The sequence below is a fragment of the Sulfitobacter sp. UBA1132 genome, assembly GCF_002311545.1.
Lineage (GTDB): Bacteria > Pseudomonadota > Alphaproteobacteria > Rhodobacterales > Rhodobacteraceae > Sulfitobacter > Sulfitobacter pontiacus.
This window is the reverse complement of record NZ_DCAN01000012.1, coordinates 67732-125402: the sequence shown is the minus strand read 5'-3', so window position 1 is coordinate 125402 and position 57671 is coordinate 67732. Positions and strand designations below refer to the sequence as shown.

Sequence of the window (57671 nt, the reverse complement as noted above, 5' to 3'; positions counted from 1 at the left end):
GGTCCGCAGATCAAGTTCGACGATCGGACCGGCAATCGCGCCCGACGTGACGTAGCGCCCCCGTGGCACCAAAGCATCAAGCAGTTCGGGCCAGCGCGGCCCCCCTACAAGGTCGAGCACGACGTCGAAGGCATCATTCGGATAAGGCTCATTGCGGTCGATCACCGCATCCGCGCCGAGGGCTTTCAGCGCCTCCATTTTCGCCGGGCTGGTAGAGGCGGTGACATGGGCGCCGCGCCGCTTGGCCAGTTGCACCGCCGCCGATCCGACGCCGCCAGATGCGCCGGTGATCAAGACGCGCTCGTCCCCCAATCCGGCGCGTTGGATCATGCCTTCGGCGGTGGAGAATGCGCAAGGAAAGGACGCGAGCTCGACATCCGAAAGCGGGCTTTCGATCCGTAGTGCGTTTTCCTCGCCCACGGTGGTGTATTCCGCGAAGCCGCCATTGCGCTCGGAGCCGAAGGTCACAAGCGCATCTGGTCCGGCACCAGCAGGACGATACATCGGCCGCACCAGCACGCGCTGACCGATCCGCGCAGCGTCCACTCCGTCACCGACCGCAACGATCTCTCCGCAGCAGTCCGCGCCCTGGATGCGCGGAAAGCTGAGCGCACCGGACCATCCGCCGTCGGCATCAGACGCCCCCGCGTAGCCCTCGGTTGCGGCGGACCCTGTGTCGCCTCGCACCGCTTTCGAATACCAGCCGGTTCGGGTGTTGACGTCGGTATTGTTCACCGCCGATGCGCCCACACGGATCAAGACCTCGCCAGCGTCGGGTTGCGGAACCGGAACGTCGTCACACCACTCAAGCTTGTCCAGCCCGCCATGGCCGGTGAGGATTACAGCTTTCATCGTTTCAGGAAGCGTCATAGGGGAAATTTCCGATGTAGAATGATTGCTCTACTTGCGTAGGTAGAGGGATCGTTCTACATCGTCAAGTATGAGCGATATGATGAGCAAGATATCCGCAGGGCTTGAACGCGCCTTTGCCAATCGGGGCTTTGCCGAGCCCAGCGTCGAAGACCTGCGGGATGCTGCGGGTGTGAGCCTTCGCACGCTTTACAAATACACGCCGTCGCGGGCGGAAATGGTGCTTGCTGCGTTAGAGAACCGGCATCAGCGCTATCTCGCCCGCGTGTTTGATGACCTGCCAGAGGAGCCGAGCGAGGCTCTTGATACGATACTGACCCGCGTTGGAAACTGGATGGTGACCGAGAGCGCGCATGGCTGCCTCTTTCATGCTGCAGTGGCCGCTGAACCGGGCAGTCAGCCGCTGCGCGAATTACTGGAACGTCACAAGGCAGAGGTCGCGGAAAGGGCCGCAGCGGCGACCGCGTTGAAGGGGGCCGATACCGCGCTGTTGTTGATCATCGAAGGGCTGACGCAAGCATGGCCCCTGCATCATGAGGCCGCGCTGGATGCGGCCAAGCGATTAGGTCTGTCGCTGCTGCCACCGGATCATTGACGGCCCACAGCCGGATGTCGTGATGGTCCCACATTCCGGCCCGCTTGTGTTCTTGCGGGGGCTGGCGATAGCTCTGGTGTAAACCTGCATGGCTGGCACCGCTGTGGTCGTGCGGCTGTTTTATTCTGCACAACAGATTGGCACATGCGTATTTTCTGCGCACTGTTTGGGCTAAGCATGTCGTAAGCCGCTGGCGCACGAGGGATGCCGGATTGAAGTTGCACCGATGATCGCGGATCAAAATGCATGAATGCAGATCTGCGTATCCTGGTTGTAGAGCCAAACCCCGAGCGCGTGCGTGACATCGTGGATGCACTGCGCGAAGCGGGTTGGTCTGACGTCAAGGCTTTGCTGCAGATGTCGGAACTAAACCAGACGGTGAGGGAATTTTCACCGGATATCGTTCTTATCGACCTGACAAACCCGGACCGCGATACGCTTGAACATATCTCTCACGCGACCGAGACGACCAAGCGGGCGGTCGCGCTGTTTGTGGACCAGACCGATGAGAACCTGACGCAGGCGGCGCTGAATGCCGGGGTCAGCGCCTATGTGGTGGATGGTCTTCAGATGGACCGGATAAAACCCGTGCTGCAAACGGCCATCGCGCGCTTCAAAATGATGCGTCAATTCCACTTTGAACTGAATGCTGCCAAGCAAGCGCTGGAGGATCGCAAGACGATCGACCGCGCAAAGGGGATCGTGATGCGTCAACGCGGCATGTCCGAGGATGACGCCTATAAGCTGCTGCGCACCACCGCGATGAGCCAGAATCGCAAGGTCATCGATGTGGCGCAAGCATTGGTGACGGCAGCGGATCTGTTGTCATGAGCGAGGTTGTTCTGAACTGTGGCTATGTCCCGTTGGTTGATTGCGCCCCGCTGGTCATCGCGAAAGAACTGGGATTTGCTGCCGAGCAGGGGCTCGCGCTTAATCTTTTGCGTCAGCCTTCGTGGTCTGCGCTGCGCGATATGCTGGCACTGGGGCATCTGGATGCCGCGCATATGCTGTCACCAATGCCCGTGGCCATGTCCATCGGGATGGGCGGATTGCCCGCGCGGGTAGATGCGCTGATGGTCTTGTCCGTGAACGGCACGGTGTTCGGCGTCTCTAACGCTGTCGCTTCGGCATTGGAGGACGTGCGCTTTGGGGACACGACTGCATTGCTGTCGGGGCTCAGCGCGCGCGGTGCCAAACCGCTGCGTGTGGGTATCCCCTTCCACTATTCTATGCACCGGCTGCTGCTGTCCTATTGGGCCGCGCAAGCGCCCGACCTGCAGATCGAGGAGGTCACCGTGCCGCCGATGCGTATGGCGGATGCGGTCTCGGACGGGTTTGTCGACGCCTTTTGGGTGGGCGAGCCCTGGGGCGGCGTGGCCGTGCAGAATAATGTGGCCAAGCTGATGATGGCGGGCCGCGATGTCTGGCAGTTCGCGCCGGAGAAGGTGCTTGCCGCGCGACATGAGTGGGCCACGCAGAACGAGGACAGCGTGCGTCGTCTGATGCGGGCGGTATACCAAGCGTCGGCCTGGCTTGATGCGCCGGGAAACAAACCGCTGGCGGTCGAGATTTTGGGCCGCAGTGAACACCTGAGCATGTCGCCCGATTTGATCGATCCGGCGCTGACCGGGCATATCGTCCCCCGAACGGGGGCCTCTCCGGTCACGGTGGACCGGTTCTTGCAGTTCCACAGCCATGCCGCCTCTTTCCCGTGGCGCAGTCAGGCGGCGTGGATCGCGCATCATCTGGGTGCCGACGCCGCGGGAATCGAGAAAGCCAAAACCTGTTTTCGCGCCGATCTTTTCCGCCAGAATCTGTCTGATATCGGCGCTGATATGCCCCAATCCTCCGAGAAAACCGAAGGGGCGATGACGTTGCCAACATCTGTAGCATCCGCGCGGGGAGAGATGATTCTTTCGCCCGACGCCTTTTTTGACGGCAGAACGTTTGATTTCACCGCAGCTGTGCGATGAATTCTTAAGCGGCTTCTGCATGGGCCTCTGAAAAGCTGCCGCAATGCAGAAAATTCGTTGCGTGAAGCTGCGTCTATGAGCCACCCTTGATGCCAAGGGACAACGTTGTCCGACCTATACCGCTGACCAATGCTGGTCGCACATCACTCAGAGCAATGCCGCTCGTACGGAGCACGGATTTCTTCCCCGTGAACCATACGTGCGGCTTTTTTCGTTTCTGCCCTTCGGGGCCATGAAAGGACATGACCCATGAAAAATACATTCGCACTCCTGCTCGCCTCGACCAGTTTGCTGGCGACGGCGGCGTCGGCCGAAATGCTGGCGCTCGAGAAAGAGGAACTGACCTTTGGCTTTATCAAGCTGACCGATATGGCACCTTTGGCCGTGGCTTACGAGCTGGGATATTTTGAGGACGAGGGGCTTTTTGTCAGGCTTGAGGCGCAGGCCAACTGGAAAGTGCTGCTGGACGGTGTGATCGACGGCCAACTGGACGGCGCGCATATGCTGGCGGGCCAACCGCTGGCGGCAACGATCGGCTATGGCACCAAAGCGCATATCATCACGCCCTTCTCGATGGACCTGAACGGCAATGCGATCACCGTTTCCAATGACATCTGGGACGAGATGAAGCCGAACGTGCCCACGATGGACGATGGCCGGCCGCAGCATCCCATCAGCGCCAGTGCTTTGGCTCCGGTGGTCGAAGGCTACAAGGACCGCGGCGAGCCGTTCAATATGGGCATGGTCTTTCCCGTTTCGACCCACAACTACGAGATCCGGTACTGGCTTGCGGCGGGCGGACTGAAACCCGGTTATTATAGCGCACAAGATATTTCCGGCCAGATTGATGCGGATGTGCTGCTGTCCGTGACGCCGCCACCGCAGATGCCTGCGACAATGGAAGCGGGAACGATATCGGGCTACGCCGTGGGTGAGCCTTGGAACCAGCAGGCGGTTTTCAAAGGGATCGGCGTGCCGGTGATCACCGACTACGACATGTGGAAAAACAACCCCGAGAAGGTCTTTGGCATTACCGCCGAATTTGCCGAGGAAAACCCCAACACCACGCTTGCATTGACCAAGGCGCTGATCCGCGCGGCAATGTGGCTTGATGCCAACGACAACGCCAACCGCGAGGAAGCGGTAGAGATGTTGTCGCGCTCTGAATATGTGGGCGCGGATGCGGATGTGATCGCCAACTCCATGACCGGCTTTTTCGAGTTCGAGAAAGGGGATGTGCGCCCCGCCCCCGACTTCAACGTCTTCTTCCGCTACAATGCGACATATCCGTTCTATTCAGACGCGATCTGGTATCTGACCCAGATGCGTCGCTGGGGCCAGATCGACGAGACAAAGCCGGATGAATGGTATTTCGAGACTGCCGCAGACGTGTATCGCCCAGACATCTACCTGCAAGCCGCAAGGCTGCTGGTGGACGAGGGTATGGCCGACGAAGCGGCGTTTCCTTGGGATAGCGACGGCTTCAAAGCACCGACACCGGCTGCCGATATCATCGACGCGATCAGCTACGACGGGCGCGCGCCGAACGCCTATATCGACAGCCTGCCCATCGGTCTGAAGTCCGGCCAAACGGTCGTCGACAGCAAGGTCGAAGGCTAAACCCCGCCCCCCCGCTTTGCCACACCGCAAAGCGGAAGGGGGAGGGAGCCACTTTCATCAAAAGCAGCAATTGGACAGCCGATATGACCGCGATTGACACAAACACACTCGATATCGAAGCCCGCCGCGCGCGGCGCTTTGCCCGGATCAACAAGGCCGACGCATGGTTTAGCGTCTTTGGCCTGTCTTGGATGACACCGATCCTGAAGGCCGCCGCGGGGGATAATCCGCGCGCGCAGGCGGGCGAGATCTGGCGGCTTCTGGGCGTGCCGCTCTTGGCGATTGCGATCTTCCTGACCCTCTGGGCAAGCTTGGCCCCCAAGGTTCAAACCTCGCTCGGGGCTGTGCCCGGCCCTGCCCAAGTCTGGGAGCAGGTCGGCGAGTTGCATCAGGACGCCATCCGCGAGGGCGAACGCGAAGCCGCCTTCTACGAGCGGCAAGAGGCGCGCAACGCCAAACATATCGCAAGTGGCAACCCAGATCGTGTGCGTGATCGCGCCTATACAGGCAAGCCAACCTACTACGACCAGATCTGGACCTCGATCAAAACCGTGCTTTTCGGTTTTCTCATTGCGTCGATTGTTGCGATCCCATTGGGCATCGCTGCGGGCCTGTCTGTAACGGCGAATGCGGCGCTGAATCCGCTGATACAGATCTTCAAGCCGGTCTCGCCACTGGCATGGCTGCCCATCGTGACCATGATCGTATCAGCCGTCTATAGCACCAATGACGGTATGTTCTCCAAGTCGTTCCTCATCTCGGCGATCACTGTGACGCTCTGCTCGCTCTGGCCCACGCTGATCAACACATCCCTTGGCGTCGCCAGCATCGACAAGGATCTTGTCAGCGTCAGTCGCGTGCTGAAAATGAATACCTATACCAAGATCACCAAACTGGTGCTGCCCTCGGCGCTGCCATTGATCTTTACCGGGCTGCGGCTGTCGCTTGGTGTGGGCTGGATGGTTTTGATCGCGGCGGAAATGCTGGCGCAGAACCCCGGGCTTGGAAAATTCGTCTGGGACGAATTCCAGAACGGCAGCTCGCAAAGTCTGGCGCGGATCATGGTCGCGGTGCTGACCATCGGCATCATCGGCTTCCTTCTGGACCGTGTGATGTATGCGCTCCAGTCCATGTTCACCTTCTCAAATAACCGGTGATCGATATGGGTATCTTGAACTTCAACAATGTCACCAAAACCTATGGCACCCAACCCGTTCTCAAGGACATCTCGCTTGACGTTGCCGAAGGTGAATTCGTCGTCATCCTCGGGTTTTCGGGCACCGGCAAGACCACGTTGATCAATCTGATGGCGGGGCTTGAGCAGCCGACCTCGGGCAGCGTGACCTACAAGGGAAAACCCATCACCGAACCGGGCCGCGAACGCGGTGTGATCTTTCAGAACTATTCTCTGATGCCGTGGCTGACCGTGCAGGGCAATGTCAGGCTTGCTGTCGACACGATGTTCCCTGATCTCTCCAAACTCGAACGGGCGGCCAAGGTCGATCACTATGTCAACATGGTGGGCCTGTCCCATGCGGCCACGCGCCGCCCTGCTGAATTGTCCGGTGGGATGCGCCAGCGGGTCAATGTGGCACGCGCCCTGGCGATGGACCCCGAAATGCTGCTGCTGGATGAGCCGCTGTCGGCGCTCGACGCCCTGACCCGCGCCAATCTGGCGGATGAGATCGAGGCGATCTGGGACGAAGACAAGAAAACCTGCGTCCTGATCACCAATGATGTGGATGAAGCGATCATTCTGGCGGATCGGATCATCGCCCTTAATCCGGACGGCACGCTTGGGGACGCATTCAAAGTCGACATTCCCCGCCCCCGCGACCGGATTGCGATGAACAATGACGCGGCATTCAAGGCGCTGCGTGGGCAGGTCACGACCTATCTGATGGACATCGGCATCGCCGCGAAAGTCGAAGAAACGCGTATGCTGCCCAATGTCACGCCGATCCATTCAGTGCCCGCGGCAGTCTCCAAGGCGCAGGAAGGTGCGATCCAGGAAAAATTCCTGAATTTCTCGCAGCTCGACAAGGTGTATCCGACGCCGAAAGGGCCGCTGACCGTGGTCGAGAACTTTGATCTCAAGATCAACAGGGGCGAATTTATCTCGCTGATCGGGCATTCGGGCTGCGGTAAATCCACTGTGCTGACGATGGCTGCGGGGCTGAACCCGATCTCGAAAGGGGCGATCCGTCTGGACGGGTGGAACGTCCAAGGTGCAGACCCCGAACGCGCCGTCGTGTTCCAGTCGCCCAATCTGTTCCCGTGGCTCTCGGCCAAGGAAAACGTCGCCATTGGTGTCGACAAGGTATATCCCCGCGCGTCGCAGGCGGAACGTCAGGATGTGGTGGAATACTACCTTGAACGTGTCGGATTGGCCGACAGCATGGACAAGAATGCCGCCAGCCTGTCGAACGGGATGAAACAGCGCGTCGGCATCGCCCGTGCCTTTGCCCTATCGCCCAAACTGCTGCTTCTGGATGAACCGTTCGGCATGCTCGACAGTCTGACCCGCTGGGAATTGCAGGAAGTGCTGATGGAAGTCTGGTCGCGCACCAAAGTGACGGCGATCTGCGTGACCCATGATGTGGATGAGGCGATTTTGTTGGCCGACCGCGTGGTGATGATGACCAACGGACCCCAAGCCACCATCGGCAAGATTACCGACGTGAACCTGCCGCGCCCACGCACCCGCAAGGCGCTGCTCGAACACCCCGACTATTACAGCTACCGGCAAGAAGTGCTCGATTTCCTCGAGGAATACGAACACGGCAATGCGCCGAAATCACCTGCCTCGGGCGGGACACCGAAACCCAAAGCAATCGCGGCGGAGTGAGACCATGAAACAGAAACTTGTCGTTATCGGTGCCGGTATGGCCTCCGGTCGGGTGCTGGAGCACCTTCTGGAACAGGACCGCGAAGCCTATGACATCACCCTTTTCAACGCAGAGGCACGGGGCAACTACAACCGCATCATGCTGTCCCCGGTCCTATCGGGAGAGAAGACCTATGCCGACATCGTGACCCATGATGATGGATGGTACGCCGAAAATGACATCACCTGCCGTTTTGGCGAAAAGGTGCTGGAAATAGACCGTGCGGCTAAGACGGTAACGGGCGAGAACGGCACGGTGTCCTATGACAAGCTGGTTCTGGGCACCGGATCGAACCCCTTTATGATCCCATTGCCGGGTCACGATCTGGACGGCGTCATCGCCTACCGCGATCTGGAAGACACCGAACGGATGATGGGGCTGGGCGAAGGCAGTAAATGCGTCGTGATCGGCGGCGGGCTGCTGGGGTTGGAGGCGGCGGCAGGCATGGCGGCCCGCGGCGTCGACGTGACCGTTGTGCACATCATGGGGCATTTGATGGAGCGGCAATTGGACGAGGCCGCAGGATATCTGCTGCGCCGCGCCCTGACGGATAAGGGCATCACCGTCAAATGCGCCGCAAACTCCAAGGAGATCCTGGGCGAGAACGGAAAGGTCCGTGCCCTGCTGCTGGATGACGGGACGGAACTGCCCTGCGATTTGCTGGTCATGGCCGTGGGCATCCGCCCCAACGTGGCACTCGGGCAGGGCGCAGGCTTGGCCGTTGGAAAGGGCATCCATGTGGATGACCAGATGGCGACCTCCGACGTCGATGTGCTGGCGGTCGGGGAATGCGTGGAACATAACGGCGCGCTTTTCGGTCTGGTGGCACCGCTGTACGATCAGGCAAAGGTCGCGGCGCAGACCCTGCTGGGGCAGTCATCGACCTTTGTCCCGAAAGAACTGTCGACCAAGCTCAAGGTGACGGGCTGCGATCTGTTCAGTGCGGGCGATTTTGCCGATGGCGAGGGGCGCGAGGATATCGTCTTTCGCGATCCGGCGCGGGGTGTCTATCGCCGTCTGGTGATCAAGAACAATGTGGTGATCGGGGCAGTCATGTATGGCGACACCGCCGACAGCAACTGGTTCTTTGGCCTGATACGCGACAAGACCGACATCGCGGACATGCGCGATACGCTGATTTTCGGCCCGGCCTACCAAGGGGGGACCCCCCTGGACCCTTTAGCAGCTGTTGCAGCCTTACCGCGTGACGCGGAGATCTGTGGCTGCAACGGTATCTGCAAAGGACAAATTGAAGACGCCATCGCGGCGGGCGCCTCTGATCTGGGCGCGATCAAAGCGACGACCAAGGCCAGCGCATCCTGCGGGACGTGCACCGGGCTGGTCGAACAGGTATTGGCGGTCACGCTGGGGGCTGATTTCGTCTTGCCTGCTGCGGCGTCGATCTGCGGCTGCACCGACATGACCCACGAAGACGTGCGGCGGATGATCAAGTCGCAGCGACTGACCTCGATGCCGGCGGTCTGGCAGGAGTGCGGGTGGAAGACGCCCGACGGCTGCCACGTCTGCCGCCCCGCGTTGAACTTCTATCTGCTTGCTGATTGGCCGCTGGAATACCGCGACGATCCGCAATCGCGTTTCATCAACGAACGCAAACACGCCAACATTCAGAAGGACGGCACCTACAGCGTCGTGCCGCGCATGTGGGGTGGGATCACCACGCCGGACGAACTGCGTGCCATTGCCGATGCGGCAGATAAATACATGGTGCCGACGGTCAAGGTCACCGGCGGGCAGCGGATCGACCTATTGGGCGTAAAAAGCGAGGATCTGCCCGACATCTGGGCCGATCTGAACGCGGCCGGCATGGTGTCGGGACATGCCTATTCCAAAGGGCTGCGCACGGTCAAAACCTGTGTCGGCACAGATCATTGCCGCTTTGGCACCCAGGACAGCACCGGACTGGGCATCCAGCTTGAGAAAGAGCTCTGGGGGGCCTGGACGCCGCATAAGCTGAAACTCGGGGTGTCGGGCTGCCCGCGCAACTGCGCCGAAGCGACCTGCAAGGACATCGGCGTCATCTGTGTCGACAGCGGATACCAGATCAGCATCGGCGGGGCGGCCGGTATGGACGTCAGGGAAACCGAATTGCTGATCCAGGTGCCGACCGAGCAAGAGGCGATCAATGTGATCAAGGCGGTGACCCAGCTGTATCGCGAGAATGCTAAATACCTTGATCGCATCTACAAATGGATGGCCAAGGTCGGTCTGGACTGGATCAAGGAACGGGTTGCTGCCGAAGGCGACGCTTTGGTTGATCGCTTCGAGCTGAGCCAGACGATTTACCGCAAAGACCCGTGGGCCGAACACGTGACCCAGCAGGCCGAGCGCTACAAACCCCTTGCAACCCTGTCACTGGAGGCTGCGGAATGACCAGCTGGATCGATATCGCAGCCCTTGATGATGTGCCACAGCGCGGTGCGCGTATGATCAAGACCACGCTTGGCTGTGTCGCGGTGTTCCGCACCGCCGAGGATGAAGTGTTTGCGCTTGATAATGCCTGTCCGCACAAGGCGGGGCCGTTGGCCGAAGGCATCGTGCATGGCAAATCCGTAACCTGCCCGCTGCACAACTGGGTATTCTCTCTCGAGACCGGAGAGGCGCAGGGCGCGGACGCGGGCCGCGTCGCGACCTATCCGGCGCGGGTGGAAAGCGGGCGCATCCTGCTGGACCGGACGTTCCTGCACGCGCGGAGCGCCGCATGACCCTCACGCGCACCACTTGCCCTTATTGCGGTGTAGGCTGCGGGGTGCTGGCGGCCGCCGATGGTACAATCAAGGGGGATCCGGATCATCCGGCCAACTTCGGGCGGCTCTGCTCCAAAGGTGCTGCCTTGGGGGAAACCATCGATCTGGACGGGCGGCTTTTGCATCCGCAGATCAACGGGGTGCGGGCAGAATGGGACACGGCGCTGGATATGGTGGCGCAGAGGTTCAGCGATGCCATCGCGCAGCATGGGCCGGAAAGCGTCGCCTTTTACGCCTCGGGCCAGATGCTGATCGAAGACTATTATGTCGCCAACAAGCTGATGAAGGGGTTCATCGGGGCGGCCAATATCGACACGAATTCACGTCTGTGCATGGCGTCCTCTGTCGCGGGTCACAAGCGTGCCTTCGGCACCGATACCGTTCCCGGCACCTATGAAGATCTGGAGCAAGCCGATCTGGTTGTGCTTGTCGGGTCCAATCTGGCGTGGTGCCATCCGGTCCTGCACCAGCGTATTGCCGCCGCAAAACAGGCCCGCCCCCATATGCGGATCGTCAATGTCGATCCGCGCCGGACGGCGACCACCGATCTGGCGGATGTGCATTTGAGGATCGCTCCCGACGGGGATGTTGCCTTGTTCAATGGGTTGCTGGCGTATCTGGCAGAGACTGGAAAACTCGACACGGCCTATACGGAAAACCATGTGAACGGGCTGGATGCGGCGCTGGCGGCGGCACAGGCCAGTGATCCGGCGGACAGCGGGTTGAACGCTCGGGAATTGGCTGATTTCTATGCGCTTTGGGCAAACACGCCCAAAGTCGTCACCGCGTACTCCCAAGGCGTCAACCAATCGGTCTGTGGCACGGATAAGGTGAACGCGATCCTGAATTGCCATCTTGCCACAGGGCGCATCGGCAAGGCGGGGATGGGCCCTTTCTCATTGACCGGCCAGCCCAATGCCATGGGGGGACGCGAAGTGGGCGGTCTGGCCAATATGCTGGCAAACCACCTAGAGATCGGGAATGAAGCGCACCGCCGCGCGGTGCAGAGTTTCTGGCAAAGCCCGACGATCTGCACAAAACCGGGACTGAAGGCTGTCGATCTGTTCGAGGCCTGTGCCGACGGGCAGATCAAGGCACTGTGGGTGATCTCGACCAACCCCGCGGTGTCGTTGCCCGATGCCGATGGCGTGGCGGCGGCAATTGCAAATGTGCCCTTTGTTGTTACGTCTGACATCATGGAGAAGACAGATACCAACGCTTTTGCTGACGTCCTGCTACCCGCCACCGGGTGGGGTGAAAAAGACGGCACCGTGACCAATTCCGAACGGCGCATTTCGCGCCAACGCGCCTTTCTGCCCGCCCCCGCTGAGGCGCGGCCCGACTGGAAGATCATCAGCGACGTGGCCACGCGTATGGGGTTTTCGGATGCCTTTTCCTATGGCTCATCCGCGGATGTCTTTGCTGAGTATGTCGCGCTTGATCAGGCCGCTTCGGCCTTCCCGCGCGATCTTGATCTGAGCATTTTTGCCGATGCGGATTACGCGAAAATGGTGCCGACCCAATGGCCGCGAAACGGGGCGCGTTTCTTTGCGGACGGGCAATATTATCATCCTGACGGCAGGGCGCAGATGGTTGCCGTGACATCCCCTGTGTCGCTGAATTCACGCTTTACGCTCAATACCGGACGGAACCGCGACCAGTGGCACACGATGACGCGTACGGGCAAATCGGCGCGGCTTGGGGCACATCTGGCCGAACCTTATGTAGAGATGAACCCAGTTGATGCCGCCGCATTGGGGGCGCTCCCCGGGGCGTTGATCGCGCTGCAAAACAGCCGTGGTGGTGTTTTGATGCGGGCATTGATCACCCCGCGCGTGGCGCAAGGCGCGTTGTTCGCGCCAATGCACTGGACACGTCAGCGCAGCACCGCGGGGACGGTCAATAGCGTCATGACGCCGCTGACCGATCCGATTTCAGGTCAACCCGCCTTAAAGGCCAGCGCTGTCACTGCCGAGGTTTTTAAGGCCAAATGGTATGGCTTTCTGGCAAGCGTCGCGGAACCCGCGCCGCAAACCGCCTATGCCGCCGTGGCCCGCACCAATACCGGCTGGCAGGCAGAGCTGGCGGGCAGCAAAAACCCCGAGGATTGGGAGGTAGAGGCCCGCCTTCTGACGGGGCAGGCGGAGGGTGATCTCTCGCTCCAATCCGACGCGGCGACCGGTGGCGTGCGGATTGCGATAACCCAAGGTGGGCGGATCACCGGGCTGCTTTTCGTATCCCCCAATCCGGTGGTCGTCTCGCGCAGTGCGATTATCGCGCTGATCGGGACGGACACATCGGCGTTGGCGGCGCTCGCCGGGCGCAATGCCGCTGACCGGCCGGACCCGGGTGCTACGGTCTGTGCCTGTTTTGATGTGGGGCGCAACACCTTGCTGGCGGCTATCGCTGGCGGGGCCTCTACCGTCGCGGCCTTGGGCGACGCCACCTGCGCGGGGACAAACTGCGGGTCGTGCAAACCTGAACTCGCCGCCTTGCTGGATCAGACCTTGCAACGGATGGCCGCAGAATGAGCCTGGCCCCCTATGTCCGGATCGTCGCGCGCGGCAAGGGGCGTGCCCGCGCTATGACCTTGGCCGAAGCTCAGGACGCCATGGCGCTGATCCTACGCGGTGATGCTGCCCCCGAAGCGGTCGGCGCGCTGTTGATGGTCATGCGTCTGCGCGGCGAAACCCCCGAAGAGATTGCCGGTTTCACCGCGGCATTACGCGCACATGTGGTGGGCAAACTGCCCAAAGCGGATCTGGACTGGCCGTCCTACGCCGCAGGTCGCAGCCGGGGGGTGCCGCTGTTCCTGCTTGCAGCGCGGCTGGTGGGGCAGGCCGGTTACAGCATTTCGATGCACGGGTGGAATTCGCATCAATCGGCCAATGCATCGGTGCGCGAGGTCATTGATCTTGCCGGGCCGCAGGTGGCCTATACCCCGCTAGAAACCCTAAGCCCTGCGGCTTTCAGCATCTTGAACCTGCGCGATACGCTCGGCCTCAGATCGTGCTTTAATACGGTATTGCGCATGTGGAACCCGTCCGAGGCCCCGGCGACGGTGCAAGGCGTGTTCCACCCGTCTTACCGCAGCCTGCAGGCCCAAGCCGCGCAGCTATTGGGCCAGCAGGATCTGAGCATCATCAAAGGGGGCGGCGGCGAATTCGAGCGTCATCCCTCCAAGGACATCGCCCTGTTCGGCCTGCGCGACGGGGCGCATATCCAGCAGACCGCCGCGCCAATCCTGCATGACACCCGGCGTTTGCATGAAACAGGCGATATCATCGACCTGCAGGGCCTGTGGCAGGGTCGCGTGGACGACCCTTTCGCAATCGCCACGGTGACCGGCACTGCGGCACTTGCGCTGTGGACGCTGAAGGCGTCTCGGACACTTTCTCAGGCCGACCAAATGGCGCGCAGCCTTTGGGACCAGCGACACCAGCCAAAGGAGCAATCCGCATGAAGACATTCCCCATGTTCCTGCAAATGGCGGGTCGCCGCGTTGTAATCATGGGCGGGGGCGAACAGGCCGCCCAGAAGGCGCGACTGATCCTGAAAACCGAGGCGACGGTCGAGATCTGGGCCGCCACATTCGATGCCGAACTGTCGGACCTTGCTGCATCGGGCCGTGTCACACTTCACGACGGTCCAATCACCCCGCACAGCTTTTCAGACACCGCGCTGGCCTTTATCGCCACTGGCTGCCCTGGTGCGGACATGGCGCTGCATGCTTTGGCCAAAGAGGCCGGGGCGGTTGTGAACGTGGTAGACCAGCCACAGCTTTGCGACGCGATCACGCCTTCGATCGTGGACCGTGATCCGGTGGTCGTGGCCATCGGCACCGAGGGAACAGCCCCAGTGCTGGCCCGCCAGATCAAGACGAAAGTAGAGGAAATGCTCGAGCCGCGGCTGGGGGATCTTGCTGCTCTTGCGGGCCGGTTGCGGGGGAATGCGTCTGCGCGCCTTGATCCGCGCGCGCGTCGCGATCTGTGGCGTTGGGTTTTCAACGACAGCCCGCGCTGGATGTTTGCCGCCGGTGCCGAACGCGCGGCGGCCAAGCGTATCAAGTCGGCCATCGAAACGGGCGACTTCGGCACCGCTGCGGGCGGCAGTGTCAGCCTTGTGGGCGCAGGACCGGGGGCGAAGGATCTGATCACTCTGCGCGGCGTGCAGCGCCTGCAAGAAGCCGATGTGATCTATTATGACCGGTTGCTTGACCCTGATATCCTTGAATTGGCCCGTCGTGACGCCGAGCGCATTTACGTCGGCAAGGCTCCGGGCTGTCACAGTTGGCCGCAAGAGAAAATCACACAGACCCTTGTGATGGCTGCCAAACGCGGCCAGCGCGTCGTGCGCCTGAAATGCGGTGATCCGGGGGTGTTCGGGCGCAGCACAGAAGAAGTCGATGCGCTGAAAGCCAGCGGTATCGCTTTCGAGATCATCCCCGGCGTCACCGCGGCCTGCGCCGCGGCCGCGAGCATCGGTGAAAGCCTGACGGATCGGGGCAAGATCGACACCGTGGTGCTGACGACCGGCCATCGCCAAGATGGATATACGGTGCCCGAACCGATCAAGGATATCAGACCCGGCACATGCGTGGCGCTTTACATGGCCGTGGGTGCTGCGCCACAGATTGTAGATCACCTAAAGGCAGCGCATCCGGGGGTTCAGTTCGACCTGCAAATCGCCGCGAAAGCGCAGCGCAAGGATCAGAAGATTTTGCGCTGCTCCCTTCAAGATCTGGAAGCGACGCTGAGCGTCAATAAGATCGCAGGCGAGGCCATGCTGTTCATCCGGTGGCCTCGGGAGGCACAACAGGCTCATATGCCCTTGGCGCAAAGCGCAGTGCGGCGCGTCGTATCGATGGTGCAAGACTGACCCTTGGTGACGATCCCCGCGGGGATGTTGCGGAATTGACTTATCCGAGTAAATTTGTCAGAAAATGGTTTCAGAATTCTGGAGCTGTCTCAGCGCGTCGTCATGTCATCCGCCCCTCTATCAAAATCCTATGTGCCACAGGTTTTTGTCCCTCGTATGGAGGCGCAGACCCGGAACCTGCGCACGATCAAGCCCTTACGGTTTCGGCCCTTGTCGGGGGCTATCGCAGATGTCTGGCATGTCGACGGGGACCAAGGGGGCGGCGGGTATTACACCGCGCCGGATCCGCGCCTTGTGGTCTTTCTGGATGACACCCCGCCGCTGATCGCGCTTCGAACGGGCGAGGGGGCGACGGCCCAATTCGGAACGCGCGCTTTCTTTGTTCCGGCGGGCACCCCGTTGTGGAGCAAGCTGGGCAAGGCCCAAAGGCTCAGCCATATTGATTTCCATTTTGACGCAGCTGCATTGCAGACACGGCTTGGTGCGATCGGTATATCAGAGCTGCCCCGCCGCGTGATGTTTGCGCCGGAGGATAGCGTGCTGCTGACCCTTGGCCGTCTTGCGGCCAGCGAAGTGGAGACCCCTCAACGTGGGACGATGGTCTTGGAAGGCCTGCTGCAATCGCTTTTGGGCGCAGTGATGGACCCGGCGTCGCAAAACGCCCTGCCTGCGTCTGGCGGACTGTCGCCTCAGCATATGGCGGCGGTTCGGCAGTACATGGCGCAGAATATATTTCGCCCCGTCGGAGTGGGCGAACTGGCGGATTTGGCGGGGCTCTCCGAAAGCTGGTTCAGCCGCGCGTTCAAGCACACCTCGGGTCTGTCGCCCCAACGCTGGATAGCTGAATGCCGCGTCGTCGCCGCCAAGGAGATGATGGCCGACCCCGGACGCCCCCTTGCCGACATCGCCGCGGCAACCGGTTTTTCCGATCAGGCCCATCTGTCACGGGTCTTTCGCCGGTCTGTCGGGGTGCCGCCATCGCAGTGGCGACGCGATATTCAGTGATACGTTTACAGCGGATTGGGACAAATGACGGCGGATGCGTTCAAGACGTCGCCTTATAGCTGAGTTAAATACTCGGAAAAATAAACAGCGGGACGTATATCCATGAAGTTCACCTTTTTCTTGATGCTGGGGACCAGCGCGCTGGCCCTGTCTGCCGGTGTGGCGACGGCGCAGGACGCCGTTGATCTGGGCGAGATCATCATCCAGTCCGAAGAAGACCCGACCGGCCCGGTGGTGGGCTATGCCGCGGGCACCACGGCGTCGACCAAAAGCGGGCGGTCCTTGCTGGAAACGCCGTCTTCCATCACGGTGGTCACCACCGACCAGATCGAGGATACGGCCGCCAACAATCTGTCAGAGGCGCTTGGCTATGCGGCGGGTGTCGTGACCGAAGCCTATGGGGCGGACCCGCGGTTTGATTCAATTTCGGTCCGCGGGGCTGACCTGCAAAACCAGATCTACCTTAACGGGTTGCAATTCAGCCGCTCTACGCGCCCGAACTATGGCGCGCCCTCGCTTGATCTTTACGGCATGGAACGGGTGGAGCTTCTGCGCGGCCCAAATTCGGTGCTATACGGGGCAGGGTCGCCCGCCGGGCTGGTGAACCTGATCCAGAAACGCGCGCAATTTGATGGCGACACGACCGAGCTAGGCCTCCATGCGGATGGCAACGGGTCCTATTATGTCTTTGGTGATGCCAACCGCGTGGTCGATGACCGCTTTGCTTACCGCATCGTCGGCAAGGCGGGCAATCGTGTTTTGGGGATCGATGAATACGACAACCCCGGGGCCTATCTGGGCTTTGCCGCGAAATACCAGGCGACCGATGCAACGACGGTGGAATTCCTGCTGTCCTATCAGGATGACGACCCGGATTCCCCCTCGGGCGTGCCCAACGGGCTGGTCGGCACCCGTTCCGACGAAGACCTGCGCGACTTCTACTTTGGCAATGAGGCATTGGAATACGGCGACCGCAAAGTGCTTAATCTGGGCGCGCAGGTCACCCACACGTTCGATAATGGCTGGCGGCTGGTCAGCAACACGGGCGTGACGAAATTCGACTGGTCCTATTCCAACCTTTCTGTCGGCGGCGTGACCGGCAACGATGTGGCGCGCACACAGCTGTTGCAAGACGAAGATGTGACGTCCTATGCCACGGACCTGCGGCTTGAAGGCTCGGCGCTGACCGGCGATGTGCTGCATAATCTCGCCTTTGGTATCGATGCCAGCCGGTTCGAAGAATCTGCGCTCAGCGTGTTTTACTATGGTCAGGACAGCATTGATTTTGCCGCGCCAGACTACAGCCCGATCACGCCGGTGCGCGACGGGGCAAGCTGGTATGCGAACAAGAATGTGACCGTGGAACAGGTCGGCATCTACGCCAGCGACGAAATCGAATATGGCCATTGGCGCGCGGGTCTGGCCTTGCGCCATGATCGCAACAAATCCGAAGGGCAGTCCAACACGCTCTACACCGTTCCGGGCTCTGGCGGCACGCCCGGCACCGTTGATCTGACACGCGACGACAGCGCCACCACCGGTCAGGCAAGCCTTGGCTATGTCTGGGACAATGGCGTGTCGGCCTATCTGTCCTATGGCACCTCGTTCCAAAGCTTTGCAGAACCGGGCGACACGGGCACAGCGCTTGACCCGACCACGGGCGAGCAATGGGAAGTTGGCGCGAAATACCTGCCCGCCACCCTTGATGCGTATCTGTCGGCCTCGGTCTATCAGCTCGAAGAAAAGAACCGCCCCGTCTATGTACAGAATGGGGCCGGGGTGCGGGCCTATGATCAGGTCGGCAAATCCCGCATCCGCGGGCTAGAGCTGGAAGGCCGTGCCAATCTGGCCGACGGCTGGAGCGTGACGGGCGGCTATTCCTATGCCGATAGCGAGATCATCGGCGGTGACAACAATGGCAACGAACTGGGGCTGACCCCGAAACATACCTTCAAGCTGTGGGCATCGAAAGAGATCCAGGGCGGGCCGCTTGCCGGGCTGACCGTGGGCGCAGGCGCGCGGTTCATCGGGGAACGCTATGCGTTCAACGCCAATGCCAATCAGCTCGACTCTGTGACGCTGCTGGATGCGGCCGTGTCCTATGACTTTGATGACGGCACAGAGCTGCAGGTCAATGTGACCAACCTGACGGACGAGGCTTATGTCTCTTCGGTGGGCTATTTCTCGACCTACTATGGCGACGGGCGCACGATCTCTGCGACGCTGTCCAAGAAGTGGTAAAGCGCCTCGCCCTCACGCGCCGCGCGATCATTGCCACAGGAGCCTGCGCTCTTGTGGCATCTCGCGCGCGCGGCGCACGCGGTTGGGGGGGATCGCGCCTCGCCGCGATTGACTGGGCGATGGCGGAAACCGCTGCCGCCCTCGACCTGCCGCTGGTTGCCGTGGCAGAGAAACGGCAATTCCTGCGCGGTACGGCGGTGACGCTGCCCCCGAACTGTGAGGATGTCGGGTTGCGCGGCAGCCCCAACCTCGAAGCGCTGAGCCTTGTCGCCCCCGACCTGATCCTGTCGTCGAATTTCTACAGTTTCGTTGAACCGCAGCTGGGACGTATCGCACCGGTGTTCACGCAAAATATGTTCATCCCGACCGAACCGGCGCTGCCCAAGGCGCTGTCGGCGCTGGAGACATTGGCCATACAGCTGGACCGCGGAGAGGTTGGTCACCGGGTGCGTCGGGACTTCGAGGCCGCTTTTGATGCGCTGCGCGCACGGGCAACAGGCTTTGCCGCGCGCCCCTTTGTGGTGATGACCGTGGGGGATGCGCGTCATGTGCAGATCTATGGCACCGACAGCCTGTATGGCGGGGCGCTTCGCCGGATCGGTCTGACGAATGCCTGGGGCGGCGATACTGAATTTGGATTCAATGCCCCGGTCCCTCTGTCCAGATTGATCGATTTTCCGCAGGCGCATCTGGTCATCGCGGGCGCTTTGCCGGTCACTGCACGGCGCGCGATTGGCCAAAGCGCGCTTTGGTCCGCGCTGCCGCCCGTGCGGGCGGGTCGCGTGTCGTATCTGCCCGATCAGATGCCCTTTGGCGGCGCGCCTTCCGGGCTGCGTTTTGCGTCCCATCTTGTGACCGCGCTGGAAGCCGCATGATCCGTCCGCCCTTTTTGACGCTGCCCCTTGTGGCCGCCATCGGCGCGGCGTGCCTATGGACCATCGCAGCCCTTGCCGCCCTGCCCGCTGCGCAATGGGTGCTGCCCGTCGCAGGTCCGCAAGACCTGTCGCCCGAACAGATCCTCTTTGCCTTCGGGTTGATGCCGCGGGCGGTGATTGCCCTGCTGATCGGGGCGCTTCTGGGGCTGTCGGGCGCATTGATGCAGGCGGTGCTGCGCAATCCGCTGGCTGATCCGACGACCCTTGGCGTGGCCTCGGGTGCACAGCTGGCGCTGGTCTGCGCCACGCTGCTCTGGCCGAATATGCTCGCCCTTGGTCCCGGCCCTGTCGCATTGGTCGGAGGCGGGCTTGCAGCGCTCATTGTCATGGCGCTTGGCGCGCGGCGTGGCTTTGCGCCTGTTACGGTCACCATCGCGGGGATGCTGGTGGGCATGCTTGCCTCCGCCATCTCTACCGCGCTCACATTGGGGCAGGGGCATTACCTGCTGTCGCTGGTGATCTGGAACGGCGGGGCGCTTTCACAAGACAGCTGGCACGGGGTGATTCGACTGGCTGTGGTGCTGGTGCTGGGGGCGGCAGGAGCCGCCTTGCTGGTGCGGCCACTGGTGGTCCTAAGCCTTGGCGGGGCCACGGCCAAGGCGCTTGGGGCGCAAGTCGGGGCGATACGGGTCGCGGCGCTGGCGTTGGCGGTGTTCGTCTCGGCCATGGTCTCTGCAGAGGTGGGGCTGGTCGGGTTTGTCGGGCTGGCGGCACCGGCCTTGGCACGGCGTTTGGGCGCGCGCAGCGTGGCACAAGTCCTGCTGGCCGCGCCACTGGCGGGCGCGCTGCTGCTGTGGCTGGTGGACAGCGCGCTGCTGGCGCTTGCCGCCTTCGGGCTGCCAGAACTGCCGACGGGCGCGTTGACCGGGCTGATCGGCGGGCCGCTTTTGATCGCTTTGCTCCCGCGATTGCGCAACATTGTCCCGCCCGAGGCTGAACGTAACGACACCCTGCCACCGCGCGCGCCGCACCCGTGGCGGCGGGTTGCTCTGCTGGCCTGCGCGGCGGTCGCCTTTGCCGTGCTGAGCCTGTTTGGCACCCGCGGACCCGAGGGCTGGGGCGTGATATCGGGCGCGATTGCGGCGAGTTTCGTGCCATTGAGGGCCACGGCCATTCTGGCGGCTGCCGCTGCCGGAGCGCTGCTGGCGCTTTCGGGCGCCGCATTGCAGCGGGTGACGGCAAACCCGATGGCCGCGCCCGAGGTTCTGGGCGTGACCGGTGGTGCTGCGCTTGGCTATGCGGCAACGCTGTTCCTGCTGCCTGCCCCGTCGCCATTGACGCTGGCGCTCGGGTCTTCTGGCGGGGCGGCGGCAACGCTGATCATCCTGTCCGCCTATGCGGCGCGCAGTGATATGGCACCGGCGCGGCTGTTGCTGGCAGGGCTGGCGATCGGAGCCTTCGCCTCGGCCCTTCTGGCAGCGATCATGGCGTCAGGTGATCCCAGAGCATGGTCCCTGCTGGGGTGGCTTGCGGGAAGCGCGACACGGGTCACGGTCGCAGGGGCGATGGCGCTTGCCGCAATGGCGGTGGCGGCGCTTGGCGCGGCGCTGTTGCTGTCGCGCTGGTTCGACATCCTGCCGCTGGGATCGGGTGTCGCGCAGGGTCTGGGGGTGCCGCTTGGCACCGTGCGGCTTGCCGTTGTGCTGGCGGCAGGGCTGGCCACTGGCGCGGCAAGCGTGCTGGTCGGCCCGGTCAGTTTCGTTGGCCTGATGGCCCCCCATATCGCCCGCAGCCTTGGCCTGCTGCGCCCTGCGCCGTTTCTGGCTGCCAGCTGGTGTCTGGGTGCGTTGCTCATGAGCCTCGCGGCCTTTGGCGCGCGCACCGCCAGCTACCCCTACGACCTGCCGCTGGGGCTTTTCGCGACGCTGATCGGCACGCCCTGGCTTTTCATTGCCCTGCTCGGACGGAGACACGCATGACCCTCTTTATGCTCGAAAATGTCTGCTTCGACGTGCCCAAGCGGCGGCTGGTCGATCACCTTTCCTTGGCGATCAAGCCGGGGATCACGGCGCTTGTCGGGCGCAACGGGTCGGGCAAATCAACGCTGCTGAAAATGCTCGCCGCGCAAACCCGGCCGAGCGCCGGAACCATCCAATATCGCGGCCAAGACCTGAGGGACTGGAAGCCGCGGGATTTTGCCCGCGATCTGGCGTTTCTGCCGCAGGTGACGCCCCCGACCGAAGGGCTGTGGCTGGAGGAGCTGGTCGCGCTTGGCCGATACCCGTGGCGCGGAGCCTTGGGCCGATTGGGCCCCGAGGATCGCTTTATGATTAATACGGCGATTGCTCAATGTGGTCTGGAGCACAAGCGCGGCCAGATGGTCGACACCATGTCAGGCGGGGAAAAACAACGGTCGTGGATCGCGATGATGCTGGCGCAGGGGGCGCGTAGCTTGCTGCTGGATGAACCGATTTCGGCGCTGGATGTGGCCCATCAGATCGAAGTGCTGGGGCTGCTGCGTGAAACGGTCAACGCCGGTGCGCTTTCTGCCGTGGTGGTGCTGCATGACGTGAATATGGCGGTGCGCTTTTGCGATCATGTTATCGCGCTGGATGCCGGGCGCGTGGCGCTTGAGGGCGCTGCGCACTGCCTGCTCGACCCGGACGCGCTTCAGCGGATCTACGGATTGCCCATGCAGGTCATCGACACAAAGCCCAGCCCGGTCGTTCATCCGATTTGACCCCGACCATATTCATCCGAAAGCCAGCCATATGCTCCGCCAATTTTTCGAATACTATCGTCCCCACACGCGCCTGTTCTGGGTGGACTTCGGCTCTGCCGTGCTGTCCGGCTTGCTGGAGCTTGCCTTCCCGCTCGCCATCACCGCCTTTATCGACCACCTGCTGCCGCTTGGCGATCTGAGGCTGACCATACTGGCCGCGATTGGGCTGTTGCTGGTGTATCTGATCAATACCGCCCTGATGGGGGTGGTGATCTATTGGGGGCACCGTCTGGGGATCGAGATCGAAACCGAGATGCGCCGCCGCGCTTTTTCGCATCTGACCCGGCTGTCTTGGCGCTGGTATGACCGGGCGCGTACCGGCAAGCTTGTCGCCCGCGTGACCCGCGACCTTGAAGAAATAGGCGAGGTCGCGCACCACGGCCCCGAAGACCTGTTTATCGCGGTGGTCACCTTCGTCGGTGCCTTTGCGTTGATGATCAATCTGCATGTCACGCTCGCGCTGATTACGGTCGTGATCGTGCCGCTGATGGTCTGGGTCGTGGCCGTTTACGGGGCGCGCATGACACGGTCTTGGCGCGATATCTATGCGCGTGTGGGGGCCTTCAACGTGCGCCTGGAGGAAGCCATCAGCGGCATCCGGGTCGTGCAGGCCTTTGCCAATGAAGGTCACGAAGAAACGTTGTTCGCGCGTGACAACGCAGCCTATCGCAGGACCAAACTGTCGGCCTATGCGATCATGGCGAAGGCCAGTGCGATCCACTACATGGGCCTGCGTTTCGTGCAGGTTGTGGTGATGGTGGCGGGTGCGGGTTTTGTGCTGGAAGGGTCGCTGACCACGGGCGGCTTTGTCGGCTTCCTGCTGCTCGTCAGCGTCTTTTTCCGCCCGCTGGAGAAAATTGCCGCAGTGATCGAAACCTACCCCCGCGGTATCGCCGGTTTCCAACGCTACACCGAATTGTTGCAGACCGACCGCGATGTCAGCGATCGGCCGGATGCCGTCGCAGTGACCGTCACGCAAGGCGAGGTCGCTTTTGAAGATGTGTCATTTGCCTATGACAGCCCGTTGCCCGTTCTGCACAACGTCACCTTGACCGCCAAAGCCGGTGAGACAGTGGCTTTCGTCGGGCCGTCGGGTGCAGGCAAGACAACGCTTCTGGCATTGCTCCCGCGGTTTTACGACCCTTCCGGCGGGCGGATTACGATTGATGGGATCGACATTGCGGATATGACCCTGAACAGTCTGCGCTCTCAGATCGGGTTGGTCTCTCAGGATGTGTTCCTATTCGGGTCCACCCTGCGCGAGAATATCCTGTACGGAAAACTCGATGCCACGGCGGCGGAACTGGATGCCGCGGTCGAGAATGCCCAGTTGGGCGCGCTCGTCTCCGCACTGCCCGAGGGGCTGGAAACCGTCGTGGGCGAGCGGGGTGTCATGCTGTCGGGCGGGCAGAAACAGCGCGTCGCCATCGCCCGCGCTTTCCTGAAAAACCCGCCGATCCTGATCCTGGACGAGGCAACATCGGCGCTGGATCGCGAGACGGAGCGCGACATCCAGCAGGCGTTGGAGCGGCTTTCAAAGGGCCGCACCACGCTCATTATCGCGCATCGGCTTGAGACGGTAAAACATGCCGACCAGATCATCGTCATGGAGGAAGGGCGCAAGGTCGAAGCCGGAACACACGACAGCTTGCGCGCGCGCAATGGCCTTTACGCGCGGCTGACCTGACACGCATTTTACAACGCTTGGTGCTGCTTAGGCGTGCTTCTGATCAGCTGGGGAAAGTCACCTTGGGTCGTTCGTCGTCTCGGGCAGGCGCAAGACGGCGGCAAAACCGCGCGGGCTCAGTTCTCGGGGTACGTAAATTTCAAGTTGGCATCCGGACTGGGCGCATAGATCTTGTATGATCGACAGTCCCAGCCCGTATCCATCTGACAGCGCGCCACGTCGGTTGAACCGCTGCTTTATGCGGTCGAGGTCCGCGGGTGAGAGAGGGGCGCAATCGTTCACGACGGCAACTCTCCCCGATTGGCTGGCGTCTACAACCGTGGGCAAAGGGCCGCTAGCGTGCTTCAGGGCGTTGTCGAACATATTGTTCAGGATGATCCCAAGGGCATCCGGATCAACGCGCGTTGAAAAATGAGTTTCGGGAAACTTCAATTCGATCTTTTCCGGGGCGCGGCTTCGGCTGCGCATCTCGGACATCAAAAGCGTGATCACCGGGGAAACATCCGTCGCGACCGCATTGAGGCCCAGTCCTGATTGCGCCCTTGATAATTGCAATAGGCGCTCGATCAAACGCTCGAGCCGCTTCAGACCTGTTTCGATTTCGACGATATTGTCGATCTTTGCGGGGTCGCTCAGCTTTGCCCGCAGCCGCTGCGCCTGCGCCAGACAAATGGCAACGGGGGTGCGCAATTCATGCGCGGCATTCGTGGCAAAGGCACGTTCTGCGGTGATGGCGCGGTCAAGTCGCCCCATGAGCCCGTCAAGCGTATCAATCGCCGGGGTTATTTCGGAAAAGACATTCTCGCGTTCAATCGGAGAAAGGTTGTGTTCGTTCTTTTCTGCGATGTTCCGGCTGAGCTCGGCAATCATCGCGACTGATCGTCGAACCGCCCAGAAGGAGGATAACGCAAATAGCGCCCCCAACAGGCCAAAACCGATGGCTACAGCGATCACCACATCGGTTATCGCCTCATTGCGTTCCACCATCGGCTCGGCCACTACGACGCTGCCCGTCTCGGGCTGATCTGAACGGAGCATGATAAAGCGATGCCCGGCGGCGGTGCTTAGCCCGGTGGCCAATGGCGTGGGAAGCGCGAAAGCACCAACGCTTTTTGACTGCGCGTAAACCTGACCATCCGGATCCAGATACCACATCAACGCGCGTTCATCCGGCTTACGCAGTTTGCTTTCAAAATCCAGCAAGCCGCCCACGTCAAAGCCCGCGTCGCCTTGGGCCGTTTCGATGAACTCCACCAAGAGATGCGCCTTGCCAATCAGGCTGGCATCAAGCAGCTCGTCATACTCGTCCTTGAAGATATGCTGGACGATCAAAACGCCAATCACCATCACCGCCAGCCCGGGCACAAGCAGCGACCCAAGCAGCGATTGAACCAGACTTTTGTGGCGGCGTGTCATGACGTCAAGGCGTAGCCTAAACCACGGTGCGTGGCGATAAGGTCTTTGCCTAATTTCGTGCGCAAACGGCTGATATGTGCCTCGATCGCGTTGCTTTCGACTTCTTCGCCGTAGTCATAGATGGCAGCTTCAAGGCTCTCCTTCGGCACGATCTGGGGTTTGCGGCGCAGTAGCGTTTCGAAGACGCCCCATTCCTTAGCGGTCAGACGTACGGGCTGTTCAGCGCGCATGACGGTGTGATCGGACAGATTGACCACCACATCGTGCAGCTGAACCGTTTGGGCAAACTGGTTGGCGCTGCGTCGACAGACGGTATGGATGCGCGCTTTGACCTCATCAAGGTCAAAAGGCTTGATCACATAGTCATCAGCCCCCCTGTTCAACCCCTCTATCCGGTCCGACACCTTGTCGCGGGCAGTGAGAATGAGGATCGGCGTGCGTATGGCCTTTGCCCGCAGTTTGCTTAAAAAATCCAACCCGTCGCCATCAGGCAACTGCAGGTCCAGAAGTACCACATCATAGGATAGCGTACGCAGCGCGGCGTCTGCCTCGTCCAGGGTGCAGAACCATTCGACAATGTGACGATCCGCCTCCAGATGCTCTTTCAGCGGCCGCGCCAAAGCTTTTTCATCCTCGATCAAGAGTATGCGCATAATGTTACTGTCCAGTTCCGAGACGCGGCTTAGCCAATTCGGCTGATGCTGACATGATCATAGTTTCAGGCTTAGGGCATTCTATTTTCTGCGACCGGTTCATCGGCATATCTCAGGCCATCCCGAAATAGCGCAAAGCGACCACAGCCATGAAAAAACCGTTCGCGAAAAGCAAACACATGGTCGCGAGCGAACCAAGGTCCTTGGCGTCACGAGCGAAAACCTCCCACTGTGGAGCGAGGTGGTCGACGATACATTCGATCGCCGTATTCAGAGCCTCGACCGCGACAAGCGCCGAAAAGAGGACCAGAAAGACCAGAAAATCAGCGACACCCGCATCCATGATGTAGAGCAGAACACTACCGATTGGCAGCGCCACAATGATATGCCTGAACGCGGTTTCCATCCAAAGACGTCGCAGCCCGCCAATCGAATAGCCCGCAGCGGCAAACAGATGGGCGACCCCCGTAACGCGTTCGGGTTTCTCAAGCGGTTTGATAATTTCCGGCTTCATATCTTGGCCACCTCAGTATTTGTTTTGCAGGAAGCGAAGATATCCAGATCGGGGTTACGCTCTGCAGTGTTGATGTCGAGCATCCCAAGTAGGGAATGGAACAGGTTGTCGTGTGACAGCGGCTTGTCCTTCTGTTCCGCCACACAGCTTTCATCGATGCCAAAGCGGGTTCGGAATGCGTCTGACATCCATAGGAGCATCGGAACATGGGTCTGCGTGTCCGGGGCCATGAAATAGGGTGCCCCGTGCAAATACAGCCCGCGTTCGCCAAGCGATTCACCGTGGTCGGACACATAAAGCAGTGACGTGGCCAAAGCTTCATTCGCGGCAAGCATTTTTATCGTCTGGGCAAGGATCTGATCCGTATAGGCGATGGTGTTATCATAGGCATTGGTGATCTCCTGCGGGGTGCATTTCTTGAACTCCGCCGTACGGCATGCGGGTGTGAAGCGTTCAAATGCCGCCGGATAGCGCTGATAATAGGTCGGCCCGTGACTGCCGATCTGGTGCAGAACCAGGACCGTGTCCTGCTTGATCGATGCGATGTAGTCTTTCAATGGCTCAAGGAATATGCCGTCGATACATTCACCCGTTGCACAGAACTCCGGGTCGGTCAGATCGTTGAACCTGCGTGTCTTGAACCGTGCGGCAATCGCTTTGTCGCCGGTGTTATTGTCCCACCATTCGACCTGCAGCCCGGCATGCCCGAAGACATCTAGCACATTCTCGGTAGAGGTGCCTTTTTCAAAGCTGTAGTCATCTCGGCTGTATTTTGAGAACATACAAGGCAGTGACACCGCCGTGGCAGTGCCACAGGACTGGGTATTGCTGAAGTTGATAATTGGCAGCTTGGACAGCTCTGGGTTCGTGTCGACGCCGTATCCGTTCAAGCTGAAATTCTGCACCCGCGCGGTTTCCCCCGCAACGACAACGGTCAGCATAGGCTTTTGCGGCGCGTCATAGGCAGAACCGCGCCTTGCATCCGTTCCGGTGCTGGTGAGGACCAGATTGGCCGAACGCGACATCATCTTGGCGTATCGGATCGCGCCTACCAACGGGGCACCGGGCTGGTAGCTGCTCATGAAATCCTTCCGCTCGCGCAGGATCGACGCATAGGATTTCAGGTCTGACATCAGCAATCCTGCGGCCAATGCAAGGCTGACAACAAAGGTCACTATCGGCGTTGCAGCCGCCCTGATTCGCGTCTGGGGTCGAATGGGCACCCACATCACGATGAGCGCGGGCAACACGCCGAAGACAATAATATGGGTGATGTAGCCAGGTGTTATTAGATGCCGGGATTCCGCGACGGTGGTCACCATGACATTTTGGATCATGTCGCGGTCAACGATAATGCCAAGTGTATCGACGTAATAAGACGTCATGGCGGCCAGTATGAGCATCGAGACCAGAAACGGTTTAGCCGTCCATGGATATGCGAACAGGCTGAAGGCGGCCAACGTCAAACAGAACACAGCCCCCATAAAGCCGGCGAGCGACAATAGGTGGCCCGAGAAGACATCCCTTGAGATGTCCCAGAATGTGCTATTATCGACACTGAAGACGAATGCGATGGAAAGAACGGTCAGCAGCACGGGGGAGATGCTTATCCGTTCACGCAGAACGGCTAGCCGGGATAAAAGGGTCTTCACAGAGGCCATAATAGAGCTTTCGCAGATTTAGATGCGTGCTCATGACCAGCGTAAGCTTACGAAAAGCTTACGATCGGAATTTTTCATTTCTAAAAGGTAAATTTTATATGGAGAACGAAATCGGCGACGAAGCAGTTCGAGAAAGGCCCGGGCTCGTGCGCCTCCTTGCGTGGTACGCGATATTTGGCTGCATCCTGTTTTCGGTGATGATCCTGATCGCGGATTTTGTTGTTCCGGACCACGACTGGATCGCCGACACCATCAGCGATCTTGGTGCGGGTGAATATGAATATATTGTCGATATCGGCATCTATGGGTTTTCGGCTTCACTGATATCGGTCGCTTTACTTGCCGCGCATATTCATCTGGGCAATTGGCGCTGGAGCGTCGGGATCGTGGGCTTCACCGTCTTGGGGCTGATTGTCTTCCTTGTTGGCGCGCGGAATGAATACGGCGACAACGACAGCGATGGCGTCGTGATCCATAGCTACCTGGTCTATGCTCTTGGCCTTCTTATGGCGATCTTGCCGTGGTCCATGTCAGAAGGGGCGCGCTGCTGCGGTGCGATATACGGCAGAATTCTTGTCGGTCTCTGTGCGCTCTGGACCGTCTCGGCACCGGTCTTTTTCATGCTACCCACCGATGTCGACGGTCTTTACGAACGGTATCTTGGTGTGATTGCGATGGCGACGGTGATCACTCTGGCGACGTTGTTTCTGCGCCGGCAGGGGCGCGGATAGGGTCACGGCTGCTGCATGCGGCAGCGTCTGATGCGTCTGGCGAAAGCAAAGCAACCCCGCCGGTCATCCGGCAGGGCTGCGCTTTATGTCTTACAGGCTCGCGTCCAGAGCGGCGAGGATTGCGTCACCCATTTCGGAGGTCGAGATGGGGGAGCCGCCTTCGGGGCCCATCAGATCCGCGGTACGTGCCCCATCGGCGAGCACTTTTTCAACGGCTTTTTCCAGACGCGCGGCCTCATCGCCCTGGTCGAAGGAATAGCGCAGCGCCATCGCAAAGCTGAGGATACAGGCGATGGGGTTCGCCTTGCCTTGACCCGCGATATCGGGAGCAGAGCCGTGGACGGGCTCGTACAGCGCTTTGGGGCGGCCATCGGCATTGGGCGCACCCAACGAGGCAGAGGGCAGCATCCCCAGCGAGCCTGTCAGCATCGCGGCACAATCGGACAGGATATCGCCGAACAGGTTGTCGGTGACGATCACGTCGAACTGCTTGGGCGCGCGCACCAGTTGCATCGCGCCGTTGTCGGCGTACATGTGGGACAGCTCGACATCGGGGTAGTCTTCGTCATGCACTTTCTGCACGACTTCGCGCCACAGGATGCCGCTTTCCATGACGTTGGCTTTCTCCATCGAGCAGACTTTGTTGCCCCGACGACGTGCCAGTTCAAAGGCTGACCGCGCGACACGGTCGATCTCGGATTCGGTGTAGCGCTGTGTATTGATGCCGACGCGTTCGTTGCCTTCCTCGAAGATACCGCGGGGTTCGCCAAAGTAGACACCCGATGTCAGTTCGCGCACGATCATGATGTCGAGCCCGGCAACGAGGTCTTTCTTCAGCGAGGAGAAATCCGCCAGCGCGTCAAAACACTGTGCCGGACGCAGGTTCGAAAACAGGTCCATTTCCTTGCGCAGGCGCAGCAGGCCGCGTTCGGGTTTGACGCTGAAATCAAGCGCGTCGTATTTCGGCCCGCCAACCGCACCCAGCAGAACAGCATCCGCCGCCAGCGCTTTGGCCATCGTGTCGTCATGCAGGGGGGTGCCGTGTTTATCATAGGCGGCACCGCCGACCAGATCGTGATCTACGTCAAAGGCCAGATCGCGCTTGTCGCCAAACCAGTCGATGATGCGAACAACCTGGCCCATGACCTCGGGGCCGATGCCGTCACCGGCGAGGATTAGCAATGTGGGGTTGGCCATGCGATGTCTCCTGAAAAATACGTTGATAGCGGGGTAGCGCGGGGAGGCAGAGGGGTCAAGAACGGCTAGCGGTCAAGATCGACCCAGACCACGCCATGGCGGCTGGCAGCAGGGTCGCGGGTCACGCCAGCAGCGACGATGCGCCAGTCGGTTGAGGGCAGTAGATAGTCGACACGCATATCGCCCAAACCGTCGAAGGTGACGGTGGGCTGACCCTCCAGCGGGTCTTGCAGCGCGGGGTGATCCAACAGCGTCTGGATCGCGGCGTGCAGCCCTTCGCCTTTCGCCGGATCAAGATTTGCATCCCCCAGCAGGATAAAACGGTCTGTTGGCGGCGGGCCGAAGCTGCCCGCCAGATAGTGATCCCAGAAGAGGATTTCATCATGGTTGCGTTTGCCGTTGCGGTCCTCTGGTCCGTCGAACACAGGGGGCGTGGCATAGAAGGTCAGCAGGGTCAGGGGCTCTTGATCTGGGATGTCGATGGGCACGACCCATGCCCCGTGCGAGGCAAGCCGCTGCACCTCTTGCGCCGCGGCAGAGGGGAAGGGGCCGCCGTCCGTCTGCGGCAACAGCGCATCGGGCAGGTCGCGCCACAGAAAACCGCTGTAATCCTGAACATCGGTGCGCAGCACGGGATAGCGCGACAGGATCGCCATCGCGCCCGCGCCGAAGAAGCGGCCATAGCCCTGACCATCGCGCGCGCCGCCCGTTTTGCCGTCGCCGTCCATATCCAGACCCGTAGGCCGCCCCGCATTCGGGGGCAGCGCGAAACGGTAGGGGTAGCTGGGGCCAGCCTCGCCAAGCCTGTCCGCCAAAGCGCCAAGCGTTGTGCCGCCAAGATCGTAATCCACCCCCTGCAGCACGATGATATCGGCAGCAACATCCGCCAGCAGGCGCGTCACAGCGGTAATCTGCGGGTCCGACCCTTTGGCAATGTCGCGCAGCAGCAGACCCGGTCCGGCCCGCGATAATTCGGTGTTGAAGGTGGCGATGCGCAGGGGCTCTGCCACCGCGGGGGATGCGGCCAGCAGGACGCCTGCGATCAGGCTGGCTGCAAGCCGTGATCTTTCTCCGCCTCGTCGGCATAGGCGCGACGGCGTTTCTCTTCGATCATCTCGGCGATCTTGCCCATGGCAATGCCGCGCATGATGATGCTGGCAGGAAGGAAGGCCCATGCGGCGACTGTCCAGATCTGGGTATGCGGGTTCTGCAATGTAATCGGGTCTAGCAGATCGGCCGCCGCTTTGACTACTGCGGGGATCAGGAAGGGCAGAAGGAAGCCAAGCGCGATATTGATGCGCGCGTCCCGTTGCAGACGATAGATAACATCGCCGCCCGCGGTCGGGTCGAACAGCGGCAGGTTCACCCAGACGTTAAAGGCCCCCTGACGCACTGGCCAATTCATGATGCGCACCAGCACCAGAAACGCCCCCATCGAGATCAGCGAGATCAGATAGGCCATGCCCGCGGACGTACGGACCGATGTCACCAGCGCGTCGCTGGCGCTTTCGGGCAACATCAGGACAATCATGCGCACCGGCGAAAAGGGGAAATCCATCGCATTGCCAAGAATCGTCCCGATAGAGGTCATGGCACCGCCCAGAACCGAGGGGCTGACCTTTTGCTTCAGGATCAACGTTAGCAGGATGATGGTGACCAGCAAACAGACATAGCGCAGCCGGTTGAAGGGTGCCGCGTCGCGGAATTCGATGATGCTGGGGAAGTTCGAGTTGTATTCGATAAACGTGAGGAAACAGGCGATCAGCGCCACCAGCATTGTGATCTGGCTGGGATCGTTCAACGCATCGGGTAACATGAGGGCGGGCGTTGCAATCAACAATGCCACCAGAATGCCACGCGCTGCCGCGCCGGATATACGTGCAATCACAAAACTACCCTTCCAAACTGGCCAGCCACGATTCTTTGCCGCGTGCTTGTTCCAACTTGATGCCCTCGGGTGTCGAAGGCCTGCCTCAGAATTGCCTCAATTGTGTCTTCTTTCGCCACATTCCTCAAGCCCGTTCCTGACGATGCGCGCGGATCTGAGACATTTTGAGCGCAGGTGTGGTGCGATATTGCATCATAGCTGCGGCGAAAATGACGCAACCCGCGGTCTGTTGTGGGCAACAAAGCGGTGCCCACAACCATGTATAGAACTCAACCCGTGGTTAGGTCAAGCGCGCCAGCCCGTCGGGCCGGGCCCGTGGGGATTAGACCCAGGGGCGTGCCTGCGCAGCGGCAGATTCGAAGCTGTCGATAGAGGCCGCTTTTTCCAGCGTCAGACCAATATCGTCGAGCCCGTTCATCAGGCAGTGCTTCTTGAACGCGTCAACCTGGAAGCTGATGACTTCACCGTCAGAGCTGGTGATCGTCTGCGCCTCAAGATCCACTTCGATCCGCGCGTTAGAGCCTTTTTCGGCGTCTTTCATCAACAGGTCCACCTGCTCTTGCGGCAGGGCGATCGGTAGGATGCCGTTCTTGAAACAGTTGTTGTAGAAGATGTCCGCAAAGCTGGGCGCGATGACACAGGTGATGCCGAAATCGGCGATGGCCCAAGGCGCGTGTTCCCGCGAAGAACCACATCCGAAGTTATCGCCCGCCACAAGAATCTGCGCGTCACGGTATTGCGGTTTGTTGAGCACGAAATCCGGTACTTCGTTGCCGTCGCGGTCATAGCGCATCTCGTCAAACAGGTTCACGCCAAGGCCCGACCGTTTGATCGTTTTCAGGAACTGCTTGGGGATGATCATATCGGTGTCGATATTCACCATCGGCATGGGGGCCGCGATCCCGGAAAGCTTGTCGAATTTGTTCATGGTTTTGTTGTCCTTTGATCTGCTGGCCGCTTACGCGTCGAGCTTGCGGATATCGGTCAAACGTCCGGTAAGAGCGGCAGCGGCAGCCATCGCGGGGGACATCAAATGGGTCCGCCCCTTGAAGCCCTGACGGCCTTCGAAGTTGCGGTTCGATGTCGATGCGCAGCGTTCGCCCGGTGCCAGTTGGTCGGGGTTCATCGCCAAACACATGGAGCACCCCGCAAGGCGCCATTCGAAACCGGCTTCCTTGAAGATGTCGGCAAGCCCTTCTTCCTCGGCCTGCGCCCGCACAAGGCCGGAGCCCGGGACGATCATGGCGCGCATCCCGTCCTTGATCTTCTTGCCCTTCAGAACCGCCGCCGCAGCGCGCAGGTCTTCGATGCGGCCGTTGGTGCAAGACCCGATGAACACGGTGTCGATCTCGATATCGGTCAGCGCCATGCCTTCGGTCAGGCCCATGTATTCGATCGCGCGTTTCGCCGCGTCGACCTTGCCGCCGGTGTAGTCCGAAGCTGCCGGTACGGTGGCGGTGATCGGCAGAACGTCTTCGGGCGAGGTGCCCCAAGTCACGGCAGGTGCGATGTCTTCGCCCTTGATGGTGATGACCTTGTCCCAATGGGCGTCGTCATCGGAGTACAGCGTTTTCCACCAATCCATCGCGGCTTCCCACTGGGCACCCTTGGGCGCGTGGGGGCGGCCTTTGCAATATTCGAACGTTTTGTCGTCCGGCGCGATCAGGCCAGCGCGCGCGCCGCCTTCGATGGCCATGTTGCAGACGGTCATGCGGCCTTCCATCGACAGGTCACGGATCGCCTCGCCGCAATATTCGATGACATAGCCGGTGCCGCCCGCCGTGCCGGTTTCACCGATCACGGTCATGGTGATGTCCTTGGCGGTCACACCGGGGGCAAGTTTGCCGGTGATCTCGACTTTCATGTTCTTGGATTTCTTCTGGATCAGCGTTTGCGTCGCCAGCACGTGTTCCACCTCCGAGGTGCCGATCCCGTGGGCCAGCGACCCAAAGGCCCCATGTGTCGCGGTGTGGCTGTCACCGCAGACAACGGTCATGCCGGGCAGGGTCCAGCCCTGCTCGGGGCCGACGATATGCACGATGCCCTGACGCACGTCGGACACGGGGTAGTAGTGCAGGCCGAATTCCTTGGCGTTTGTATCAAGGGCGGCCACCTGAACGCGGCTGTCTTCGGTCATCGTCGCGGCGTTGGCGCGGTCCAGCGTGGTCGGCACGTTGTGATCGGGCACAGCGATGGTCTGGTCCGGGCGGCGCACGGTGCGGCCCGTCATCCGCAGCCCTTCAAAGGCTTGCGGGCTGGTCACTTCGTGGACGAGGTGACGGTCGATGTACAGAAGGCAGGTGCCATCGTCGGCCTCGTGCGCGACATGGGCATCCCAGATTTTATCATAGAGCGTTTTGGGGGACATGTGGTCCTCTCCCGTATGTTATGTAAGCGAAGTATATGGGTGTACGAAAGACGAGCGCCAAGGCGCGGGCGGGCGTTTATAGTCGCGCCAGCACGGTGTGGGTTGCCCCGAAAAAGCGTTCGCGCAAGCGGGCGCGGTCGCAAATGTTGAACAGATCGTCTGAAACATGTGTCATAGCGGCTTAGCTAGACGCTTTCGGCCATGTGATCAAGGATTCTGACGGTGCGCGGTGGTGCCACGGTGGTGGCGCGGCTGCATCGGATCACGTGCTTGTGCGTGGGCGCGGGTATCCCTTCTTGCGCGGTGCGCGGGATTGTCCCACCATTGAAGCCCTGTACAAGTTTGTTGCCTTGAAAGTTCATGATGACCCCAGACCCCTTTGCCCATTTCCTTGAGAGTATCCAGGCGTTGATCGCAGGGGGGATCGGATTGGCGGAAAGCCTGATGCAGCCCGGCTGGCGTCAGTACCAGATGTTCATCCTGCTCGGGCTTGCGCTGATATCATGGGGGCTGCATCACGCCACGGGCAACTGGCTGCAAAACTGGGTCCGCTCGCGCGAGGGGTGGTCCAAGTGGCAGCTGCGCATGGTGGTGCAGGTCAAGCGGCGTCTGGGGCTGATGTGGTTCGCCCTGCTGGCAGGGACGGTCTATCTGGTGATGCAGAACATCACCTGGCCGTCGCGGTCCTATCTGATCGGCATATTCGCAACGCTGGTGGCGGTGTGGGTCTGTATCGCCTTTGCAGCGCGGCTGGTGCGCAACCGCCCCATGCGGCGTCTGGTGACATGGGGGCTGTGGATCTACGCTACGCTCTATGCGCTGAACGTGGTTGATGATGTCTCGGCGTTTCTGGATTCGGTCGCGCTGTCGATCGGGGATTTCCGGCTGTCGCTGCTGACGGTGATCACCGCGCTGGTGGTGATCGGCCTGTTCTTCTCTGTGGCGCGGATCATCAGCCAGACCAGCGCTGCCACGATCCGCAAGAACGAAGACATCAGCCCCTCTATGCAGGTGCTGGCGGTGAAGGGCGTACAGCTGACGCTTTATGGCATCGCGTTCTTTATGGGGGTCAAGGCCGTCGGGATTGACCTGACCGGGCTTGCGGTCCTGTCGGGGGCGATTGGTGTGGGCCTTGGTTTCGGCCTGCAAAAGGTCGTGTCGAACCTTGTGTCGGGGATCATCATCCTCATCGACAAGTCGATCAAGCCGGGGGATGTGATTAGCCTTGGCGATACCTTTGGCTGGATCCAGACCTTGGGCGCGCGCTATGCCTCTGTCGTGACGCGGGACGGGAAGGAATATCTGATCCCGAACGAGGACCTGATCACCGGTCAGGTGGTGAACTGGTCCCACTCCAACGATTTTGTGCGGCTCGATATCTATTTCGGCACGGCTTACGGGGATGATCCCCATGTGGTGCGCAAGCTTGCGGTAGAGGCCGCAAGCGGGGTCGAGAGGGTGCTGAGCTTCAAGGCGCCGGTCTGTCATATCGTGGGCTTTGGGGACAGCAGCGTCGATTATATCCTGCGCTTCTGGATCAAGGACCCGACAGGCGGTCTGACCAATATCAGGGGCAATGTGTATCTGGCGCTTTGGGATGCGTTCAAAGAGCACGGCATTTCGATCCCCTTCCCGCAGCGCGAGGTCAAGGTTCTGGACGACAGCAAGCTCGCCCTGTCCCGCGCCGGTGCAGGTGCCGGATCAACACAGGAATGAGCGGCGGGAATCAGCGGGGCCGTGAGCCTGTCGTGACTGCGCCCGAACCCCCATATCCCCCTGTCGCGGGCGCATGGCAGCTTTGTGACGCTGTGGCACGACTGCCAACCCGAGCCGGACAGGTGGCATATGCGCCTATCGGCCAGACCTTCATGGCGCTGCGAGGAGGGTGGTCGTCGTACCCCCTGACAACGCCAGTGTCGTCAGCAAAAATGCACAGCGGACAAGAGTTTGCCCGTCAGGGCATGCCATTCTCTCGCCGCGTTACGGGCGGTCGGCCAAAGCGGTGGTGTCGCGGCTCTTGGAACGGCCCCGACTGGCGCGCGCCGGTAAATGCCGGTCATGGCCGCTTGTCATTGAAATTTCACTTCGGCGTGCCTATTCTAGGACATCCCCAGCGCCGGGGGACTGTCGGCGCGTCTAAAGGAGGACAATGTCCTGTCAACGCTTTCAAATGCAGTTCCGACTGCTACCCCGCAGGCAGCCCTGATGACTGCTGAACAAAACACAGCCACAAGCGACGCTCTGCTGGCTTCAATCCTTTCCCAACTTGACGACGATAAAGCCGAAGAAGTTGTGCAGATCGATCTGCGCGGCAAAACGGCAATCGGCGACTATATGGTTGTGTGCTCCGGCCGGTCTTCGCGTCAGGTTTCGGCAATCGCCGAAAAGCTGGCCCAGATGGTCAAGGACGACTATGGCCGTTCGCCCAAGGTCGAAGGCAAGGAAACCGGCGACTGGGTGCTGATCGACACAGGCGATGTGATCGTTCACGTGTTCCGTCCGGAAGTCCGCGAATTCTACCAGCTGGAGAAGATGTGGATGACCACAGAAGCCCCAGCCGTGATGCCGCATTAAGCTGCCTTTCAGGCAGGGATCATGCGTGTTCACATCTGTGCGGTGGGGCGTTTGCGCGCCGGACCGGAAAAAGACCTCATTGATGATTATCTGAATCGGTTCGATCGAACCGGTCGCGCGCTGGGCCTTGGGCCCGCGCGCGTGATCGAGGTTGAGGATAAGAAAAATGGCGGTATGCCCGCCGAAGCCGCGTTGCTGCGCCGTGCCATTCCTGCGGGGTCGTTGATCTGCGTGATGGACGAACGGGGGAAGGTCGAAACCTCACCGGATTTCGCCACCCGTCTAGGGGGCTGGCGCGATCAGGGGCGGGGGGATCTGTGCTTTGTCATCGGCGGCGCGGATGGCATCGACAAAGAGCTACGCCGCGAGGCGGATCATGCGCTGTCATTTGGCAAGATGGTCTGGCCGCACATGCTGGTGCGCGTCATGCTGGCAGAACAGCTGTATCGCGCCGCCTCGATCCTGTCGGGCGGCCCATACCACCGCGTATAAATCCGCCAGCTCTGGGATCCGGCAGGGCCCAAACCTTACTTGATCTGGACCTTCTTGATCTCTTTCCCCCAACCGGCCTGCGTATCGCGGGCCTGAATGCCGACCTCTGTCGTGCCTGCGGGCAGCTCAACGCCGGACAGGGAACGAGTCAGCGGTTGTTCGTCCACGTGGGGGTGGATCAATTCGCGGATTGCCAGCTGGTTGCCATCGGCATCCAGAATGCGCCACGCGTCCGAAAAGTGGTCCCAGCCGGTATCATTGTGGCTGATCGTCACGTCGAACTTATAAAGGCCGCCCTCTTTCGACACGCGCACCGAGTTGATGGAGGTCGGGTCCGCCGCAGCGACCTGTGCTGCAACCAGCAGCGGAATGGAAAGGATCAATTTGTACATGAATACACCAATGTCTGAAAACAGACATATAGACTAGCCTTGCTCATTTTCCAATAGAATGCGCCGTGACAGTGACGTGAACTCGCGCCGCCAGATGATGATGACGGTGACCATAGCGGCGATGGTGAGGGGGATTGGGCCGACGATCCAGCCCAGACTGGCCAGCGCAAAATAAAGTGACCGCAACCCCCGATTGAAACTGCGCGCGGCGGTGATGTTGATCTCTGCCGCCTTGGACGCCAGCGGGGGTGCGCGGCGGTCCTCGGGGTCGTTTGGCACGGCGGCCATCAGCACCGAACAATAGCCAAACAGCCGGTTTGACCAGACGAATTTCAGAAAGCCGTTGGTCAGAAAGAACAGTGGCAGCAGCATTTTGAATTCCCACACCACGGTGGGCAGCTCGGTTAGAGCAAGGTCTTCGACCACCGTCGACAGACGCTCGCTGTTGCCCAAAAGCGCCAATGTCCCACCCAAAGCGATCATGCTGGTAGAGGCGAAGAAAGCCGTGCTTTGCCGCAGGGTGCTGATCATCTGCGAATCAAAGATACGCGGCTGACGGGTGATCATCTGGGTCATCCATTCGCGCCGGTATTGCGCCATGATCAGCGACACAGAGGGCTTCGCGGGGTTCGGATGTTCGATGCGCCAGCCAATGGCCAGCCAGGCGCAAAAGATTATCGCCAAAGCGGCATAATCCAGCGGTTGAAACAGGGCGATGCGATCCATCCAAGTCATGCTAAGCTGCATACGCCGACTGGTTCTGTGTTGCCAATGTCTTTAATTGGTCATATTATTTTACCAAATTGGAGGTTCGCCATGGAAATGCCTATTCCCAGCCAAGCCGTGATCGCGCACAAGACGCGTGTGGTTGACCGGCTGCGTCAGGTTCTGCCGGCTGATGCTGTCATCTCGGATGAACGCGAGACGCGGGCCTATGAATGTGATGCGCTGACCGCCTATAAATGCGCGCCGATGGTGGCGGTGTTGCCCTATACCACACAGCAGGTGTCGGACGTGTTGCGCATCTGCCACGAAGAAGGCGTTCCCGTCGTGCCGCGCGGCTCGGGCACGTCGCTGGCGGGGGGCGCGCTGCCCACGGCGGACTGTGTGATCCTTGGCGTGGCGCGTATGAACGAGGTGATCGAAACCGATTACCCCAACCGCATTATCAAGGTGCAAACCGGGCGTACCAACCTAAGCGTCACAGGCGCGGTCGAGGAAGACGGCTTCTTTTACGCGCCCGATCCTTCAAGCCAGCTGGCCTGTGCCATCGCGGGCAATATCGCGATGAATTCGGGCGGGGCGCATTGTCTGAAATACGGGGTGACGACCAACAACCTCATGGGCGTTACGATGGTCTTGATGGATGGCGAGGTGATCGAGGTCGGCGGCGCGCATCTGGATTCGGGCGGGCTGGACCTGCTGGGGCTGATCTGCGGCTCTGAAGGGCAGCTGGGGGTCGTCACCGAAGCCACGCTGCGCATCTTGCACAAACCCGAAGGCGCGCGGCCCGTGTTGATCGGGTTCGACGATAACGAGGTCGCGGGGGAATGTGTCTCTGACATCATCAAGGCGGGTGTCTTGCCCGTCGCCATCGAATTCATGGACCGCCCCTGTATCGAAGCGACGGAGGCCTTCGCCAAGGCTGGGTATCCCATGTGCGAGGCGCTGCTGATCATCGAGGTCGAAGGCTCTGACGCGGAGATCGACCACCAGTTGGGACTGATTTCCGACATCGCGCAGCGGCACAATCCGGTGGAGCTGCGGCAATCCAAATCCGCTGAGGAAAGCGCCAAGATCTGGCTGGGTCGGAAATCGGCCTTTGGCGCGATGGGGCAGATCAACGACTACATGTGTCTGGATGGCACCATCCCTGTGTCGTCGCTGCCCTTCGTGCTCAAACGTATCAAGGAACTCAGCGATCAGTTCGGGCTGAAGGTCGGCAATGTGTTTCACGCAGGCGACGGCAATATGCACCCGTTGATCCTGTTTGATGCCAACAAACCGGGCGATCTGGAGCTGTGCGAGGAATTCGGGGCCGAGATCCTCAAGCTCTGCGTCGAAGTGGGTGGCTGTCTGACCGGCGAACATGGCGTCGGGATCGAGAAACGCGATCTGATGCATGTGCAATACGCCCCCGACGATCTGGAGGCGCAGATGGCGGTGAAGGATGTGTTCGACCCCGCATGGCTGCTGAACCCCGCCAAGGTCTTTCCACTGGACGCGTCAGAGACACGCCGCGCCGTGGCGCTGGCGGCGGAATAACCCGCGCCTGATTAACTGCTGATCTTCAACAGATCACACGCACGACGAAGGAGCCGAGCTATGGCCATCACATCCGAAGAGGCGCTGGTCGATGCGGTCAAAGGCGCCGCTGGCCCGATCTCGGTTCAGGGGGGCGGCACGCGCGGCCTGCCCGCGACGGGTCAGATCATGCGCGTTGCGGGGCTGCAGGGGATCACGCTGTATGAACCCGGTGCGCTGACGCTGGTCGCGAAACCCGGCACTCCCGTGGCCGAGATCGAAGAGGCGCTGGCCGCCGAAAACCAGCGTCTCGCGTTCGAACCGATGGACCATCGCGGACTGTTGGGCACCAGCGGCACGCCGACGATCGGTGGGGTAATGGCAGGCAATATCAGCGGACCGCGGCGGATCTCGGTCGGGGCGGCGCGGGACTTTCTGCTGGGGGTGCGCTTTGTCGACGGGCGCGGTGCCGTGGTCAAGAACGGCGGGCGCGTGATGAAGAATGTCACCGGCTATGATCTGGTCAAGCTGATGGCGGGGTCTTACGGCACTTTGGGTGTGCTGAGCGAGGTATCGATGAAGGTGCTGCCACGCCCTGAAACGCAGGCGACCTTGGTGTTGCACGGGCTGGACGATGGGGCCGCTGTGGCCGCGATGGCCCGCGCCCTTGGCAGCCCGTTCGAGGTGACAGGGGCCGCCCATGACCCTGCCACCCGCGAAACCGCACTGCGCATCGAAGGGTTCGAGGCATCGGTCAGCTACCGTCTGAGCCAGCTTCAATCGTTGCTCGCCGGCGCGGGGGCAGAGATTGAGCAACGCGACGCAGCGGCGACGCAGGCGCTTTGGTCCGGCATCCGCGATGTGGCGGCGTTTCACGACGGGCAGGGTGATGTGTGGCGCGTGTCGTGCAAACCCTCTGACGCGCCGGGAATCGCGGCGCGGTCGGGAGCAAAGCGCTGGACCTATGACTGGGCGGGCGGGCTGATCTGGCTGCGCAGCGCCGCGGGCCATGATCTGCGCGCGGCCATCGGGCCGATGGATGGGCATGCAACGCTGGTACGGGCCGATGCGCAGACCAAGGCGCGCTTGGGCGTGTTCCACCCCGAACCCGCCGGTGTGGCGCGGCTGACAGCGGCCTTGCGGGCGCAATTCGACCCCAAGGGCATCTTCAACGCGGGCCAGCTGGACCGCGCGGCATGAGTTTGCTTGCGGTCTTCATTGTCGTCTTTATCGGCGGGCCGTTGGTGTTCCGCCTCTTGACCCGTGGCAAGCCTGACCGGCGCAGCCTGCGTGCGCTGGTGCTCTTGGCTTTTCTCTGTGCCGTGGCGGGGATGGCGATACGCTATGGCGTGGCGCAGTATTGGGGCGAAAACCTGCTGGCGTCGATGGGGGCGATTGCCTGTACCTGGCTGGGCTGGATCGCCGTTCTGGCCTTTGTCGCGCAGGTGTTGCGCCGCGCCTATCCCGGCTCCGTCACGCAGCGCTGGACCAATGTGCTGGGGATCTTGGCCACCACGCTGCCCTGGTTCGGCCTGATCTGGGCCAGCACCGTCGCCGCTTAACTCTTTACCTCGTCAGGGTCTCGTGCCCGCAACGCCGGAGCTTTCATGCAAACCACATTCACCGCAGAACAGTTGAAAAACCCCGCGACGGCGCGCAGCAACGAGATCCTGCGCGCCTGTGTGCATTGCGGCTTTTGCACCGCCACATGCCCCACGTATCAGGTGTTGGGTGACGAATTGGATAGCCCGCGCGGACGTATCTATCTGATCAAGGACATGCTCGAGAACGACCGCGATCCGGATGAAAAGACGGTCACACACATCGACCGCTGCCTGTCCTGTCTGGCGTGTATGACGACCTGCCCCTCGGGCGTGCACTATATGCATCTGGTGGATCACGCCCGCGATTACATCGAAAAACGCTACAAACGGCCCTTCAGCGACCGTGCCCTGCGGTGGATTCTGGCGCGTATCCTGCCCTATCCGACGCGGTTCCGGTTGGCGCTTCTGGGGGCGAAGATCGGGCGGCCCTTTGCGCGGTTGATGCCCGACGCGCGGTTGCGTGCGATGATCGAGATGGCCCCCAAGACGATCCCGCCGGTCAGCCGCAACGATGACCCGCAAAGCTTCCCCGCGCAGGGGGCACCGCGCAAACGGGTGGCGCTGATGACGGGCTGTGCGCAAAAGGCGCTGAACACCGACATCAACGACGCCACCATCCGCCTGCTGACACGGCAGGGCTGCGAAGTGGTCGTCGCCGAAGGCGCAGGCTGCTGCGGGGCGCTGACCCATCACATGGGCAAAACCAGCGAAAGCCACGCCACCGCGGCGCGCAACATCAAGGCATGGTGCGCCGAGATGGACGGGCAGGGGCTGGACGCCATCGTCATCAACACCTCGGGCTGTGGCACCACGGTGAAAGACTACGGCCATATGTTCCGCAATGACCCGCTGGCGGCGGATGCGGCGCGGGTGTCGGCGATCGCCAAGGATGTGTCCGAGGTGCTGCACGACCTTGCGGGGGACGCAGACCCAGACGCCATGCCCAACCCCGCCAAGGGGGATATCGCGGGCATCGATGCGCCAACGGCCCCCACGCCTGCCCATCACGGCCTGACCGTGGCCTATCATGCGGCCTGTTCCCTGCAACACGGCCAGCAGATCAAAAGCTACCCCAAGGATTTGCTGAAACGCGCAGGCTTTACCGTGGTCGAGCCTGCGGATTCACATCTGTGCTGCGGGTCGGCGGGGACGTATAACCTGATGCAGCCCGAAATCTCTAAGCAGTTGAAAGAACGCAAGGTCAGAACCCTGCAGGCCAAGAACCCCGACGTGATCGCGGCAGGCAATATCGGCTGCATGATGCAGATCGGATCGGCGGCGGGCGTGCCCGTGGTGCACACGGTAGAGTTGCTGGATTGGGCGTCGGGCGGGCCGAAGCCTCCGGCGTTGTCGCAAGAAAAAGGCGCAAATTTGCAGATTCCTCGCCTCCGCTAGGGTTTTCGCCGCATTTTCGCCTTATCTCGCGGCTAGGAAAGGCTAAAGACCAGACCTCACCGAAGTAGGAGCGATATCCGTGCGCCGTTGGGTAGCCATCTCTATCATGTGCCTGACCGTCGCGACGGCCGGGCTTGCTCAGGATGCGCGGTTGCGCAGGCTGGACACGGGGGTGGATGCCGGCGCGTGGGAGGCCGTGGGCCGTCTGGATATCGGCGGTAAAGGGTTTTGCACCGGCGCGTTGATCGCGCCCCGTCTGGTGCTGACAGCGGCGCATTGTCTGTACGACAAGGAAAGCAAGCAGCGCATTGATCATGGCGAGGTAGAATTCCTTGCCGGTTGGCGCAACGGGCGGGCGGGGGCCTATCGCAATGTGCGCCGTGCGGTGGTGCATCCCGATTATGTCTACGACGGCGTCGTATCCTCGGACCGTGTGCGCAACGATCTGGCCCTGCTCGAACTTGACCGGCCGATCCGCAATACCACGATCAAACCCTTCGACACCGCCCGCCGTCCGCGCCGTGGCGACCAGTTAGGGGTGGTGAGCTATGCCAAGGACCGGTCAGAGGCACCGTCCCTACAAGAGGTCTGCAGCGTGCTGGCCCGCCAAGAAGGCGTGCTGGTGACCACATGCTCCGTCGATTTCGGGGCCAGTGGTGCGCCGATCTTTACCTTTGAAAACGGGGTGCCGCAGATCGTGTCTGTCGTGTCCGCCAAGGCCCATGTCGAGGACAAGGAAGTGTCCCTTGGTACCGCGCTTGGTGCGCCGCTGGCCCGGCTTCAGGCGGATCTGGTGGCGGGCAAGGGTGTTTTCCAAGGCGGAGGTGTTGTCAGCAAGCGCATCACGTCAGAGGATCGCCGCCGCACCACCGGCGCGAAATTCGTCAAACCCTGACCTTGTCATCAGGGGTGATTTTGTCCCCTTGAAACGCGATTTATCCATCCCCACATGCTTGTCACCGGAACGCCTGTTGAGGGTTCCGGCAGACAACCCAAGGTCTGTCCATGGTGGAAGGCCTGAATGATTATCGCTCAAACGAGGATGAATACCTATGCGTAGTTTTGATTTTGCACCGCTGCACCGTTCGACTGTCGGCTTTGACCAGATTGCCAATCTGATGGATCGCGTGATGGCCAACGACGCACCGCAGCCAAGCTATCCCCCTTACAACATCGAAAAACTGGACGATGATTCCTATCGTATCAGCATCGCCGTCGCCGGCTTTACCGAAGGCGACCTGAGCGTTGAAGTCCGTGAAAAATCGCTGATCGTCTCGGCGCGCAAAGCTGATGAAGATACGGATAAAACCTATCTGCATCGTGGCATCGCGACCCGCGCGTTCGAACGCCGCTTCCATCTGGCGGATCACGTGCAAGTGACTGGCGCGGCCCATGCCGATGGTATGCTGCACATCGATCTGGAACGTCAGGTGCCCGAAGCGCTGAAGCCGCGCCAGATCCAGATCGCGCGTGCGCCAAAGGCGATTGAAAAGGATGTGGTTGACGCGAACACCGTCAACTAAGCGTCCCTTCTGTGACAGACGAAGCCCGGTGCATTTGCGCCGGGCTTTTTTATGCGCGCATGGGGGCTAGGTCACAGTTGTTGACTTAAAATAGCGCAATGGGCACAGTGCCCCGATCCAGTCGGGGGAGGAACGCCGGATGTCACTGCAGGAAATATTTGCCACACGCGCCAATCGCATGAAGGCGTCGGAAATTCGCGAGCTGCTCAAGCTGTTGGACCAGCCGGATATCATCTCTTTCGCGGGTGGTATCCCTGACCCTGATTTGTTTCCAAAAACGGCGTTTCAGGACGCTTTTGCCGAGGTGCTGAACGGGCCGATGGCGGCGCAGGGGTTGCAGTATTCCACCAGTGAGGGATACAAACCTTTGCGCGTCTGGATTGCCGCGCAGATGCAGGCGATCGGCATTCCCGCGACGCCGGACAACATCCTGATCACCTCGGGCTCGCAGCAGGCGCTGGATTATCTGGGCAAGTTGTTCCTGTCGCCGGGGGATACCGCGCTGGTGGGCTGGCCGACCTATCTGGGGGCTTTGGGTGCCTTTAACGCCTACGAGCCGCGCTATGACAAGCTGGACCCGCTGAGCAACCGCAGTGGCGCGGATTATACCGCCGCCGCGAAAGAGGCAGGCGGCGCGGCCAAGTTCGCCTATCTTTCCGTTGATTTCGCCAATCCGACAGGGGCCACGGTCAGCCGCGCCGCGCGCGAGCGGGTGATTGATCTGGCCGAGGAAATGGACATCGCCGTGATCGAAGACGCGGCCTATCAGTCGCTGCGCTTTGACGGCGACGCGATCCCGCCGATCCTCGCGCTTGAGGCCGAACGCCGGAACGGTGATCTGGAAGCCTGTCGGACGATCTATTGCGGCAGCTTTTCGAAAACACTGTCGCCCGGGCTGCGTGTTGGCTGGGTCTGCGCCGCGATGCCGGTGATCTCGCAACTTGTGTTGATGAAACAGGCGGCGGATTTGCACAGTGCCACATTGAACCAGATCGCCGTGGCCTCGGTCGCGGAGCAGCATTTCGACAGCCACATCGACACGATCCGCAGCGCCTACCGTGCCCGTCGAGACGCTATGCTGGAAGCGCTGCAGGCACATATGCCCGAAGGGGTGAGCTGGACCAAACCCGAAGGCGGCATGTTCATCTGGGTGACACTGCCCGACACGCTGGACGGGGCCGATCTGCTGAAACAATCGCTGGAAAGCGAACGGGTCGCCTTTGTACCGGGGCACGCGTTTTTCGCGGATGGGTCGGGGCGCAATACCTTGCGGCTTAGCTATTCCACCTCGACCGAAGGCAAGATCGCGGAAGGGATCGAGCGCTTGGGCCAGTTGATCACCCGCGCGCTGAACGGCTGATACGAAAACGGGCGGCAGGATGATCCCTCCGCCCGTTTCTAATGCCAGATGATCCGCAGGTCAGACCGACATGCAGATGTATTTCATCTCAAGGTAATCCTCGATCCCGTGGTGGCTGCCTTCGCGGCCAAGACCGGACTGCTTGACGCCGCCAAACGGCGCGACCTCGGTCGAGATGATGCCGGTGTTCACACCCACGATGCCATATTCCAGCGCCTCTGCGACCTTGTACACGCGGCTTAGGTCTTTGGCGTAGAAGTAGGATGCGAGGCCAAAGATCGTGTCATTCGCCATAGCGATCACGTCGTCTTCGTTGTCGAACTTGAACAGCGGGGCGAGCGGGCCGAAGGTTTCCTCTTTCGAGACTTTCATATCCTGCGTCACACCGGTGATGATGGTCGGCGCGAGGAAGTTGCCCTCCATCTTCTCTTCTTTGCTGCCCAGCAGGATTTCGGCACCTTTCGACACCGCGTCCTCGACATGTTCTTTCACCTTCTCGGAGGCATCGCCGTTGATCAGCGGCCCCAGCTCTACGCCGTCTTCAAAGCCGTCGCCGACCTTCATCTTTTCAACGCGGGCTTTCAGCTTTTCAGCGAAGGCGTCATAGACACCGGCCTGCACGTAAATGCGGTTCGCGCAAACACAGGTCTGGCCGTTGTTGCGGAACTTGCACAGGATCGCGCCTTCGACAGCGGCGTCCAGATCGGCGTCGTCAAAGACGATGAACGGCGCGTTGCCCCCCAGCTCCATCGAGCATTTCATGACCTGATCGGCAGCCTGTTTCAGCAGGATGCGGCCCACTTCGGTCGAACCGGTAAAGGTCAGTTTGCGCACTGCGGGGTTTTCGCAGAACTCCTTGCCCACGGCAGAAGAAGAGGACGACGGCAGCACGTTGAACACGCCTGCGGGGATGCCCGCGCGTTCGGCCAGCACACCCATCACGATTGCCGACAGCGGTGTTTCCGCAGCGGGGCGCGCCACAAAGGCGCAGCCAGCGGCCAGCGCGGGCGCGGCCTTGCGGGTGATCATCGCGTTGGGGAAGTTCCAGGGCGTGATCGACGCGGCCACGCCGATGGGCTGCTTGATCACGGTGATCCGCTTGTCGCGCTGGTGGCCGGGGATGGTCTCGCCGTAGACGCGTTTGGCCTCTTCGCCGAAGAATTCGATAAAGGACGCGCCATAGGCGATTTCGCCTTTGGCCTCGCCCAGAGGCTTGCCCTGTTCAGCGGTCAGGATGGCCCCCAGATCGTCTTGGTTTTCCATCATCAGGTCGAACCATTTGCGCATGACGCCGGCCCGTTCCTTGCCAGTCCAGCTGGCCCATTCCTTCTGTGCCTTTTCCGCCTGGGCGATGGCACCGGCCACCTGCGCACGGCTGAGGTTGGCGACCTTGGCAATCACATCGCCGCGGGCGGGGTTCACCACATCAAAGGTGCCATCGTCGCCATCCACCCATTCGCCACCGATATAGGCGCGGGTCTCTAGCAGGCTTGGATCCTTGAGCATTGATTTCAGGTCAGTCTTTGCGTCAGTCATTTTGATCTCTCCGCTTTTGTCTGTGGTTACCCAAAGCAACAAACGCTATGATTGTCTAGTTCCAGTTCGTATCGGGACGCTGACGGAGGACCACATGCAGCTAGACGACGCCTATGCCAACGCCGCTTATATCGATAACGCAGAGGCATATCCGCCCCGCTGGAAAGACGCCGCAGCGGCATTCCGCAAGAAGCTGGGATTTCGTGCGCAAAAGAATATCTCTTACGGGCCGACCGACCGCGAAATCTATGATCTGTTTGAACCCGAAGGCGTGTCGCGGGGCACGGTGATCTTTGTCCACGGTGGCTATTGGAAAGCGTTTGCCCCTGCCGATTGGTCCCATCTGGCGGCTGGTCCCCTGGCGCGCGGCTATGCGGTTGCGATGGTCGGCTATGACCTGTGCCCCGATGTGCGGATCAGCCAGATCACCGGACAGGTCGCTCGCGCCATTTCCGAGATCGCGAAACGCACTCAAGGCGCGCTGGCGCTTGTCGGCCATTCCGCAGGGGGGCAGCAGGTTGCCCGCATGACCGACCCGCTGATCCTGTCCGGCGATGTCCGCGACCGGATCGAGAATATCGTGTCCATCTCGCCCGTGGCAGACCTGATGCCGCTGTTGCAGACCTCTATGAACGACATCCTTCAGCTGGACGAAGCCGAAGCGACGGCGGAAAGCCCCGTGAACATGACGCCGCCCCATGGGGTGAACGTCACGATCTGGGTCGGGGCCGATGAGCGCCCCGCCTTTCTGGAGCAGGCCGAGCAATTCTCGCGCGTGTGGGGGGCCAAGCAGTACGTCGTCGAGGGGCGGCACCACTTTGACATTATCGACCTGATGGAAGATCCCGACAGCGATATGGTGAAAGCGCTGCTTGGCATAAAGTGAGCCTTGATCGGGCCGCGCAAATCGGCGAGACAGGGGGCGGGTTGGGACGATGGCGTCGTCCTGCATTTCACGGCCCTTGCGTCCTGCACGCCGGGACCTTTCTGAGAAGGAGGGTCTGATATGACCAATACATCCAAAACCGCCCGTTCCGATATGTACCGTTTCCATAACGGCACGAAGTCTCCGCTGCCGTTTGACACCGCTGAATACGAAGCGCGTCTGGAAGAGCTGCGCGAACGGATGGATGCGGCCGGAGCGACGGCGGCGGTCTTCACGTCGATGCACAATATCGCCTATTATTCGGGCTTTCTCTATTGCGCCTTTGGCCGCCCCTATGGGCTGGTGGTGACCGAGACAGACTGTGTGACGATTTCCGCAGGCATCGACGCCGGTCAGCCGTGGCGCCGCAGCTTTTGCGACAACATCACCTATACCGACTGGCAGCGCGACAATTACTGGCGCGCCGTCGCCTCGGTTACGGGCAAGGGCGCGGTGATCGGCTATGAAGGGGACCACCTGACTCTGATGCAGCGCGACAAGCTGGAAGATTTCCTTGAGCCGGTGGTGATGATCGACCTGTTCGAGACGACCATGCGCCAGCGGATGCACAAGTCTCCGGCAGAGATTGCGTTGATCCGTCAGGCCGCTCAGGTTGCTGATGTGGGCGGCTATGCGATCCGCGATGCGGTCAAGATCGGCGCGCGCGAGATCGACATCGCAATGGCAGGCCGCGACGCGATGGAGCTTGAGATTGCCAAGCGGTTCCCCGACGCCGAATACCGTGACACCTGGGTGTGGTTCCAATCAGGCATCAACACCGATGGTGCGCATAATCCGGTTACCGCACGGCAACTGCAACGCGGCGATATCCTGTCGCTGAACACCTTCCCGATGATCTCGGCCTATTACGTGGCGCTGGAACGCACCATGTTCGCCGGAGAGGTGGATCCCGCAAGCCTGAAAATCTGGGAGGCCAATGTCGCTGCCCATGAATACGGGATGAGCCTGCTGAAGCCCGGTATCAGCTGCGCCGACGTGACCCACAAGATCAACGCCTTCCTCGAAGAGCGTGACCTGCTGCAATACCGCACCTTTGGCTATGGCCATTCGTTCGGGGTGCTGTCGCATTTCTATGGCCGCGAAGCAGGACTGGAACTGCGCGAGGACATCGACACGGTGCTTGAACCCGGCATGGTCATCTCGATGGAGCCGATGCTGACCCTTCCCGAAGGTCAACCCGGCGCGGGCGGCTACCGCGAACACGATATTCTGGTGATCACAGAAGACGGCAACGACAATATCACCGGCTATCCTTATGGCCCTGATTTCAACGTCGTAGGCTGATCGCGCTGCCCCCTTTACGGGGGGGCAAACGCCCTTTTGGCGGTTGGGGGTGACCGCGAGTACAAACAGGGAATATGGCTTGACGTACCCTGTCACGTCGATATCTTTACGCATCGCTGTCGCGGGATGGGGGTGTCAGGCCATATCCGTGCCTATCGCCTGCATCCTTAGTCTTGTTAAAAGTGCTTTCCGCACGCTGTTTCGTGAGTGTTCCCGATGAAAGCATCTTTGATAGAACAAGAAGAAATGCGCCTCGCGTTGCTGCGGGGATATAATATTCTGGATACCGCCCCCGAAGAAGGGTTCGACGACATCACGCGCCTCGCGGCAGAGATTTGCGAGGTGCCGATCGCGCTGATCTCTTTGGTGGATGAAGACCGCCAGTGGTTCAAATCCAAGGTCGGGCTTGAAATTGACGGCAGCGACATCACCGACAGTATTTGCGCCCATGCCATCGCGGGCGATGACTACCTGGAGGTGACCGACACCACCGCCGATCCGCGCACCGCTGACAATAATTTCGTCACTGGCGAGGATTCGATCCGGTTCTATGCCGGTGCCTTGCTGGAGGATGACAAGAATCTGCCGCTCGGGACGCTCTGCGTGCTGGATAAGAAACCGCATCAGCTGAATGATTTTCAGCGTCGCGCGCTCAAGGTGCTGGCGGGGCAGGCGATGCGGCAGATCGAGCTGCGCAAGGCCCTAGCCGATGCCGAGGTGCTGCGCAAAGAGGTCGACCACCGCGTGAAAAACTCGCTCCAGTCCCTGGAGGCATTGATCCGCATCCAGATCCGCAGCGAAAAATCCCCCGAGGCCCGCGTCGCGCTGGACACTATTCAGGGCCGCCTGTCGACCATCAGCAGCCTGCATGAAGCGTTGTACTTGACTGAAACCGGTGCCGCGGTGGATATCGCAGCCTTCCTGAAGAAGGTCGCCCATTCCACCAGTGAACAATTGCCCGACGGGGTGCAGGTGAACATAGAGGTCGATCAGGCGCATCTGTCGTCCCGCTCTGCGTCATCCGTGGGGATGATCGTGAACGAGGCGATGACCAACGCTGCGAAATACGCCTACGAGGGCCGCAAGCGCGGGACACTCGACCTGCGCGGCGAGCGCAAGGGCGGCTTCTACCACCTCAGCTGCATTGACGACGGCCCCGGTATTCCCAAAGATCGGACCACGGGCACGGGGCTCGGCATGCGCATCCTGCTTGCCGCCGCCCAACAATTGGGCGGAGAGCTGGAAACGCCAGAGCGTGAAAGCGGCGGCGAGATCAAGATCGTCTGGCCCGTCACCGACTGACACCCGGCCCGGGACACAAGAGAGGCGCAGGGATTATGCTGGCTTTGTTAAGGTTGATCGTCATCGGGTTCGTCGTTCTAACGATCATCTATATCGCCCTGTCGATCTATTCGCGTCGGGTACGGCGCGGCAAGCTCTACCAGAAGTGGGCGGATGGGCCGCGTCTTGTGGATCGCGATATTTTCGTGCAACGAGGGCTCAAACGATATGACGGCTCGATCCGTCGCAAGCTGATCCTTGGGGTCTATATTGTCCCGGTGGGGCTGGTCATCCTGACCGTCTACCTCACCAACTTTAACTAAGGGGTAACGCCGATGGCGATCATCAAATGGACCTTCTGGGGGGTGATCTGGCTGATCATTGCCGCGTTCTTTCACTATACGCTGCCTCAGGTCGATATCGTGCGGATCACCGACACCTATGAAAAGCGCATCGACTTTGGCGAGAACTCGATCTTCTGGTCGCATGCGGATGTGGGCAACAGCACCGCCTTGGGCAACCGCGATGTTTTCTTTATCCAGACGCGTCGGGCCAAAGGCGACGTCATGGTCTACCGCAACGAGGATACCGGCTGGGGCTGGCCGCCGTATTTCAAGTTCGACACGACCAACCTGCAGGCCGAGGCATCTGATCTGAAGTCCGCCGCCGGTACGCCGCAGTATGTCGCGGTCAAGCATTACGGCTGGCGCAACGAGTTCCTGTCGATCTTCCCCAACGCGGTGTCCGTGCGCGTGGTGGACGGGCCGGATGCCAGCAAGGGCATCCCGTTCCTGAATATCATCATCCTGATCCTGTTTGCCGCGGTGGTCTATGCGATCTGGGTCCGCTGGCGTCGGTTCAAACGCGCGCGCATCGATCCGACGTTAGAGCGGCTGGAAGATGACATCGCCGAAAAGCAGGGCCGTTTCGCGCGCTGGCGGGCGGGTCGTAAAAACAAATAAGCGCGGCGCAAGATCACGCCGCGCCTTTTGCGCACTGATTGATGTCGTGACGGGTTAGCTGGGGCGCGCCACCATGCGCCCCATGGGCCGACCGCCCAGAATATGCACATGCAGGTGCGGGACTTCCTGAACCCCATGCGCGCCGGCATTGGCGATCATGCGAAACCCTTCGCCCGCGTCCAATGTGACACCTTCGGCTTTGCATACTTCCGAAATGGCGCGTACATAGCCGACGATTTCGGCATCGCTTGCCTCTGCCGCGAAGTGGTCAAAGCTGATGTAAGGGCCCTTGGGGATCACCAGCACATGCGTCGGCGCTTGGGGTTCGATATCGCGAAAGGCAAGCGCGTGGTCGGATTCATATACCGTGTTGTTCGGGATTTCGCCGCGCAGGATTTTGGCAAAGATGTTCTGGTCGTCGTAGCTGTAAGCCATGAGATGTCCTTAATCGGTGAAAAGATAATGTGTGTCGGCAATGGGCTGCGCCTGTTCCGGAGAGATGCGCAGGAAAGCGGCCAGCGCCTCGGCATTGTCCTGCGCCGAGGCTGTTTCGCGCATCCGGGCGTAGTTTTCAAACTGCGCGTCGCGGATGCGGTCGGATTCAAGGGTCAGGTCGTTCCGGATGGTGGGCAGCAGCCGTTCCAGCGTGTCAGCCGAGGTGCGTTCGCCCGCCAGCCCCACGCGCATGGCGTGGCCGATCAGGTAGTCATCCGAGAACTGGCATTCGATCTCGAGGACCCGTGTCATCGACCGGTCAGAGGCAAAGTCGTTCAGCAGGTCGATATCGCCGGGGTCCATGCAGACGATCAGCCGGTCGGCCTCGTAATAGTCGAACAGCATCCGCATCAGGGACCGCCGGTGGCGGGTGCGCTTGCCCAGACTGTTCTGGATGCCGCCAAGATCGGGCAGGGGTGTGTCCTGTTCGCTGAAAAGATATTCGATCGCGGGCAGGTTGGTGACCTGACGCATCTGCTCTAGCACGCGTTTGGCGACATGCCACTTTTTGCACACGACAATCAGCAGCTCGCGCTCGCGCCCCAGCGTGCTCTCCGTCTCCCAGAAACGGGTAGAGAACCGCCGCCCGATCCGGCCCCGACCGGTCAGGAACTTGAACAGGTTACGCCCTTCGTTGCTGATCTGCAGTTCGACATCCTTGGCCGAATAGAGCAACCCCAACCGGCGCTTGAGGTCCGTCGCCTCGCTGCTGATCTTGCGCGCGAAAAGATAGTCTTGGGCGAGCAGCAGATCGTAGTGGTCGTTATAGAAGGTCACCGGCATGCCGTAGTCGGTAAACATCAGGAACGTCAGCGTGCGCGCACGAATTTCGTTGTCGGGCACGATATGGCGCACGATGGTCTGAAAAAACGTCTCGTCCGGAATCCAGGTAGTCCTGAAAAACCGCATCACGTCTTTGCGCTTGCGGGTGAAGGCCATCACCGCCTCTATGGTCTGGCGGCGCAGGCACCACCACTGGCTGCCGATCTGGATTTGCAGGTCCGCAGGAATGTCGCGCGTCAGGCCAAGGCGTTTCTGCAGTTCGAACATGCCGTAGAACCGCTTTTTCTGGGTGCGCTCGTTGAACCAGTGACGGTAGATCAGCCGCTCTTCCTTCCAGCCGGTCTTGATCCAGTCGCTTTCGAAGTAGTCAAAACTTTCGATAAAATCGACGTCGTTATCATCAAGGTAGTCGTGGATGTATTCAGCGGATTTGATCGCCATGCAATCGCCCGACAGCATGTAGAAGTGTGTGGCACGCGGAAAGGCATCAATCGCGCTTTCGACGGCGTTCAGCGTCGCCTGTACCAGCGACCATTCTCCCCAACCGCAGCGGATGCGTTTGCTTGCGAAGGTCACATTGGGGTTCTTGCCAAGCGCTTGGGTGATCTGTGCAAAATCGGTCGGGCTGGCCGAGGCGTCAAAATGGATCGACATGTAATCGCCAGACGCCGTCAATCTCTCCGCCTGCTTGATGATTGCAACGGGGTCTTTGTGACACAAAAGGATATAGGCAATTCTGGCCATCGCGAAACACGCATCCCCTCTGCTCTGGACGAGTTTGTTAGATAAAGGCGAACAGCGATTGAATAAACCGCGAATATTTGCTTTTTCTATATTTCAGGCCATTCTGTCGCCATAAATGGCAGCATAAGTGCGAAAAAATTTAGGAGGCAGAGCCGATTATGGGTTTCCCAGGGACATGGATGACAGAAAGCGAAAGCGTGGTATACCGCGTGGTGCCCAAATGCGCCTGTTCGACGATCGGGCAGATCATGTTCTATTCGGACCATGGCGAATTCTTTGACGGCGACATCCATGACGCGAAATCGGGCATGCACAAATGGGCGCATGACGACTCTCAGCCGTTGATCACGCGCAATGTGGAAAACCACAAATCCTACGCCTTCACCTGCGTGCGCAATCCATATACCCGCATCCTCAGCTCTTTCTTCGACAAGATCTGCGGCATCCAGCGCAATGGCCGGCGATATCGCGGCAATCTGGTGCCGCTCCTCGTGCAGAAATACGGGATCGAGGTCGGCGGCGATGACGGTAAGCAAGAGTTTGACCAGATCGCCAGCTTCCGCCGTTTCCTGCTGTTTGCCCGCGACACCATCCGCTGGCGTCGCCCGATGGACCCGGACATCCACTGGTCCGCGCAATCGGGGCATGTCAGCACGTTCATCGTGAACGGCGGCACCTATGACAAGATCATCTGGACAGAGAAGTTCAACGACGGCATGCAAAGCGTGCTGGATGCCATCGACACGCCCCATGCGGTGAACCTGTCCGAAATTCCGCGGTTTAACGAATCCGAAGGCCACGGCCCCAAGCGCGCCCACCCGGTTGAGGATTACTTCGACGATCTGTCGATGCATCTGATGCGCGAGATCTTCAAAAAGGATTTCGAGCTGTTCAAATACGATTTCGACAATCCGGCAAACAAGATGCCCGCGGGCGAGATCGACCTTGCCGAGGTGCACGCCAAGCTGGGCGACTAAGCGGGCAGGGGCGGCGCGCCCCGCCTGACGGTCCATGCGGTTATGCCCGCTGCGGCATCTTGCGCGCAGGGCCGCAACGCCCTACATCCTTGGCATGTCACAGGTTAAATCATCTTCCAAATCCGACCCGAACTACAAGGTCATCGCCGAAAACCGCCGCGCGCGGTTCGATTACGCGATCGACGATGATGTCGAATGCGGCATCATCCTTGAAGGGTCCGAGGTCAAATCCCTGCGCAACGGCGGTGCCAATATCGCTGAAAGCTATGCCGCCGTGGAAGATGGCGAGCTGTGGTTGGTGAACTCCTACGTCGCGCCTTACACGCAGGCCAAGACCTTCACCCACGAGGAACGCCGCCGCCGCAAGCTCTTGGTGTCCAAGAAGGAACTGTCGAACCTGTGGAATGAAACCCAACGCAAAGGCATGACGCTGGTCCCGATGGTGATGTATTTCAATCACCGTGGCATGGCCAAGATCAAGATCGGCATCGCCAAGGGTAAAAAGCTGCACGACAAACGGGAAACCGCCGCCAAGCGCGACTGGTCCCGCCAAAAGCAGCGTCTGCTGAAAGACCACGGCTGACGCCCCGTCCCGCTCTCGGGGTCTGAACGGAACACAATATGCCCATTTCCGGCCTGTGCTGCATGTGCACAGTCGCGGGCTCTTGCTTGCGGGGGCCGTCGCGGGTAGGCATTGAAAAACCTGTTCTAAAAGGGGGTGGACCCATGGCTGACAACCCGAAAACGCTTGTTTCAACCGATTGGCTGGCGCAGCACCTCAAGGATCCCGACCTGCGTCTGCTGGACGCGTCATGGTATCTGCCCGATGCAGGACGCGACCCCAAAGCCGAATATAATCAGGCGCATATCCCCGGCGCCCGCTTTTTCGACATCGACGAAATCTCGGATGGGCGGTCGGATATGCCGCATATGGCCCCGCCTGCTGAAAAGTTCATGTCGCGGATGCGCGCTATGGGGGTGGGCGACGGGCATCAGGTAGTGGTCTATGACGGGGCCGGCCTGCTGTCGGCTGCGCGTGTGTGGTGGCTGTTCCGTCTGATGGGGCAGGAAAATGTCGCCGTGCTGGATGGGGGCCTGCCGAAATGGGTCGCCGAAGGTCGCCCCACCGAAGACATGCCCCCGATCCCCCGCGACCGCCACATGACCGTGCGGTTCCAGAACCAATTGGTACGTGATGTGACGCAGGTCGCTCAGGCGTCCAAGCTCAAGGCACCGCAGATCGTTGATGCCCGCGCAGCGGCCCGCTTTCGCGGCGACGCGCCCGAACCCCGCGAAGGCCTGCGCGCTGGCCACATCCCCGGGTCGCGCAACCTGCCCTACACAGAGCTGTTGAACGACGACAAAACACTGAAATCCGTAGCCGAGACCAAAGCGGCTTTTGAAGCGGCGGGCATTGACCTGTCGCACCCTGTGATCACGACCTGCGGGTCCGGCATCACCGCGGCGATACTCGCGCTGGCACTGGAACGGATGGGCCATACCGATTGGTCCCTTTACGATGGATCTTGGGCAGAATGGGGGATGTTCCCCACCGTGCCCGTTGCGACCGGAGACGCATAATGTTCGAAACCCTACAGGCGCAGCCCGCCGATAAAATCCTTGCCTTGATGCAGATGTACAAGGATGATCCCCGCGAGACCAAGATCGACCTTGGCGTGGGCGTGTACAAGGATGCCACGGGGCTGACGCCCGTCATGCGCGCGGTCAAGGCGGCTGAACACCAACTGTGGGAAGCTCAGACCAGCAAAGCCTATACCGGTTTGGCGGGCGACCCTGCCTTTGGCGATGCGATGGTGCAGATGGTGCTTGGCGATGCGGTCCCCCGCGCACAGGTCGCCGCCGCCGCGACCCCGGGCGGGACCGGCGCGATCCGTCAGGCGTTCGAGCTGATCCAGATGGCCCGTCCTCAGGCGCGGGTGTTTGTGTCGAACCCGACATGGCCGAACCATCTGTCGATCCTTAAATATCTGGGGATGGAGATGGTCCCCTACCGCTATTTCGACGATGAAACCCGTGGCGTTGATTTTGACGGCATGATCGCCGACCTCAAGACCGCGCAAAAAGGCGATGTGGTCCTGCTGCACGGCTGCTGCCACAACCCGACAGGGGCCAACCTGAACGCCGCCGAATGGGACGCAGTGATCAAAGTGTTGCAAGACACCGGTGCCACCCCGATGATCGATATCGCCTACCAGGGCTTTGGCGACGGGCTTGACGCGGATGCGGCGGCCACGCGCAAGGTCGCGGCGGCGGTGCCGGAATGTCTGATCGCGGCAAGCTGCTCCAAGAACTTCGGGATTTACCGCGAACGCACCGGTATCCTGATGGCGCTATCGGCAGACACCTCGGCGCAAAAGCTGAACCAGGGCACGCTGGCCTTTCTCAACCGCCAGAACTTCAGCTTCCCGCCCGATCACGGGGCCCGCATCGTCACCACCATCCTGAACGATG

Annotated in this window: 53 protein-coding genes (2 of these 53 only partly in view); 37 read left to right on the top strand and 16 right to left on the bottom strand. The window is 60.7% G+C overall.

What is annotated here, in order from left to right; genetic code table 11:
• A protein-coding gene (locus B4F27_RS10895) for an alcohol dehydrogenase family protein (RefSeq protein ID WP_286759666.1) crosses the window boundary here: on the bottom strand, positions 1-870 show its 5' portion. The gene continues 201 nt to the left of window position 1, outside the view; only the first 870 of its 1071 coding nucleotides appear in the window; it begins with the start codon at positions 868-870; its stop codon lies off the left edge, out of view.
• A gap of 82 nt (positions 871-952) precedes the next feature.
• On the opposite strand from B4F27_RS10895, the gene B4F27_RS10890 reads away from it, so the two are divergent.
• The 17 genes from B4F27_RS10890 to B4F27_RS10810 all read left to right on the top strand — a co-directional run bounded on the left by B4F27_RS10890 (position 953) and on the right by B4F27_RS10810 (position 24179).
• Positions 953-1465: a TetR/AcrR family transcriptional regulator gene (locus B4F27_RS10890; protein ID WP_286759665.1), complete on the top strand. Its 513-nt coding sequence runs from the start codon at positions 953-955 to the stop codon at positions 1463-1465.
• Positions 1466-1711: 246 nt separating this feature from the next.
• Positions 1712-2296 (top strand): ANTAR domain-containing response regulator, encoded by a 585-nt coding sequence (locus B4F27_RS10885; RefSeq protein WP_286759664.1) that lies wholly within the window; start codon positions 1712-1714, stop codon positions 2294-2296.
• The gene (locus B4F27_RS10880) at positions 2293-3438 is read left to right on the top strand and encodes an ABC transporter substrate-binding protein (RefSeq protein ID WP_286759663.1); all 1146 of its coding nucleotides are present in this window, start codon (positions 2293-2295) and stop codon (positions 3436-3438) included. The genes B4F27_RS10885 and B4F27_RS10880 overlap by 4 nt, the downstream gene beginning before the upstream one ends.
• 249 nt (positions 3439-3687) lie before the next feature.
• Positions 3688-5058 (top strand): CmpA/NrtA family ABC transporter substrate-binding protein, encoded by a 1371-nt coding sequence (locus tag B4F27_RS10875; protein ID WP_286759662.1) that lies wholly within the window; start codon positions 3688-3690, stop codon positions 5056-5058.
• An 83-nt stretch (positions 5059-5141) separates the two neighbouring features.
• On the top strand, positions 5142-6215 hold the full coding sequence (locus tag B4F27_RS10870; protein ID WP_286759661.1) for an ABC transporter permease: 1074 nt from the start codon (positions 5142-5144) through the stop codon (positions 6213-6215).
• A 5-nt stretch (positions 6216-6220) separates the two neighbouring features.
• Positions 6221-7906: an ABC transporter ATP-binding protein gene (locus B4F27_RS10865; RefSeq protein WP_260004567.1), complete on the top strand. Its 1686-nt coding sequence runs from the start codon at positions 6221-6223 to the stop codon at positions 7904-7906.
• Between the two features lie 4 nt (positions 7907-7910).
• Positions 7911-10337 carry a nitrite reductase large subunit NirB gene (gene nirB, locus B4F27_RS10860; protein ID WP_286759660.1) on the top strand — a complete coding sequence of 809 codons (2427 nt, stop codon included), beginning with the start codon at positions 7911-7913 and terminating at the stop codon, positions 10335-10337.
• Positions 10334-10669 carry a nitrite reductase small subunit NirD gene (gene nirD / locus B4F27_RS10855; protein WP_005850994.1) on the top strand — a complete coding sequence of 112 codons (336 nt, stop codon included), beginning with the start codon at positions 10334-10336 and terminating at the stop codon, positions 10667-10669. Before nirB ends, nirD begins: the two co-directional genes overlap by 4 nt.
• Complete coding sequence (locus B4F27_RS10850) at positions 10666-13242, top strand: nitrate reductase (protein ID WP_286759659.1); 2577 nt, start codon at positions 10666-10668, stop codon at positions 13240-13242. Before nirD ends, B4F27_RS10850 begins: the two co-directional genes overlap by 4 nt.
• Positions 13239-14174 carry a glycosyl transferase family protein gene (locus B4F27_RS10845; RefSeq protein WP_286759658.1) on the top strand — a complete coding sequence of 312 codons (936 nt, stop codon included), beginning with the start codon at positions 13239-13241 and terminating at the stop codon, positions 14172-14174. The genes B4F27_RS10850 and B4F27_RS10845 overlap by 4 nt, the downstream gene beginning before the upstream one ends.
• Positions 14171-15589 (top strand): siroheme synthase CysG, encoded by a 1419-nt coding sequence (cysG, locus tag B4F27_RS10840; RefSeq protein WP_286759657.1) that lies wholly within the window; start codon positions 14171-14173, stop codon positions 15587-15589. The genes B4F27_RS10845 and cysG overlap by 4 nt, the downstream gene beginning before the upstream one ends.
• A gap of 102 nt (positions 15590-15691) precedes the next feature.
• Positions 15692-16594, top strand: coding sequence for a helix-turn-helix domain-containing protein (locus B4F27_RS10835; protein ID WP_286759656.1), 903 nt, complete (start codon positions 15692-15694; stop codon positions 16592-16594).
• Between the two features lie 102 nt (positions 16595-16696).
• Entirely contained in the window at positions 16697-18835 is a 2139-nt protein-coding gene (locus tag B4F27_RS10830) for a TonB-dependent siderophore receptor (RefSeq protein WP_286759655.1), read from the top strand.
• The gene (locus tag B4F27_RS10825) at positions 18829-19710 is read left to right on the top strand and encodes an ABC transporter substrate-binding protein (protein WP_286759654.1); all 882 of its coding nucleotides are present in this window, start codon (positions 18829-18831) and stop codon (positions 19708-19710) included. The genes B4F27_RS10830 and B4F27_RS10825 overlap by 7 nt, the downstream gene beginning before the upstream one ends.
• A complete protein-coding gene (gene fhuB, locus B4F27_RS10820; protein WP_286759653.1) occupies positions 19707-21689 on the top strand; it encodes a Fe(3+)-hydroxamate ABC transporter permease FhuB in 1983 nt (660 codons plus the stop codon). Before B4F27_RS10825 ends, fhuB begins: the two co-directional genes overlap by 4 nt.
• Positions 21686-22450, top strand: coding sequence for an ABC transporter ATP-binding protein (locus B4F27_RS10815; protein ID WP_286759652.1), 765 nt, complete (start codon positions 21686-21688; stop codon positions 22448-22450). Before fhuB ends, B4F27_RS10815 begins: the two co-directional genes overlap by 4 nt.
• A gap of 31 nt (positions 22451-22481) precedes the next feature.
• Positions 22482-24179, top strand: coding sequence for an ABC transporter ATP-binding protein (locus B4F27_RS10810; protein WP_286759651.1), 1698 nt, complete (start codon positions 22482-22484; stop codon positions 24177-24179).
• 57 nt (positions 24180-24236) lie between these two features.
• Here B4F27_RS10810 and B4F27_RS10805 read toward each other — a convergent pair whose 3' ends face one another.
• From B4F27_RS10805 to B4F27_RS10790, 4 genes are all read right to left on the bottom strand, one after another.
• Positions 24237-25595: a sensor histidine kinase gene (locus B4F27_RS10805; RefSeq protein ID WP_286759650.1), complete on the bottom strand. Its 1359-nt coding sequence runs from the start codon at positions 25593-25595 to the stop codon at positions 24237-24239.
• Positions 25592-26248, bottom strand: a complete 657-nt coding sequence (locus B4F27_RS10800) for a response regulator transcription factor (RefSeq protein WP_037964708.1) — start codon at positions 26246-26248, stop codon at positions 25592-25594. The genes B4F27_RS10805 and B4F27_RS10800 overlap by 4 nt, the downstream gene beginning before the upstream one ends.
• Before the next feature lie 112 nt (positions 26249-26360).
• A complete protein-coding gene (locus B4F27_RS10795; RefSeq protein WP_009825846.1) occupies positions 26361-26762 on the bottom strand; it encodes a diacylglycerol kinase in 402 nt (133 codons plus the stop codon).
• Complete coding sequence (locus B4F27_RS10790) at positions 26759-28423, bottom strand: phosphoethanolamine transferase (protein WP_286759649.1); 1665 nt, start codon at positions 28421-28423, stop codon at positions 26759-26761. Before B4F27_RS10790 ends, B4F27_RS10795 begins: the two co-directional genes overlap by 4 nt.
• A gap of 98 nt (positions 28424-28521) precedes the next feature.
• On the opposite strand from B4F27_RS10790, the gene B4F27_RS10785 reads away from it, so the two are divergent.
• Positions 28522-29154, top strand: coding sequence for a DUF998 domain-containing protein (locus tag B4F27_RS10785; RefSeq protein ID WP_286759687.1), 633 nt, complete (start codon positions 28522-28524; stop codon positions 29152-29154).
• A gap of 90 nt (positions 29155-29244) precedes the next feature.
• On the opposite strand, the gene leuB is transcribed toward B4F27_RS10785, so the two are convergent.
• From leuB to B4F27_RS10755, 6 genes are all read right to left on the bottom strand, one after another.
• Entirely contained in the window at positions 29245-30351 is a 1107-nt protein-coding gene (leuB, locus tag B4F27_RS10780) for a 3-isopropylmalate dehydrogenase (RefSeq protein WP_005851023.1), read from the bottom strand.
• A 65-nt stretch (positions 30352-30416) separates the two neighbouring features.
• Positions 30417-31361: an endonuclease/exonuclease/phosphatase family protein gene (locus tag B4F27_RS10775; RefSeq protein ID WP_286759648.1), complete on the bottom strand. Its 945-nt coding sequence runs from the start codon at positions 31359-31361 to the stop codon at positions 30417-30419.
• Between the two features lie 32 nt (positions 31362-31393).
• The gene (locus tag B4F27_RS10770) at positions 31394-32239 is read right to left on the bottom strand and encodes a hypothetical protein (RefSeq protein WP_286759647.1); all 846 of its coding nucleotides are present in this window, start codon (positions 32237-32239) and stop codon (positions 31394-31396) included.
• A 322-nt stretch (positions 32240-32561) separates the two neighbouring features.
• On the bottom strand, positions 32562-33167 hold the full coding sequence (gene leuD, locus B4F27_RS10765) for a 3-isopropylmalate dehydratase small subunit (RefSeq protein ID WP_005851028.1): 606 nt from the start codon (positions 33165-33167) through the stop codon (positions 32562-32564).
• A gap of 30 nt (positions 33168-33197) precedes the next feature.
• A complete protein-coding gene (leuC, locus tag B4F27_RS10760; protein ID WP_286759646.1) occupies positions 33198-34607 on the bottom strand; it encodes a 3-isopropylmalate dehydratase large subunit in 1410 nt (469 codons plus the stop codon).
• A gap of 76 nt (positions 34608-34683) precedes the next feature.
• The gene (locus B4F27_RS10755; protein WP_037954076.1) at positions 34684-34782 is read right to left on the bottom strand and encodes a hypothetical protein; all 99 of its coding nucleotides are present in this window, start codon (positions 34780-34782) and stop codon (positions 34684-34686) included.
• Positions 34783-34967: 185 nt separating this feature from the next.
• Between B4F27_RS10755 and B4F27_RS10750 the strand changes: the two genes are divergently transcribed.
• The 3 genes from B4F27_RS10750 (at position 34968) to rlmH (ending at position 37673) form a co-directional block, all read left to right on the top strand.
• Positions 34968-36323 (top strand): mechanosensitive ion channel family protein, encoded by a 1356-nt coding sequence (locus B4F27_RS10750; RefSeq protein WP_005851033.1) that lies wholly within the window; start codon positions 34968-34970, stop codon positions 36321-36323.
• Between the two features lie 489 nt (positions 36324-36812).
• Positions 36813-37181: a ribosome silencing factor gene (gene rsfS, locus B4F27_RS10745; RefSeq protein ID WP_005851034.1), complete on the top strand. Its 369-nt coding sequence runs from the start codon at positions 36813-36815 to the stop codon at positions 37179-37181.
• Between the two features lie 21 nt (positions 37182-37202).
• Positions 37203-37673 carry a 23S rRNA (pseudouridine(1915)-N(3))-methyltransferase RlmH gene (gene rlmH / locus B4F27_RS10740; RefSeq protein WP_237278182.1) on the top strand — a complete coding sequence of 157 codons (471 nt, stop codon included), beginning with the start codon at positions 37203-37205 and terminating at the stop codon, positions 37671-37673.
• Positions 37674-37708: 35 nt separating this feature from the next.
• On the opposite strand, the gene B4F27_RS10735 is transcribed toward rlmH, so the two are convergent.
• Positions 37709-38065 (bottom strand): hypothetical protein, encoded by a 357-nt coding sequence (locus tag B4F27_RS10735; RefSeq protein WP_005851038.1) that lies wholly within the window; start codon positions 38063-38065, stop codon positions 37709-37711.
• 33 nt (positions 38066-38098) lie between these two features.
• Positions 38099-38800: a DUF599 domain-containing protein gene (locus B4F27_RS10730; protein WP_037954554.1), complete on the bottom strand. Its 702-nt coding sequence runs from the start codon at positions 38798-38800 to the stop codon at positions 38099-38101.
• Between the two features lie 81 nt (positions 38801-38881).
• On the opposite strand from B4F27_RS10730, the gene B4F27_RS10725 reads away from it, so the two are divergent.
• The 7 genes from B4F27_RS10725 to B4F27_RS10695 all read left to right on the top strand — a co-directional run bounded on the left by B4F27_RS10725 (position 38882) and on the right by B4F27_RS10695 (position 46191).
• Positions 38882-40330 (top strand): FAD-linked oxidase C-terminal domain-containing protein, encoded by a 1449-nt coding sequence (locus B4F27_RS10725; RefSeq protein ID WP_286759645.1) that lies wholly within the window; start codon positions 38882-38884, stop codon positions 40328-40330.
• Between the two features lie 60 nt (positions 40331-40390).
• On the top strand, positions 40391-41509 hold the full coding sequence (locus B4F27_RS10720) for an FAD-binding protein (RefSeq protein ID WP_286759644.1): 1119 nt from the start codon (positions 40391-40393) through the stop codon (positions 41507-41509).
• Positions 41506-41871, top strand: a complete 366-nt coding sequence (locus B4F27_RS10715; protein WP_286759643.1) for a hypothetical protein — start codon at positions 41506-41508, stop codon at positions 41869-41871. Before B4F27_RS10720 ends, B4F27_RS10715 begins: the two co-directional genes overlap by 4 nt.
• 45 nt (positions 41872-41916) lie before the next feature.
• Positions 41917-43308, top strand: coding sequence for a glycolate oxidase subunit GlcF (glcF, locus tag B4F27_RS10710; protein WP_286759642.1), 1392 nt, complete (start codon positions 41917-41919; stop codon positions 43306-43308).
• Positions 43309-43414: 106 nt separating this feature from the next.
• Positions 43415-44203 carry a trypsin-like serine peptidase gene (locus tag B4F27_RS10705; RefSeq protein ID WP_005851046.1) on the top strand — a complete coding sequence of 263 codons (789 nt, stop codon included), beginning with the start codon at positions 43415-43417 and terminating at the stop codon, positions 44201-44203.
• Positions 44204-44360: 157 nt separating this feature from the next.
• A complete protein-coding gene (locus tag B4F27_RS10700) occupies positions 44361-44831 on the top strand; it encodes an Hsp20 family protein (RefSeq protein ID WP_005851048.1) in 471 nt (156 codons plus the stop codon).
• A 139-nt stretch (positions 44832-44970) separates the two neighbouring features.
• Positions 44971-46191 carry a PLP-dependent aminotransferase family protein gene (locus B4F27_RS10695; RefSeq protein WP_286759641.1) on the top strand — a complete coding sequence of 407 codons (1221 nt, stop codon included), beginning with the start codon at positions 44971-44973 and terminating at the stop codon, positions 46189-46191.
• 60 nt (positions 46192-46251) lie between these two features.
• Here B4F27_RS10695 and B4F27_RS10690 read toward each other — a convergent pair whose 3' ends face one another.
• Positions 46252-47727 carry an NAD-dependent succinate-semialdehyde dehydrogenase gene (locus B4F27_RS10690; RefSeq protein WP_180828595.1) on the bottom strand — a complete coding sequence of 492 codons (1476 nt, stop codon included), beginning with the start codon at positions 47725-47727 and terminating at the stop codon, positions 46252-46254.
• Between the two features lie 94 nt (positions 47728-47821).
• Here B4F27_RS10690 and B4F27_RS10685 point away from each other — a divergent pair, with 94 nt between their 5' ends.
• The 5 genes from B4F27_RS10685 to B4F27_RS10665 all read left to right on the top strand — a co-directional run bounded on the left by B4F27_RS10685 (position 47822) and on the right by B4F27_RS10665 (position 52200).
• Positions 47822-48613 (top strand): alpha/beta hydrolase, encoded by a 792-nt coding sequence (locus tag B4F27_RS10685; protein ID WP_286759640.1) that lies wholly within the window; start codon positions 47822-47824, stop codon positions 48611-48613.
• 120 nt (positions 48614-48733) lie between these two features.
• Positions 48734-49957, top strand: a complete 1224-nt coding sequence (locus B4F27_RS10680; RefSeq protein WP_286759639.1) for an aminopeptidase P family protein — start codon at positions 48734-48736, stop codon at positions 49955-49957.
• 246 nt (positions 49958-50203) lie between these two features.
• A complete protein-coding gene (locus tag B4F27_RS10675; protein WP_286759638.1) occupies positions 50204-51259 on the top strand; it encodes a histidine kinase dimerization/phosphoacceptor domain -containing protein in 1056 nt (351 codons plus the stop codon).
• Positions 51260-51294: 35 nt separating this feature from the next.
• The gene (locus B4F27_RS10670; protein ID WP_005851057.1) at positions 51295-51561 is read left to right on the top strand and encodes a hypothetical protein; all 267 of its coding nucleotides are present in this window, start codon (positions 51295-51297) and stop codon (positions 51559-51561) included.
• Positions 51562-51573: 12 nt separating this feature from the next.
• The gene (locus B4F27_RS10665; protein WP_005851059.1) at positions 51574-52200 is read left to right on the top strand and encodes a DUF1523 family protein; all 627 of its coding nucleotides are present in this window, start codon (positions 51574-51576) and stop codon (positions 52198-52200) included.
• Positions 52201-52254: 54 nt separating this feature from the next.
• Here B4F27_RS10665 and B4F27_RS10660 read toward each other — a convergent pair whose 3' ends face one another.
• Both B4F27_RS10660 and B4F27_RS10655 read right to left on the bottom strand, forming a co-directional pair.
• Entirely contained in the window at positions 52255-52635 is a 381-nt protein-coding gene (locus B4F27_RS10660; RefSeq protein WP_005851062.1) for a histidine triad nucleotide-binding protein, read from the bottom strand.
• Positions 52636-52644: 9 nt separating this feature from the next.
• Positions 52645-54222, bottom strand: coding sequence for a DUF5928 domain-containing protein (locus tag B4F27_RS10655; protein ID WP_037964727.1), 1578 nt, complete (start codon positions 54220-54222; stop codon positions 52645-52647).
• 158 nt (positions 54223-54380) lie between these two features.
• On the opposite strand from B4F27_RS10655, the gene B4F27_RS10650 reads away from it, so the two are divergent.
• The 4 genes from B4F27_RS10650 to B4F27_RS10635 all read left to right on the top strand — a co-directional run.
• Positions 54381-55199, top strand: a complete 819-nt coding sequence (locus tag B4F27_RS10650) for a sulfotransferase family protein (protein WP_286759637.1) — start codon at positions 54381-54383, stop codon at positions 55197-55199.
• Positions 55200-55293: 94 nt separating this feature from the next.
• Positions 55294-55782, top strand: coding sequence for an SsrA-binding protein SmpB (gene smpB, locus B4F27_RS10645; protein ID WP_009825868.1), 489 nt, complete (start codon positions 55294-55296; stop codon positions 55780-55782).
• 143 nt (positions 55783-55925) lie between these two features.
• Entirely contained in the window at positions 55926-56780 is an 855-nt protein-coding gene (sseA, locus tag B4F27_RS10640) for a 3-mercaptopyruvate sulfurtransferase (RefSeq protein ID WP_009825869.1), read from the top strand.
• Positions 56780-57671, top strand: the 5' portion of a protein-coding gene (locus B4F27_RS10635; protein ID WP_064216295.1) for an aromatic amino acid transaminase. 293 nt of this gene lie beyond the right edge of the window; the window shows 892 of its 1185 coding nt (coding positions 1-892); it begins with the start codon at positions 56780-56782; its stop codon lies off the right edge, out of view. The genes sseA and B4F27_RS10635 overlap by 1 nt, the downstream gene beginning before the upstream one ends.

Excerpts from the sequence above, each read along its gene's own strand:
- B4F27_RS10890 (WP_286759665.1), top strand. The coding sequence starts at position 953 with ATGAGCAAGATATCCGCAGGGCTTGAACGCGCCTTTGCCAATCGGGGC.
- B4F27_RS10695 (WP_286759641.1), top strand. The coding sequence starts at position 44,971 with ATGTCACTGCAGGAAATATTTGCCACACGCGCCAATCGCATGAAGGCG.
- B4F27_RS10850 (WP_286759659.1), top strand. The coding sequence starts at position 10,666 with ATGACCCTCACGCGCACCACTTGCCCTTATTGCGGTGTAGGCTGCGGG.
- B4F27_RS10755 (WP_037954076.1), bottom strand. The coding sequence starts at position 34,782 with ATGACACATGTTTCAGACGATCTGTTCAACATTTGCGACCGCGCCCGC.
- sseA (WP_009825869.1), top strand. The coding sequence starts at position 55,926 with ATGGCTGACAACCCGAAAACGCTTGTTTCAACCGATTGGCTGGCGCAG.
- B4F27_RS10700 (WP_005851048.1), top strand. The coding sequence starts at position 44,361 with ATGCGTAGTTTTGATTTTGCACCGCTGCACCGTTCGACTGTCGGCTTT.
- smpB (WP_009825868.1), top strand. The coding sequence starts at position 55,294 with ATGTCACAGGTTAAATCATCTTCCAAATCCGACCCGAACTACAAGGTC.
- B4F27_RS10680 (WP_286759639.1), top strand. The coding sequence starts at position 48,734 with ATGACCAATACATCCAAAACCGCCCGTTCCGATATGTACCGTTTCCAT.
- fhuB (WP_286759653.1), top strand. The coding sequence starts at position 19,707 with ATGATCCGTCCGCCCTTTTTGACGCTGCCCCTTGTGGCCGCCATCGGC.
- B4F27_RS10670 (WP_005851057.1), top strand. The coding sequence starts at position 51,295 with ATGCTGGCTTTGTTAAGGTTGATCGTCATCGGGTTCGTCGTTCTAACG.
- rsfS (WP_005851034.1), top strand. The coding sequence starts at position 36,813 with ATGACTGCTGAACAAAACACAGCCACAAGCGACGCTCTGCTGGCTTCA.
- B4F27_RS10655 (WP_037964727.1), bottom strand. The coding sequence starts at position 54,222 with ATGGCCAGAATTGCCTATATCCTTTTGTGTCACAAAGACCCCGTTGCA.
- rlmH (WP_237278182.1), top strand. The coding sequence starts at position 37,203 with ATGCGTGTTCACATCTGTGCGGTGGGGCGTTTGCGCGCCGGACCGGAA.
- B4F27_RS10880 (WP_286759663.1), top strand. The coding sequence starts at position 2,293 with ATGAGCGAGGTTGTTCTGAACTGTGGCTATGTCCCGTTGGTTGATTGC.
- leuC (WP_286759646.1), bottom strand. The coding sequence starts at position 34,607 with ATGTCCCCCAAAACGCTCTATGATAAAATCTGGGATGCCCATGTCGCG.
- nirD (WP_005850994.1), top strand. The coding sequence starts at position 10,334 with ATGACCAGCTGGATCGATATCGCAGCCCTTGATGATGTGCCACAGCGC.
- B4F27_RS10815 (WP_286759652.1), top strand. The coding sequence starts at position 21,686 with ATGACCCTCTTTATGCTCGAAAATGTCTGCTTCGACGTGCCCAAGCGG.
- B4F27_RS10870 (WP_286759661.1), top strand. The coding sequence starts at position 5,142 with ATGACCGCGATTGACACAAACACACTCGATATCGAAGCCCGCCGCGCG.
- B4F27_RS10810 (WP_286759651.1), top strand. The coding sequence starts at position 22,482 with ATGCTCCGCCAATTTTTCGAATACTATCGTCCCCACACGCGCCTGTTC.
- B4F27_RS10790 (WP_286759649.1), bottom strand. The coding sequence starts at position 28,423 with ATGGCCTCTGTGAAGACCCTTTTATCCCGGCTAGCCGTTCTGCGTGAA.
- nirB (WP_286759660.1), top strand. The coding sequence starts at position 7,911 with ATGAAACAGAAACTTGTCGTTATCGGTGCCGGTATGGCCTCCGGTCGG.
- B4F27_RS10685 (WP_286759640.1), top strand. The coding sequence starts at position 47,822 with ATGCAGCTAGACGACGCCTATGCCAACGCCGCTTATATCGATAACGCA.
- B4F27_RS10725 (WP_286759645.1), top strand. The coding sequence starts at position 38,882 with ATGGAAATGCCTATTCCCAGCCAAGCCGTGATCGCGCACAAGACGCGT.
- B4F27_RS10735 (WP_005851038.1), bottom strand. The coding sequence starts at position 38,065 with ATGTACAAATTGATCCTTTCCATTCCGCTGCTGGTTGCAGCACAGGTC.
- B4F27_RS10675 (WP_286759638.1), top strand. The coding sequence starts at position 50,204 with ATGCGCCTCGCGTTGCTGCGGGGATATAATATTCTGGATACCGCCCCC.
- B4F27_RS10650 (WP_286759637.1), top strand. The coding sequence starts at position 54,381 with ATGGGTTTCCCAGGGACATGGATGACAGAAAGCGAAAGCGTGGTATAC.
- cysG (WP_286759657.1), top strand. The coding sequence starts at position 14,171 with ATGAAGACATTCCCCATGTTCCTGCAAATGGCGGGTCGCCGCGTTGTA.
- B4F27_RS10845 (WP_286759658.1), top strand. The coding sequence starts at position 13,239 with ATGAGCCTGGCCCCCTATGTCCGGATCGTCGCGCGCGGCAAGGGGCGT.
- B4F27_RS10885 (WP_286759664.1), top strand. The coding sequence starts at position 1,712 with ATGAATGCAGATCTGCGTATCCTGGTTGTAGAGCCAAACCCCGAGCGC.
- B4F27_RS10715 (WP_286759643.1), top strand. The coding sequence starts at position 41,506 with ATGAGTTTGCTTGCGGTCTTCATTGTCGTCTTTATCGGCGGGCCGTTG.
- glcF (WP_286759642.1), top strand. The coding sequence starts at position 41,917 with ATGCAAACCACATTCACCGCAGAACAGTTGAAAAACCCCGCGACGGCG.
- B4F27_RS10835 (WP_286759656.1), top strand. The coding sequence starts at position 15,692 with ATGTCATCCGCCCCTCTATCAAAATCCTATGTGCCACAGGTTTTTGTC.
- B4F27_RS10795 (WP_009825846.1), bottom strand. The coding sequence starts at position 26,762 with ATGAAGCCGGAAATTATCAAACCGCTTGAGAAACCCGAACGCGTTACG.
- B4F27_RS10875 (WP_286759662.1), top strand. The coding sequence starts at position 3,688 with ATGAAAAATACATTCGCACTCCTGCTCGCCTCGACCAGTTTGCTGGCG.
- leuB (WP_005851023.1), bottom strand. The coding sequence starts at position 30,351 with ATGGCCAACCCCACATTGCTAATCCTCGCCGGTGACGGCATCGGCCCC.
- B4F27_RS10800 (WP_037964708.1), bottom strand. The coding sequence starts at position 26,248 with ATGCGCATACTCTTGATCGAGGATGAAAAAGCTTTGGCGCGGCCGCTG.
- B4F27_RS10830 (WP_286759655.1), top strand. The coding sequence starts at position 16,697 with ATGAAGTTCACCTTTTTCTTGATGCTGGGGACCAGCGCGCTGGCCCTG.
- B4F27_RS10705 (WP_005851046.1), top strand. The coding sequence starts at position 43,415 with ATGTGCCTGACCGTCGCGACGGCCGGGCTTGCTCAGGATGCGCGGTTG.
- B4F27_RS10720 (WP_286759644.1), top strand. The coding sequence starts at position 40,391 with ATGGCCATCACATCCGAAGAGGCGCTGGTCGATGCGGTCAAAGGCGCC.
- B4F27_RS10865 (WP_260004567.1), top strand. The coding sequence starts at position 6,221 with ATGGGTATCTTGAACTTCAACAATGTCACCAAAACCTATGGCACCCAA.
- leuD (WP_005851028.1), bottom strand. The coding sequence starts at position 33,167 with ATGAACAAATTCGACAAGCTTTCCGGGATCGCGGCCCCCATGCCGATG.
- B4F27_RS10785 (WP_286759687.1), top strand. The coding sequence starts at position 28,522 with ATGGAGAACGAAATCGGCGACGAAGCAGTTCGAGAAAGGCCCGGGCTC.
- B4F27_RS10750 (WP_005851033.1), top strand. The coding sequence starts at position 34,968 with ATGATGACCCCAGACCCCTTTGCCCATTTCCTTGAGAGTATCCAGGCG.
- B4F27_RS10660 (WP_005851062.1), bottom strand. The coding sequence starts at position 52,635 with ATGGCTTACAGCTACGACGACCAGAACATCTTTGCCAAAATCCTGCGC.
- B4F27_RS10690 (WP_180828595.1), bottom strand. The coding sequence starts at position 47,727 with ATGACTGACGCAAAGACTGACCTGAAATCAATGCTCAAGGATCCAAGC.
- B4F27_RS10730 (WP_037954554.1), bottom strand. The coding sequence starts at position 38,800 with ATGACTTGGATGGATCGCATCGCCCTGTTTCAACCGCTGGATTATGCC.
- B4F27_RS10805 (WP_286759650.1), bottom strand. The coding sequence starts at position 25,595 with ATGACACGCCGCCACAAAAGTCTGGTTCAATCGCTGCTTGGGTCGCTG.
- B4F27_RS10665 (WP_005851059.1), top strand. The coding sequence starts at position 51,574 with ATGGCGATCATCAAATGGACCTTCTGGGGGGTGATCTGGCTGATCATT.